Below are 57,671 nucleotides of genomic sequence, written 5' to 3'. Positions count from 1 at the left end.
TTTCAATATTTCAGAAACTGATTACACCATTGAATTAATAAAACCCAAAGCAGGTTTTTATAATAAGCTTGGTGGTTCGGTTACTTACAAAACAGTTCATTTTACTGATACTAGCGAAACCAAAGCAAACTTAACTAATGAGGGAGCTCAAATAAATTTCGAAGAACTGAAATTCTTCGCAGGTGCCAATATTTCTGGTGATCACAACTTTGAAACATTTATTCTCTCTGCTGGAAACACCTACCTTTTTGAACCAGGTAGTAAACAAAATATAACAAAAGAAAATGGTTTTATTGCAGAAGGTACCTGTTCTGATTTTATCTATCTCGAAGGTAATGGCGACATCTCTACTATAAAAACTGATGTCAACTCAAACAGAATAAAATATGTTCAAATTACAGATTTAGAAGTAATCGGAGGTGTTACTTCTACCGGAGGTTTAGATGCTCAAAGCTCCTTTGGTATAAAAAACTACGACGGTTGGCATATTATAGAAAAAACAACAGCTGAAAATTTCAAATGGACTGGAGCTTCTGACTCTGATTGGTTTAATTCAAACAACTGGGATTTAGGTTGTGTCCCTACTCGTATTGATGATGTCATCTTTGATGCTGGAAATCTTACTGGAAATAAAATAAAAACAATTGCCATTAATGGAACTCGGGAACCGGTATGTTATAACATGACATGGAGCAATGCTAGCACCTTAACTTTTAAAGGTAGTAACGACCTTTACATTTATGGTAGTCTTGATTTCTCAACTCTCCCAGCAGGTTCTTTCACACACACTGGAGACATCTATTTCAAATCGAAGGATGTGGTTAATATTAAACTTGACCAAGTTAAACTAGGGCAGAATGCAATTTTTGAGGGGCAAATTAAAGAAGATGAAACATGGGATGCTGGTACTTGGAATTTAGATAGTGATTTTGAAGCAACAGGTAATATTGAACTGGTTCGAGGAACCCTTATTTCGAATAACTACACCATTACCTGTGATGAACTTAACTCGAATTACAGCGATGATAGAAGCCTAGTACTTGGTTCTTCAATAATAAATCTTAATGGGATTTTTCTAACTCCTGAGAACTTAAGTCTTAACGCTGGAACATCTAATATCATTATTGCTAAAGACGGAGAAATTAAGGTTACAAGTGGAGCTGATCCTGTAACTTTTTACAATATTACTTTTGAAGAGGAAGTAGGGACAGCCTTATTTTCAATCTACGGAAAATCAGTATCATTCAATCAAATTGATGTCAAATCTAATGCCAACTTCAATTATGAAGGTTTCGATGTTGAAAAGCTAATTCTTAACCAAGGAAAAACCTATAAATTCCTTGAAAATAAAATTTATAATATTGGCGATATTACCGCAAACGGAGCCTGTGAAGGAACCATTGATATTTCAAGTTTAGAATCTGGTTCTAAAACAACCTTCAACAGTAAAGATGGCAAGGCTATTAGTGTTTCTCAAGTTAACTTGCTTGATGTTTTTGCAACACCTGCTGGAACATTTACTGCCAATAATTCTATTGACCTTGGGAATAATACTGGATGGAATTTTGCAACGACACCTACACCTCGAAACCTATACTGGGTAAATGGCACAGGTAATTGGGATGACCCTAATCATTGGGCAACATCTACGGGAGGTACAGCTGGAGCATGTGTGCCAACAGCTCTTGACAATGTTTATTTCGACATTAATTCATTTACAGGTTCCAAGCAAATAGTATCCATTGGCAGTGGTGATATAAGATGTAGAACAATGGATTGGACAGGATCTGAAGATGCGAAACCTATCTTCGAAATGGGTGATATTGAGATTTCTTCGGTATATATCTACGGTTCATTAATTCTTAATGCAAACCTAACTATCGACTTTCTGGATGTTCCTGTTGATTTCTATTTTCGTTCGACAGAAACAGGACAGACTTTAGCTCTTTATGGCTTTGATTTCCCCAACAATGTATCCTTCGACGGAATAGGTGGTGAATGGACTCTTACTGACAATTTAAGTGTTGATGGTAGTTTAATTATAGACAATGGCTCTTTTATATCAGGAGGTCATGACATTATATGTGAATATTTTGAGTCTAAGGACTTAACTCTCGCAGGAAAAATTAGAACTATTGACATACAAAATTCAACTCTTACAGTTTTGGGTTACGATGGTAGTTATTCAGTAAAGATTGATGTTGCTGGTCTTTCAAATTCTAAAACACTAAGCTTATTTACTAATGAAAGTGAATTGATCATTGAAAGTGAAAAAACATTTTTCATAGGTGGCCAAAATACAAGTTCTGCCAATTTCAACATCATTAAATTTAACAATACAAATAGTTTAAGTTCAGACAATCTTTTAACTCAAATTACTGATTTAACTTTTGAAGAAGGAGGAGGATTAGAAGGTAATCTTAACATTGAAAAATTAACACTTAATGAGGGAACAAAACCCAATACATTTGAATTTGAATCTGGGGTAACATTCCCCATAGACACTCTTGTTGCACTGGGTACTTGTAACTTCCCGTTAGACATAAAAGGGAGCAAAAATGGAAATGAAGCGAAACTTGATGTCACAGGAACTGTCACTGCCGATTTTATAGAATTAACCGATATAAATGGTATAGACTCTGGAGTGAGTTATATAGCTACAAACTCAATAAAACATGATAATGTTACAAACTGGAATGTAAGTTCAATTACTGCTGTTGATCTCTATTGGGTTGGTAATGGTTTAAATGACGATTGGTCAAATTACCTAAACTGGAGTAAAACATCTGGTGGCACATCAGAAGGTTGTATTCCAACAGAACAAGACAATGTATTCTTCGATTCTAACTCATTCCTAGGTAGTAAAACTGTTCTTGTTGATATAGATGCAAGCTGTCATAATATGACATGGGAAGATGATGTAGATCCCGCTTCAATTTTTAAAGTGCCAAGCCAATTAAATGTACATGGGTTCTTAAATTTTAGTGAAAAAATGACATTAGAAATGTCAGGAAACTTAAAGTTTAATGGTGATGGTTTAACACCTGAAAAAAGCATAAATTTTGCAGGTAAGACCTTAAATGGTAATATCTATTTTAATGGTAAAAATCAATCGTGGATTCTTAGTAACAGCCTATTAACTACTGGAGATTTATTTCTGGTTGAAGGCTCGCTTAATTCAAAGGGCTTCGACATAAACATATCTAGCTTTACTTCTATCAACGGCTCTTCTTCTGCCAATAGAAACTTAGATATATCTAGCTCAAATGTAACGATTAATGCAACTGACGAAGACTACAAATCGTGGCATATGGATATGACCGGATCTCCAATGACATTCGCTGCAGTAAATTCAGAATTATATTTTTCTAATAAGGGTGGTATTTATTGTAAAAGTGACAATGATGTTGCTTTTGGTGATGCTGTTTTCGATGGGTATGGTCAAATTGATCTTAATGGTGATGGAACAGAATCTGGAAAAGGGACATTTAAGACTGTTATTTTCCGTCAAGAAGGGCATATATTAGGTGATCATACCATCTATAATTTAGAATTCACACTAGGTTATGGAAATAATACGATCCAAGGAGGAAGAACAATTAATCTAACCAATGATTTAATAATGGAAGGTGTTAACTGTTCTCCTATCTACCTAAAATCAGACACTCCGGGCGTTAATGCTATGATAAACTCTACCAAGCAGCAAATTATATACAATGCCACATTAGATCATATTGAAATGACCGATGGTAAAATGCATAGAGTTATTGGTGTCTTTTTAGATGTTGATGATAGCTGTATTAATTGGATTGATGATTCAGAAACAGATGATGATTCAGAAATTCCACCTTCTTTTAAAGAAACATTAGACCCTCATCAAGAATGGTGTCGTAGTACCGCAACAATTGAGAACGTTACAACCTTTCCAATTAACGGTAACACCACTTTCCAGTGGGCTTTTAGTGAGCCAGCTCCTGTACCACCGCCACCATCATCTTACACAGACTTAACTGATGAAACATCGGCAATTATCACAGTAAGCAAGAGTGGTTATTATAAGGTTGAAATAAACTATAATCCACCCGATGGTTCAATCTGTAAACTTTATTCAACTATCGAGGTTGTAATGAATGCAACTTCTAATATGAAAATTGAATTTACATCAACCAATGTTCAATGCTACAGCGAAAATGTTGATGATGCTGACGGCTATATTAAAGCTGTTGTTAGTGATGGTAATTCAGGCTATACATTTTTCTGGACAGACGAAAAAGGTGATGATGTCACCTTCTCTACTCTTGTTGGATCCGATGAAAGTTCGGCTTCAGGACTTGCTCCAGGTAAATATTTTGTTAAAGTGTCAGATGCTGAAGGTTGTGAACAAACAAGTTCTACTGATATCTTTGATGCCTACGAAATGTTCATTAATGATATTACGCAAAAGGACTTAAAGTGTTTTAATGTTAGTGATGGAGAGATTCACATTGACGCTACAGGCGGTACTGGAGACCTAACTTACTACTTAGATGGTAGTCTTCAGTCTTCTTCCGACATTACAGGTTTATCAGCAGATGAATACCTAGTTCATGTACAAGATGGTCACAACTGTAAATCAGATGAAGAGAGCGTTATACTTCTTTCTCCTGAAGAAATTACATTTGATCCTTTAGTATCAAACATTTCATGTTATGGAGATAAAAATGGATCTATCAACCCACAAGTAGAAGGCGGAATTGCTCCATTTAATTACAGTTGGACAGCAACCAATGGATTTACTTCTACTTTAGGTGAAATAACGGGACTAGATGGAGGCATGTATACTATTGATATTACAGATGGAAATAATTGTCTATATACAGAAAACATTGAGATTACAGAACCTGAAGCCATCAGTATAAATGAACTTTCAATAAGTCCTGCCAACTGCTTTGGAGAATCAACAGGTGAATTGTTTATAGAAGCTAACAAAGGAACACCTCCGTATGAATACACAATTGATGAAAAAATAAATACCAATGGTCAATTTACGGGTTTAAGTGCAAATACCTATTCATTACAAATAACCGATAAGAATGCTTGTGTTAAACTTCAGGACGTAACTATTGACGAACCTGAAGTATTAGGATTTGTTGTTTCTGACTCCCTATCACCTTCGTGTGAGGACCTCGAAGATGGGATTATAAACATTGTTCCTTATGGAGGGAATAATGGTTACACTTTTTCATGGTCAGGACCTAACGACTTTAGGTCCTATTCTCAAAACAATACAGATTTAGATTTTGGAGAATATATACTCCTTTTAAAAGACAACAAAGAATGTACTTATAAAGACACAGTAGAGCTTGCAAAAAGTCAACCACTTCAATTAGGCCTGGTTGTTGAGGAAGAAGTTAGTGCTAGAGGTGCCAAAGATGGAATCTTTAAACTAGAGATACTAGGTGGTACGCCATCATACGCATACACCGTATCTGGACCCAACGGCTATGTCGAAGCTAGCCCTACTTTCTTCGATGATGCCGAAGCAACTTTTGAAAACCTTGCGGGTGGACTTTACACTGTTACAATTACTGATGCAGGCTCATGTGGAGCTATCGCTAAGGATATCATGTTGCCTGAAGGCGATCTTTTAATAGCTCAAATTATAAATGAAGAAAACATCTCTTGTACAGGCTATAGTGATGGTACATTAGATGCAATAGCAATTGGGGGCAATGATATTTATTCATACTCTTGGGCAGGTCCTTCGGGTTTTACGGCCAACACCCAATCAATTTCAGGCCTTGCAGCTGGAACATACACCTTAACGGTACAGTCAGCTGGCCAAACAGCAACCGACCAAGGCATAATCATAGAACCAACACCATTAGTTGCCATAGCAACACCTACCAATGTATCATGTTTCAACGAACCTAATGGAAGTATTGAACTTGATATTTCAGGAGGAACAAAACCTTATTCAGTTCTTTGGGAAGGAGACCGAGGTCTATTCTCTCTTGCAGATAAAATATACGATTTAGCTGAAGGCACGTATAATTATCAAGTTACAGACGATGGCGGTTGCCCTGTATCTGGATCAGTTACAATCACACAACCCAATGCTGTTAAAATTATAGCAGATCCAACTGATATATCAGATATGGGTTTACGTGATGGAGCACTTACGGCTACTGCAACAGAAGGAACGTCTCCTTGGACAATTTTCATATCTGGACCAAATAAATATTCTAATAAATTATTCGATGATCCAACAGGAATTAGTAAAGTTGATAAATTAGAACAAGGAGTTTACATTGTTGAAGTTTTAGATGCTAATGGCTGTAGAGATATTACTGAAACAAGAATTTACGAAAAAGAAAAAATGGTTGTTTCCCTCGTTTCAAAAACATCTCCAACTTGTCACGGAAGTAATGAAGGATCAATAGAGGTTCTTATTGAAGATGGTAGTGGCGATTACACTTTATCGTGGGAAGCTGATAATTACTATCAAAATTTAGATGCTCCTTTGAAAATAGAAAATCTTAAAGCAGGTAATTACACTCTAACTGTAACAGATAATGTAGCAGATGCTTTTAGTGGAGAAAAAGAGGTTATCATATTTAAACAAGAGATTAAAGAACCAGACCCTGTTGAAATAGAAGTTAGCATGGACCAAATTTCCTGTTATGGGCTAACTGATGGACATATCAACATTTATCCTAAAGGTGGAACTCCAAATTACACATACGTATGGGAAGGTAATATTGATCCTGCTGAAATAAACAATGAAGATCAAGGTAATTTAGAACCAGGAGAATATAAGGTTACAGTTACTGACTCACGAGGGTGTCTGTCTGAAGAATATCCATTCGAAATAATTGAACCTGAATTATTCGATGGTAAGACTACACCAAAACAGCCATTATGCTATGGCGATAAAAATGGGGAAATTAAATTAGATATTACAACTGGCAAATTTCCTTATATCATAAACTGGAACAATGGTGCTGTTACAAACACTATTTATAATTTAAAAAAAGGCACTTATTCCTATACTGTAACTGATAGAAATAATTGTGAACTCACAGGCTCAGCAATATTAACACAACCAGACACACTTATCGCAGAAATAAATGACTTTACCGATGTAATTTGTTACGGTCAGAATAATGGAGAAGCTTCTGCAACAGTAACTGGTGGAACTGTTCCTTATAGATATGAATGGTGGCATGGTGCATCTACTCAGGAAATTAGTAATTTACGTCCTAAGGAATACTATTTAAAAGTTATTGATAAAAATGGATGTCAAGATACCACTAGTGTTGTTATAAAAGAACCAGAAGAGTTACTAGTGAGAGCTGAAGCTAACAGACCAACCATTGAGGGGTCAATTGATGGAGCTATTTTCGCTAAAGGAATTGGTGGAATTCCCGAGTATACAGCTAGCTGGGAAATTGAAACAGGTGCAAATATGTGGGAACCTTTCGAAACCGGTCTTGAATTAAATGATCTTGATAGAGGAAAATATAGATTAACATTAACTGATCAGAACTTTTGTACAAGAGATACCCTTATTAATTTAGAGTATCTATACGATAGAATTATTGAAATACCCAAAGCATATACTCCTAATGGAGATGGCTACAACGATACATGGGATATTTTAAGAATTGAATATATTCAACGACTCACAATTATTGTTTATGACCGATTAGGAGCTGTTGTCTATAAATTCACAGGAACAGGAAATGAATATAAAGGAAACCAATGGACAGGTATTGATAATAATTCAAATCTACCAATTGGCACATATTATTATGCCATTGAAGCTGATGATTCAAAACCATTAACAGGCAGTGTTACCATAGCGCGATAAACAAAATAATTAATAGGACTCTTACACACTATATGAGAACTTTTTACATAACTTTACTACTGATAGCTACACTACAAATTTCAGCAAAGGCTCAACAGCTTCCTTTGTATAGTCAATATGTCGAGAATGGATTTCTATTCAATCCAGCTATGGCTGGTTCTCGCATTTATACACCCGTCCGTTTGACAATTCGTAATCAATGGGTTGGTATTGATGGAGCGCCAGAAACCCAAGCTTTAAGTTTTCACAAAAATTTTGGAGACAGATGTACAACCTGCGATGCTATTGGAAATCCATTATCACGCCGAAGTAACCAAAGAGGAACAGCCATTGGTGGCTATATATTTAATGATAAATATGGCGCAATTTCCCGTACTGGAATAGAATTTACCTACGCCTATCATCTTGAATTCAAACGCCAATATTATGGAAAAAGAGGCACGCGTTTAGCTTTCGGTTTAGGTGGTATTTTCTATCAATACAAATTCGATGGAGATTATATCCCTGTGGGAGATCCGTTGTATACTGGTGGTGATATCGTATCCTATATTCCCGATGCAAACTTTGGTGTCTACCTTTATAATAATGCTTATTTTGTTGGTTTCTCAATAGCTCATCTTTTCGAATCTTCTGTTAAAATGGGAGATGCAGGATTAGATAATGATATCATGTTACGACATTATTATTTTAATGCTGGTTATACCTTTAACATCAACAATCATGTTTCATTAGAACCATCAGTTATTGTTCGAAGAACACTTGATTCTCAAAACTATATTGATGTAACAGCAAAGTTATACATAAGAAGTTTCTGGCTTGCTTTATCATATAGGAATCATGAGCAATATGTTGGTATGATAGGGATAAATTTTGCGAAATATTATTTTGGTTATTCTTACGATTATTATTCAAATAATGAATTAGCAAATCAAAGTAATGGAACCCACGAAATAACCTTTGGTCTCAATTTAGATGTTCCTAAATCTATGATTAAAGAAATTATGAGACGTAATAGAACAGATGCAGCAAAAACTCGCAGAAAAATTAGACAAAAGAGAACAAATAAATTTATGTTTTTCTAAGATTTCATTATTTTAAAAATATCTTTAAAATGAGAAAACTCATTTATACTTTAATTATATTCTCATTTGTATACTTCATTACTGCTTGCGATAATAAAGAGGAATTTAATCATGACTCTGATTTTAATCTGACTTTTTCAAAAGAGAGTATAAGTTTCGATACCATATTTTCGGGACTACCTTCAACAACAAGTCAACTAAAAATATATAACCTATCTTCTAAGACTATTCAGATTGATGAAATTCATTTAGAAAATGATTCTGATTATCAGCTAAACATTAATGGTATTATTGGCAATAATTCAAATAAGACTGAAATCTTACCTAAGGATAGTTTATACATTTTTATAAAACTAAATACCGAAGACCTTAATCAAGATGAACCTCGCCTAATTGAAGATCACATTCTATTTACATTCAATTCTAAAGTTCTAAGATTTCCACTTAAAAGTTGGTCTCAAGACGTTATTCGATTTTCACAAAATGAACTGGAATCACAAACTTGGACAAAAAACCGCCCTTATCTTATAGATCAGGATATAACGCTAAAGGAGAATCATAAATTATCAATACTAGCTGGAACAAAAGTCTATTTTCAAAAAGGAGCAGGATTACACATTAAAGGGGAATTAAATATTGAAGGTAGTTATGAAGAACCCGTGTTTTTCGGATCATCTCGTAGAGAAGAATTATACAAAAACATACCTGGACAATGGAACGGACTTTTCTTTTATGCCGAAAGTAAAAATAATTTTATATCTCACTTCCAATTAGAAAATGCCGCAGAAGGGATAACTGCTCTGTCAGATGTAAATGATAACAATCTGAAAATTGAATATTCAAAACTCTTAAACTTTACTAAGACAGGTATCAAAACACAGAATTTCAATTTAAATATGCACGATGTTATCGTCTCTAGTTGTGGCGAACAAAACATTCTACTTCAAGGTGATGGAGATTTTGAATTTTCGCATTGCAATTTCATTAATTATTGGCAAATTTCATCAAGAACAAACACTTGCTTCAGTTATTTAGCAAATGAAACAAACGATAAAAATTTAAATATCTACAATTCAATCATCTACGGGTCAAATACAAACGAGCTAGAAATAAATAACATAAATAATATTGAAATTATAAATAGTCTAATCAAACTTGAAGAGGAAAAGCAGAATATTTTTGCTGCTAGTTTTAAAGGCTGTATTTTCAATATGGATCCAGATTTTAGTAATAAATATGAACACAACTACAATCTACGTCAAGGTTCACCATTAATTAACACCGCTAAACTGGATTATGCCAATCAGCACCCATTCGATTATAATGGCAACTCGCGAATCTCTGACACACAACCAGATATTGGTTGTTTTGAATTTATAGATAAGACTGAGTAATTAAAATTAGCTTTACATACCATGAAAAATAAACTGCTTTTTTTATTGGTTTTGCTTTTCCCCCTAATCTCCCATGCACAATCCAATAGTGCTAAAGGAATTGATGGCTTACGATCTGATTATCGTATTCTATTCTATAATGTTGAAAATTTATTCGACACTAAAGATGATAGCTTAAAAAATGATGCTGAATTTTTGCCACAAGGTGTAAAATATTGGACATGGAAAAAGTATCAAGATAAGTGCAAAAAAATTGCGAAAATAATAATGGCTGTTGGTGGTTGGCAATTACCTGAAATTGTAGGCCTTTGCGAAATTGAAAATAAAAAAACACTCAATGGCATATTATATTCAACTCCATTGAAAAAAGCAAATTACAAGATCATTCATAAAGAATCACCCGATCATAGAGGTATTGATGTCGCTTTACTCTACCAACCTGACCGCTTCTTCCCTATCGATACAACATTTCTAAAATTGACCTATAATAATTCGAGCTATTCAACAACTAGAGATATTTTATATGTAAAAGGAATAACACATACAGACGACACTTTACATATTTTTGTTAATCATTGGCCATCTCGTTGGGGAGGACAGTTGGAATCAGAACATAAACGCATATCAGCAGCTCAACTTTTAAGAAATAAAGTCGATACTATATTTCAAAATAACAGGAAAGCCAAAATTATCATCATGGGTGATTTCAACGACTACCCTGACAATAATTCTATACGCAAAACATTAAAAGCTAGTGTACCTGACAACGAAATTACAAATAACCAATTGTATAATTTAGCCGCGGTGTTACAGAAAAAAAGTTCTATAGCTTCTAATAAATATAAAGGTGTGTGGGGAATGCTAGATCAATTTATTGTTTCAGGTGCACTTTTAAATTCAAATGGTATTTTGCAAACTCATCCAAACAATATGTTCATATTTGCTCCAGCCTATTTACTTGAAACAGATGTTTCGTATAAAGGCAAACGCCCATGTAGAACTTATATCGGATATAAATATCACGGAGGCTTTAGTGATCATCTACCTGTCTATTTAGACCTGTGGAGAACCTTAGATGATGAAAAATAAAAAGCTTTTATGTAAATTATTAGCCTCCAAACGTATACATGTAAATAATAATCATTATCTTCATATAAAAATGGAGGTAATATGAAATTTGAAAAGAATTTACTAGATCAAAAATCTTCTGCTAAAACAATCATAGGGCTATTAGGTATCATACTAATAGTAATATGGGTAAGCTCTAAGTTTTATATAGAAGAAAGTTTTGAAACATTCGATTTTGTCAACCTAATACTACTTTTTTTATTAGCTATGGTATTTATTTTCGAAGGAAGAGGAATCCGATTGGCATCGATCATTGGAAAAGCCTTTATTCTAATTGATGAAGAACAAATAAGTTTGAAAAAAAGTGTTTTTAGCAAAAAACAAACAATCCTTTGGGAAGACATAAAATCAATAGAGTACAAACCAAATTATTTTCTTTTTACTAAACAAGATGATAGTTTATTTCCTTTAAAACTAAAACAACAAGCATACCGTTTTAATAGAGAAGTTCTTGACTTTATAAAGATAATAGGCAAGCATAAAAATATTGAAGTCGAAAGAATGAACGATTTTAGAAAAAAATAAAAATTTAAAATCTTCCATTTGAACAACAATCAAATGGAGGATATTTTAGCTAAAATATAGATTTTAAAAAATCAAAATTAGAACTCCAACTCCACTTTTTTGATCATTAAAACTTCAGCAAGGAGCAATATCTAGATTCATAAACCTACCTTTCAAAAACAAAATTAGTACAAGATTTACATCGTTCTAATCTTATCCCTTAAGATCAATCATATCCGAAGATTTTTCCTAATTTTGTCGACACGCAAAAAGGCGCTAAAAACTATAATATTAGTATTTTATTTTTGCTCACAACTTGAAAATATTGATCATGACAAATAAAATCACACAACTTTTTGGAATCGAAAAACCTATTATTCAAGGAGGAATGGTATGGTGTTCAGGATGGAAACTAGCAACAGCTGTAAGTAATGCAGGTGGCTTGGGACTTATAGGTGCAGGATCTATGCATCCAGATATATTCCAAGAACATATCCAAAAAGCAAAAGCGGCATGTAACAAACCTTTTGGTGTAAACGTACCTCTTCTTTATCCTGAAATGGATAAGATCATGGATATCATCGTAAAAGAAGAAGTAAAAATCGTATTTACATCTGCTGGTAGTCCAAAAAAATGGACGCCATTCTTAAAGAAACATGGTATTACTGTCGTTCATGTTGTATCAAGTGCTTTTTTTGCCAAAAAATGCGAAGATGCTGGCGTAGATGCTATTGTTGCTGAAGGGTTTGAAGCAGGTGGACATAATGGTCGAGAAGAAACAACAACTTTAGCTTTAATACCCAATGTAAGGAAAGCGACTAAACTACCTTTAATCGCTGCTGGTGGTATTGCCTGTGGCAAAAGTATTTTAGCAGCTCTTTGTTTAGGTGCCGATGGTGTTCAAATTGGAACTCGTTTTGCTGCATCTGAAGAATCTTCATCTCATATCAATTTTAAAGAAGCAATCGTTAAACTTGGTGAAGGTGATACTAAGCTTTCTCTAAAAAAATTAGCTCCTACCCGATTAATCAAAAACAAATTCTTTGAGCAAGTAAACGAAGCTGAATGTCGTGGTGCTTCTCCTGAAGAAATGAGAGAAATACTTGGAAAAGGACGTGCTAAAAATGGCATGTTTGAAGGAGATTTAGAAGAAGGCGAATTGGAAATAGGACAAGTTGGTGCAATGATAAAAAGTATTCAACCTGTTTCTGAAATTATAGATCAAATGATGACAGAATACAAACAAGAACTTGAAATTCTAAAATCAGAGCAATCTAAATACCAATTCTAAAAAAATTAGAGTGCAAACATGATACTTGCATTTGAATTAGAAAGAAGACAAAATTGATCTTCTTAATTTAAAATATTGAAATGATTGAATTCGATAAGTTCACACTTGACAACGGACTTAAGGTAATTGTGCATAAAGACACAACAACCCCCTTAGCTGCTGTTAATATTCTATATAATATTGGTGCCAAAGATGAAGATCCTGAACAAACAGGCTTCGCACATCTATTTGAACACCTTATGTTTGGTGGCTCGGTAAATATCCCCAATTATGATGAACCTCTTCAACAAGTTGGAGGTGATAATAATGCCTGGACAAATAGCGATGTAACAAACTACTACCTTACTGTTCCTAAAGAAAACTTAGAAACAGGATTTTGGCTTGAATCTGACAGAATGCTAAGTTTAGCTTTCACAGAAAAAAGCTTAGAAGTTCAAAAAGCAGTTGTTATCGAGGAGTTTAAACAACATTATTTCAATCATCCTTATGGTGATGTTTGGTTACATCTAAGACCGCTAGCCTACAAAAAACATCCGTATCAGTGGTCAACAATTGGTAAATCTTTAGAGCATATCGAAAATGCTAAATTACAAGATGTAAAAGATTTTTTCTTTCATCATTATGCACCAAACAACGCCGTATTAGTTGTTGCGGGAAATGTTGAAACATCAGAAGTGAAACGCTTGGCTGAAAAATGGTTTGGACCTATTGAAAAAAGAGAAATTGCACTTCGTAATTTACCTATTGAACCTAAGCAAACTGAGTTTAGATCACTCCATTTAGATAGAGATGTACCTTATGATGCCATTTATATGGCTTTTCATATGGGAAAACGTAACGATGAAGATTACTTTAAAGTAGATTTACTTTCAGACATTCTATCAAACGGTCAATCTTCACGTATTTTCCAAACACTTGTTAAAGATAAAAATCTATTTTCTACTATAGATGCCTATTTAACAGGTGATTTTGAACCTGGCTTATTTGTTGTTAGTGGCAAATTAACCGAAGGTGTGAGTATGGAAACTGCAGAAAAATCTATTTGGGAAGTTCTTAATGAAGTTTGTGCAACAAAAGCAAGTGATTATGAACTTCAAAAAGTGAAAAATAAGCTTGAATCATCTCTTGTGTTCTCTGAAATTAGTTTTTTAAATAAAGCTATGAATATTGCACAACACGAAATTATTAATCAAGCTGAAGATATTAATCTTGAAGTAGAAAGATATAACAAAGTTACTACTGAGGATATACAAGAAATGGCTCAAAAAATTCTTATCAAAGAAAATTGTTCCACTCTTTATTACCACGCAAAAAAACAATAATGGAAAATTTGAATCGTAACTTACCTCCTCAATTCAAAACAATTGAGCATGTAGATATTCCTAAATCAAAAAAAGAAATTTTGAGCAATGAGATTCCTGTCCATATTATCTCTGGTGGTAGTCAGGATGTTGTTAAAATTGAACTGATTTTTAATGCCGGATTATGGTATCAGAAATATCCTTTAATTGCTGGCATATGCAACTCAATGCTTAACGAAGGAACCGAAAATTATACAGCTTCAGAATTAGCTGAAAAATTTGACTTTTATGGCGCATACATCTCTTATAGTAATAGCCAACACTATGCTAGTATTAGCTTATACACACTCAACAAATACTTAGCAGAAACCTTAAATTTACTTGAAGAGATAATTAAACGCCCTACATTTCCTCAAAAAGAGCTTAAAACCATTCTAAGTAATAAAAAACAGAATTACCTTGTAAATAGAGAACAAGCAAGTGCTCTGGCCAAAGAAAAATTTAACAGCCTTATTTATGGTGAGAATCATCCTTACGCCAATATCTTCGAAGCAAAATCTTTCGACGAGGTTAAATTAGATGATGTTAAATCGTTTTACAAAGAATGTTACACTTCCGATAACTGTCGAATTATTGTTGCTGGAAAAATAAACGAATCAGTTTTAAACATGATCGAAGACTGTTTTGGAGCAAAATCTTGGAATACCAAAACTTCGATTAAAGATGTAGAACACCAGTTTATAAGTTCCACTGATAAAAAAGTTTTTATTCATAAAAAGGATGCTGTTCAATCATCAATTCGAATTGGACGTCCTCTTTTTAATAAAACACATAAGGATTATGCAGGCATTATGCTACTAAATCTTGTTCTTGGAGGCTACTTCGGCTCACGTTTAATGCAGAACATTCGTGAAGACAAAGGATATACTTATGGCATTAATTCCCTTTTACTTTCACATTTAAAATCGGGACATTTTGCAATTATAACCGAAGTTGGAACTGATGTTTGCGAAGCAGCTATCTCCGAAATATATAAAGAAATTAAAAGGCTGAGAGAAGAATTAATTCCTGAAGAAGAACTAAACCTTGTGAAAAATTTCTTTGCAGGAGAAATGTTAAGAAGTTTTGATAGCCCATTTGCTCTATCAGAAAGCTTAAAAGGGAATCTTCCTTTCGGATATGACAATTCATACTACGAGACGTTTCTGCAAAGAATAAAAGCAACTTCTTCTCAAACAATTATGGAATTAGCTAATACTTATTTCAAAGAAGAGGATCTTTATGAGGTCGTTGTTGGAGAAAAAAAAGCTTAATTTAAAAATTAAACTAAAAATGAGCAATTAGCTAAAGCTAATTGCTCATTTTTTTAAGGAGAAATACTATATTCACAAATTAAGAATAACGAATCTAAATAAATTAGCTAAACGAGACTTTAAATCCGGAGTTTTAACTAATTTTATAGACTAGGGGAAAATCAAATTGACAATAGGTTCAGTTTTCACAACGAAAGCTATAACAAATCATATTTTTTCGATTTGTATTAAGATTATTATAAATTAGTGCCATATGACAGTTGAAACCCAACAAGATAAAGAATTAATACGCGCAAGTTATCAAAAGCTCTTACTTAGCTGTAAGAGAAGTGATACGCCCGAGAGAAAAGCGATGATTGAGAAGGCTTTCCATTTTGCATGTGAAGCCCATAAAGGAGTACGGCGTAAATCGGGAGAACCTTATATTATTCACCCAATTAAAGTAGCTGAAATTGCAGCTAAAGAAATTGGCTTAGGAACAAAATCAATAGTCGCTGCTTTACTACACGATGTTGTTGAAGACACAGACTGTACAATTGAAGATATTGCCCATCATTTTGGCGACAAAGTAGCCTCTATTGTTGATGGACTAACTAAGATTTCAGGCGCTTGCAATCAGGAAACGTCAATGCAGGCCGAGAATTTTAGAAAAATGTTATTGACTCTTTCTGATGATATTCGTGTCATTATTCTAAAGATTGCAGATCGATTACATAACATGCGAACGTTAAGTTCCATGCCATTGCGTAAGCAAATGAAAATTGCAGGAGAAACCTTATTCCTTTTTGCTCCTTTAGCCCATCGATTAGGCCTATACAAAATTAAATCAGAGCTTGAGGATTTAAGCTTAATGTATGAGCATCCTGAAGATTATAAAGATATTGTTGAAAAGATTAAAGAAAAAGAAGCTGAGCAGATAATCGTTATCGATCAAATCATCAAACCTATTAAGAAATTGCTGAATGATAACAACATAACCTGTACAATTATAAATCGTCCTCGTTCAATCTTCTCTATTTGGAACAAGATTGAATACAAAAAAATCAAACTTCAAGATATTTATGATGTACCAGCAATAAGAGTCATTTTTAAACCTCAGGAAGAAATACCTGAAAAAAACCAATGTTGGAACATTTATTCGTTAATAACGGACATATATAAACCAAAGCCAGAACGCATTAGAGATTGGATGACAACACCCAAAGCTAATGGGTACGAAGCGCTACATATGACGGCGATGGGGCCTCAAGGCAAATGGATTGAAATTCAAATCTGTTCCAATAGAATGAACGAAATCGCAGAGCGTGGTTTTATCGCCCACTCTAGGAATAGTGATGTAAATGAGTCTGAATTAGACAAATGGCTGAAGGATGTTAGAGAAATACTTGAAAATCCTGAATCTGATGCCTTAGCTTTTCTGGATGAATTTCGTTTAAATTTATTCTCGCAAGAAATCCAAGTTTTTACGCCTAAGGGATTAATCAAAACACTGCCTAAACATTCAAGTGCTTTAGATTTTGCCTATAATATCCACACAGATATTGGTAATCATTGCATTGGAGCTAAAGTCAATCACAGACTTGTATCATTAAATTATGTTCTTCGTAGCGGTGATCAAGTAGAAATACTAACATCTGACAAACAAAAACCTAAACCTGAGTGGCTTGATTATGTTGTAACGGCTAGAGCTAAATCAAAAATAAAGGCCGAATTTAAAGATGATAGAAAACGATTAATTTATGCAGGGATTAAGCTACTAGAAGAACACCTTATAAATATTGGCTTAGTTTTAAATTCTAAGGCGACTAAAAAATTGATGGAACACTATCAATTCACAAATAAGGATGAACTTTTTCTAAACTTTGGATCATCAAAACTTAAACTAGAAGAAGTAAAAGAGATCGTTAAAAAGAAATCAAGAAATAAATTTATAAAATACTGGAGCCTACAATTATTCGGCAGCGATAGTAAAGAAACATCAGCTGTAAAAGCAGAAAATAAGCCTGAAATTGACAAAAGGAAACCTTTTCTTTTAGAAGAAACCATGTCTGAAGAAAAGTATAAAATTGCAAACTGTTGCAGGCCTATACCTGGAGATGATGTGGTAGGTTATGTTGATCTGGAAAATAATGTGACCATTCACAAAAGGAAATGCCCTAATGCACTCAAATTAATGTCTAGCCAAGGCGACAAAATAATTGAAGCCAATTGGACAAGTCATCGTTTAATGTCATTTTTAGCGATAATAGAGCTAAGTGGAATTGATAAAATTGGAATTGTTAACGATATAACATCTATCATCTCAAAAGATCATGATGTAAACATGAGATCTATCCATTTTGAAAGCCCGGATGGCGTATTTGAAGGACTAATTCACTTGTATGTCCATAATACTGAAGATTTAAACAATCTAATGAAAAAACTAATTAAAATTAAAGGACTCGACAATGTGAGACGTATTGAAAACATAGAAGAATATAGTTAATATTTTTTTTCTCCTAATTATGGGAATAATCAAAAAAAACACTATTTTAGCCATCGTTATTTAAAATTAGATTAGATAATGATAATATAGCTTTAGAAAGTATGATTAGCGAAGACACAAAAGAAATTGTAAAAAAGATGTTTACTGATTACCTTCAAAAAAAGGGTCACAGAAAAACACCTGAACGATATGCCATACTTGACGAAATATACTCGCGTGAAGGTCACTTCGATATTGAATCGCTTTATATTTTCATGAAGAATAAAAACTATCGTGTCAGTAGAGCTACACTCTACAATACAATCGACATTCTTTTAGATTGTAAACTTGTAATAAAACATCAATTTGGGAAAAACATTGCTCAATTTGAAAAAGCTTATGATAGCAACAAACACGATCATTTAATATGTACTAAATGTGGTAAGATTATAGAGTTCTGTGACACTCGTTTAGAAGATGTTAGAAAGAACGTTTCTAATAATATGGACTTCTTGGTTTCACATCATTCTCTATACATTTATGGCATATGTCCTGAGTGCAGAAAAAAAGAAAAATAACATTAACATTCAATACAAATCTAAAGTCCTTATAAATAAGGGCTTTTTTTTATTCCCTCAAGTGATTTTTCTACAAGTCACTCTCTAATCTAAAATATTTATTACCTTTGACTGTTAACAGTTAGCTGTTAACATCAAGCAAAATTCTCAGCTAATACCTCCCTTTAAATTGGCATGTATTTGCTGGGTTATAATCAACCGTTTTATTCAAATTATTTGTCAATGTATAATACTTTCGCGGTTTTTATTTAAGCTGAATTATTAATTTCATTCGACAAATCTGATCAAATTATTACCTATGAAAGTTGATGTACTTTTAGGACTCCAGTGGGGAGATGAAGGAAAAGGAAAAATTGTAGATGTTCTTACTCCAAAGTATGATATTATAACAAGATTCCAAGGTGGACCAAACGCTGGTCATACACTAGAATTTAATCACATCAAACACGTATTACATACTATTCCTTCAGGAATTTTTCGTGATGATAAGTTAAATGTAATTGGAAATGGTGTTGTAATTGATCCTGTTATTTTCAAAAAAGAAATTGAAAGTATCAAAGCAATTGGTGTTGATTTAAGTAAAAATCTTTTTATCTCGAAAAAAGCACACTTAATTTTACCATCTCATAGAATTCTAGATGCTGCTTCTGAAGCTTCAAAAGGAAAATCGAAAATTGGTTCAACACTTAAAGGTATTGGTCCAACTTATATGGACAAAACAGGTCGTAGTGGTTTAAGAGTAGGTGATATTCTTACCAATTTCGATGAGAAATATAAAGCCTTAGTTAAGAAACATGGCGAAATGTTAGATAAATTCTATTCATACGAGTATGATTTATCAGAATATGAAGCTGAGTGGTTTGAAGGCATCAAACTTTTGCAAGAATTTAAACTAATTGATAGTGAGATCTTCTTAAATGAAAGTTTGAGAAATGGCAAATCAATTCTTGCTGAAGGTGCTCAAGGTACACTTCTTGATATTGATTTTGGTTCATACCCATTCGTTACTTCATCAAGCACTGCTTGTGCAGGTGCTTGTACTGGTTTAGGTGTTGCTCCCAACAAAATTGGTGAAGTTATCGGAATCTTCAAAGCATATTGTACTCGTGTAGGCATGGGACCTTTCCCAACTGAGCTTTTCGATGCAACAGGTGCAGATTTAAGAGATAAAGGAAACGAATTTGGTGCAACAACAGGTCGTGAAAGACGTTGTGGTTGGTTAGATCTTGTATCTCTTAAATATTCAATCATGATTAACGGTGCAACTCAGTTAACTATGATGAAATCGGATGTATTAGACGAATTCGATACAATAAAGATTTGTACAGGATACGAACTAGACGGCAAAGAAATTGACTATGTACCATACGAAATGACTGATGCTATCAAACCCGTTTACACTGAGTTTAAAGGTTGGAAAACTGATATGACTACTATGTCAAACGAAAGTGAATTTCCTGCTAACTTTAAATCTTACGTTGATTTTATCGAAAAAGAAACAGGTGTAAAAATCACCATCGTATCAGTTGGTCCTAATCGATCACAAACTATTGTAAGAAAATAATTACTAGTAAATAGAAATTCAAACTTGAATCTCTGTTTAAATAGTATAATTCATATAAAAACCTCTACGACTTTTTACTTAAGTCGTAGAGGTTTTTTTTGTATCACCCTTCTTTGTAAAAAATACCTGATAGCTAAAACTCAAAATATAAAATTCTATAATTAGGGTCGTTAGCATTTAAACTTGTTATTAATATTGATTAAATTTGGTAGGCAAGTTAAAATTTGAATCTCAATTTCGATAAATATCAATCCATATGGAGCAAAATAACACGACCAATCAAAAAAAATTGCTCAAAGCCATACGACCACAGCGCATAATTTGGCCTATTATGATTGGTTTTGTTGTCATCATATATCTACTCGTTAAAGATTTTAAGCCAGGAACATTTGATTTATTAGAATTTTCATGGTTTACGCTTATTGGAATATTAATTGCCATACTGATGATGGCACTTCGTGATTTGGGATATATGGCCAGATTAAGAATATTAACTGAAAAAGAATTTTCTTGGAAAAAAAGTTTCCGCATTATCATGCTTTGGGAATTTACATCTGCAATTACACCATCAGCAATAGGAGGAACCTCATTTGCAATACTATACCTAAATAAAGAAGGTTTAAGCTTAGGGAGAAGTTCTGCAGTAGTTATGGCTACATCTTTTCTCGATGAGCTCTACTTTATTATTATGCTGCCACTGATTATTCTTCTTTTAGACTGGCAACAACTCTTTTTATTGGATCCTGGAAATGCATCAACATTAGGCTCATCACTTTTATTTTTAGTATTGGGAGCGTATTTATTAAAATTAGCCTACTTAATCGTTCTTAGTTATGGTTTATTTAAAAACCCACGCGGACTTAAATGGCTATTACTATGGATTTTTAAACTGCCAATTCTAAGAAAATGGAAACAAGGTGCTAATCAAACGGGAACGGATATAATCCAAAGCTCAAAAGACTTGAAAAACAAGAGTTATAAATTCTGGTTGAAAGCTTTTTTTGCTAGCTTCTGTTCGTGGACAGCTCGCTATTGGGTAGTAAACTCAATTTTAATTGCTTTTTGGTTTTCTCAATACAGTGCAATGGATCATATTATGATTTTTGCCCGCCAACTACTTATGTGGATTATGATGCTTATTAGTCCAACCCCAGGTGGAAGTGGATTTTCTGAGTGGGTCTTTACGCAGTATCTTGGTGATTTTATTCCTGAAGCAGGACTCACCATCGCTCTAGCTCTAATCTGGCGATTAATTTCTTATTATCCTTACCTATTTATTGGCATGTATATGCTTCCTAGATGGATTAAGAAAAACTTCTAAAAAAAAACTCTGTTTCATTATATATAAAAATCTAATAATGAAACAGAGTTTATACTCTTATATATTATTTTTGGAGTTCCAAACTAAAGCTGCAGTTCCTAAAACAGCTGCATTTTCAGTTAATCCAGAAGGTAAAACCTGAATCTTATTTTTATAGACCGATAAAAGATTTTCTTCTAAAGATTTACGAACAGGATCAAATAAAATATCTCCTGCTTGGGTTAATCCACCAAATAAGAATATAGCCTCAGGACTAGTTACAGCAACAACATTTGCCAAAACTTCGCCTAAGATAGTTGCCGTGTAGGTAAACGTCTCTTTTGCTACCTCATCACCACGATTAGCAGCTTCAGCCACCATCTTTGCAGTTAATTTATTGTATGGAATATCTCTTAATTCACTATCTCCAATATGTCTTGCGAGTAACTTATATACAGACCTTTTGACTCCAGTAGCTGAAACATAAGTTTCCAAACAACCTTTACGACCACATCCACACTCACGTCCACTCTTACGAACAATCATATGACCTATTTCTCCAGCAAAACCATCATGACCATGAAGAATATCTCCATTTACAAAAATGCCACTACCTAGTCCTGTACCAAGTGTAATCACAATAAAATTATTCATATTACGAGCGGCACCAAATACCTTCTCTCCCATTGCTGCAGCATTGGCATCATTGGTCATATAAACAGGAACATCCATTCGTTTTTTCACAAGAGAAACAAACGGAATTCTCCCCTTCCAACGCAAATTTGCCGCATCTTCAATAGTACCAGTATAATAAGACGCATTAGGTGCACCTATACCAATTCCTTTTATATCTATCTGATATGATAAAGCATTTCTCTTAGTTTCCACTATTTGAAATAATTCATCTATATAATCTTCTATATCTGCATGTTTCTGAGTCTTCAATGTCCCTTTTGCAAGACAAACTCCTTCTTTATTTATAAAACCAAAAATCGTATTGGTACCTCCAATATCAATTCCTAAAGCGACTTCTATCATTATTTGACGTTTTTTCAAAGATTACTAATTATGCTTATGCCCTTTTAAAGCATAAAAAAGAATGTAGCCATAACATACAATTGCCACGACAAACGAATTAGCCAAACCAAAACGATCGGCCAAAATACCCATAATCATAGGTACAACAGCTCCTCCAACAATTGCTAAGCAAAGAATTCCCGATCCCTGACTGGTATGTTTTCCCAACCCATCGATGGCTAAAGTAAAAATAGTTGGAAACATGATTGAATTAAACAAGCCTACCAAAACAATACTCCAAAGAGCTACATAACCGGTAGTCAGCATACTAATAACAATTAAAATAGCCACCATAACCGAATTAAAAGCCAATACTTTTGCAGCAGAAATTTTCTGCATCACTGCAGACCCAATAAAACGGCCTACCATGGCGCCACCCCAAAAAATAGCTACATATTGGGCAGCTTCAGCTTCCTTAAACAAGTGCAAACCTTCGTCACCAAAATACATTACCAAAGCACTACCAATTGAAACTTCAGCGCCAACGTAGGTGAATATTCCTACCGCACCTAGAATCAAATGGCGAATTTTCCAGGCCGAGCCTTCTGCTTTCACCTCATCGGTGTCCTGAATTTTAGGCAATTTTACAAAGGCAAATACCAAAGCAATCACTACCAAAGTAATTGCTAAACCCACATAAGGAACCTGAACGGCAGCCGCTTGGCTCGCCAAATCCTGACTCGTATTATTTAATATTAACCATCCACCAAAAATAGGAGCAACAGTAGTCCCTAATGCATTAAATCCTTGTGTTAAATTCAATCGACTTGAGGCTGTTTCGGGAGTACCCAATGCAGCAACATAAGGATTTGCAGCCACCTGCAGAATAACAATTCCAGAGGCTAAGACAAAAAATGCACAAAGAAAAAAGCCGTAGGAATGGAATTCGGCAGCAGGATAAAACATAGCAGCACCAACACCAGCAACCATCAAGCCACTAACAATTCCCATTTTGTACCCAATTTTCCCGATAATTGCCCCAGCTGGTAAAGACATTAAAAAATAAGCACCAAAAAAGGTAAACTGAACCAACATCGCCTGTGTGATTGACAAATCGAACAATCCTTTTAAATGAGGAATTAAAATATCATTCATACAGGTTAAAAATCCCCACATAAAAAATAAGGAAGTCAATAATCCTAGAGCAGCCTTAAAATTCATAGGCTTTCCGCTCGATTGATTATCTACTTGATTCACTTTTGCGTTTATTGATACCATAATGCTAGTTTTAAAATTTCTTCCCTACAAAGTATCAATAATTACAAAAAGAAACATGATAATATTATACCATTTAATAACACTATATTTGCATAAATTTAATAACATCTATCAAACAACAACAATTACGTACAATCTTGTTAATTATTAAGCATGGCTCTATTTCTTGAAGAAGTACCTATAAGTACCCATAAGTCGTTTCGATCAAAGATTGATATTTTGCCTCACATTGTTGTTCCATGGCATTATCATCATGAATTCGAATTAATTTACATCGAAAAAAGTCGGGGAACATTGATTGTTGGAGATTGTATTGATAAATTTAAGGATGGAGATATGATTTTTCTTGGTCCCAACATTCCTCATGTAATGAAAAATGAGGAGGCTTATTATCAGAAAGATCCAAATTTAAGTGCAATTGCTAAGGTAATCCATTTCAAAAAAGAAATTCTAGGTGACAGTCTGTTGAGTTTACCTGAATTCCACAAAATTAAATTACTCCTAAAAATAACATCTAGGGGACTTAGCATTTATGGAAAAACAAAATTGAAAATAATTGATCTCTTAGAAAAATTAGATCAATCTAAAGGTGCCACTCGTTTGATTATTCTTTTACAAATTTTAGACACTCTATCCCAATCTGATGAAATCACCCCAATAGCTTCTGATGCATTTGTCGAGAGTTTTAAACACTCAAGTAATCAAAAGTTATATCAGATATATGAATATGTGAGTAAGAATTTTCAACAAAAAATAGATTTAGATTCGGCAGCAAAAGTAGCTAACTTAAGCAAAACCGCTTTTTGTCGCTTTATAAAGAACAAAACAAATAAAACTTTTTCTGAGCTCCTAAATGGAATGAGAATTAACTATGCTAAGAAACTCATCGTAGAAAGAAAATTAAGCATGGCTCAAATAGCATACGAATGCGGCTTTAATAGTCCATCCTATTTCAATAAACAATTCAAAAATCTTACAGGACAAACTCCACAAGAACTAAAGAGATTATCCTAATAAATAAATTTTATTAAAATAGAAAAGGCTGCTGACAACCGCCAACAGCCACTTTCAAAGAAAACCAATTAATTATATTTTTAAACCATTATTTAGGACACCACTCCCAAAGTCATTAAAAGAACAAGTCTTTTACTAACTATGATTCTTTATTTGTTAATCAACAAACAATCCAAAGATGCCAATTTGCTCATAAACAGAACTCAAGATTATTAATTATAAAATTTGAACACCATAAAGTGTACGCCTAAGTCACAAGTCGTGTTCAAAAACGGACACAAATTAGATCTACATTAACGATAATTTTGATTTCCAGAGCTACTAATACCGTAAATCCACAGATTGCCATTATTCATATATAACTTTCTATCTGCAGAACGACTTCCAACTCTCAAATCTCCTGAAGAAGCCTTTAAATCGAAACTCATATCATTAACATTATTATTAAAATCCATTGAAACATCACCTGAGGTTGATTTAAACATCGAATCTCCAATTAACTCAACAGCATTACCACTTATATCACCTGAAGTAGTCGTTAGATTTAGAACCGATTTAGCATTATTGATTATTAAATCGCCCGAAGTTGAAACATTTGAAATACGCCCATCAATATTTTCAAACTGTAAATCACCAGAACTTGTTCTAGTCGTCAAATCACCTGTTACATCAAAGAATAAAAAATCGCCAGATGTTGCTTTAGTCATAATACTTGCTCGAATATGTTTAAAGGATTGATCCCCTGAGGACGATACAGCAGAAACAGCACCTTTTAGATAATCAACTTCTAAATCACCTGAAGTAGAAGAAGTAATCAATTGAGTTTCCACATTCTTAAGTTCGACATCTCCTGAGGTGCTTGCCAATTTCATTTTATCAGCAACTATTTCTTCAATATAAATATCTCCCGAAGAGTTACGAATATCAATATTCATTGAATAAGGTACTTTTAAAGTTAAGTTCGCCTCAAATCTTCCCATAATCGAGCTTGGTGCTTCAATCCAAACCTTTAAAAGAGAGCCTTCTTGTTTGTATTTAAATTCAAAATCCTTATCTCCCCATAGCTTTCCACGAATAATACCCTTTAAATCAACACTATCATTCTCTGTACCAAGAATGTTTACATCAACAAAACGACCTTCTATTTCTAAGCTTTTAATACCATCAAACTGAACATCAGCTTCAGCATAAATTGTCTGAGCATTACCGTAGAATGGCATAAAAAGTATCCCAACAAGGACAATTAAATATCTTACATTCATTTTTCTCATCTTCATATCTATTATTTTAGTTAATGGTATATTAAAATAATCAGCAAATAAACGATTCACCTACATAACTTTATGTAAGACGACATAAATGAACATATAGTTACAGCTAAAAACGTTTATATTCTTAATAAAAGAATAGAAATAGGATTTATGGAAAAAAATTAGTCATTATTGACCTTTAAAACAGCATCGTTTCATAATATTAACTTATTGCTATTTAGACATTATCTAAATTATAGTATATTTGTATATATATTACTAATAGATTGTAAATACCATCGATATAAAAAGAATATGACCTCAGACATTAAAATAAAAGAACGATTAACCAAAAGTACTGTTGTTTCAAATAGAGAAATTGCACCGGGTATTTATGTCCTAAAAATTAAGAGAAAGATCGATTTTAAATCGGGACAATACATAGGAATTACCACCGATATAGATGTTGAACCTAGGCTTTACACAATAGCAAGTGGCGAGAATGATAATACAATTCAAATCCTTTATAATGTGAAAGACGATGGTTGGTTAACGCCTAGATTAAGCGAACACAAAGATGGTTCAACTATTTACATGACATCTCCTAAAGGTGACTTCATAGATGATGAAAGTACAGCATGGTGGATAGCTTCTGGGACAGGAATTGCACCTTTTGCTTCTATGTTTCGTTCAGGCTTAAAGGAGAATAAAACACTTATCCATGGCGGCAGATTCACACACTCATTCTTTTTTGAAAAAGAATTTAAACCAGTACTTAAAAATAAGTATATACGTTGTTGTTCACAAGAAGAAGGTAATGGTTTGTATAATGGAAGATTAACCCGATATTTGCAAGACATTGATATTTTACCCAAAGATTGTAGATATTTCCTTTGTGGCAGCCCCGAAATGGTTGTTGAAGTAAGAGATTTACTCATAGACAAAGGCGTGGCTTTCAATAAAATTATTGCAGAAATATACTTTTAATCTACCAAAATAGATCTATAAAATTACAATTACCCGATGGCTAAAGACATACTATTAGGAAAAACATTAGAAGAATTAACACAAGTTGTTTTAGACTTGAAACTTCCAAAATTCACAGCAAAACAGATTGCTGATTGGCTTTATAAGAAAGATATTACCAGTATTGATGAAATGCTAAATTTATCTTTAAAGGCAAGAACTCTCTTAAAAGAAAATTTTAATATTGGTTTAATTCCTACACTTAAAGAAGAATGTTCGGTAGATGGTACAAAAAAATACCTATATCCTACAAACTTGCCTCATCAATTTATTGAGACAGCTTATATCCCTGATGATGATAGAGCCACACTTTGCGTATCATCTCAAGTTGGCTGTAAAATGGGTTGTTTATTTTGCATGACTGGAAAACAAGGATTTCAAGCTCAACTTAAAGCTGGTGAAATTATAAATCAGGTTCGTTCTTTACCAGAATGGCACAAGCTTACCAATATTGTTTATATGGGTATGGGAGAACCACTTGATAATGTTCCAGAGGTAATGAAATCTCTTGAAATATTAACTTCCGATTATGGTATGGGAATGAGTCCTCGAAGGATTACTGTTTCTACCATTGGAATTATCCCTGGTATGAAAACATTCTTAAACGAAAGTGAATGTCATTTAGCAGTAAGTCTACACACCCCTTTCGACGATGAGAGAAAGAAACTTATGCCCGTCCAAAATGTCTATCCTATTAAGGATGTTTTGAGTATGATTCGTGAGTTTGATTTTGGTCGTCAACGTAGAGTTTCGTTTGAATATATTATGCTTAAAGGTATAAATGACACACCCGCTCATGTTAAAGAATTGTGTCGAATTTTGGATGGTATAAATTGCCGAATGAATTTAATTCGTTTTCATCCTATCCCCAATTCACCACTCATTGGTTCTGATGAAGAAACTGTTGAAGAGTTTAAAAATCTTCTTAATAAAAAAGGACTTTCAACAACTGTTCGTCGCTCTAGAGGCTTAGATATTTTTGCTGCTTGTGGCTTATTATCAACTAAAGAATTGATGAAACAACAAAATAAAGACTTCTAAAAAAAACGATGATACTAAAAAATCCTGCTCTTAAGGCAGGATTTTTTTATATTCTAAATTCTATTTTTTACTTATCAGATGAAGCCCTAATAATTAAATTAGCATGTACAACAGCTACTTTTACTTTATCGCTATCTGGTTTATCTTCCATTTGTTCAAATAAAAGAGTTGCAGCCTCTCGACCAACTTGTTTAGGATTTTGGTCCATAGTTGAAATTGAAGGTTCCATATAACGAGAACGACGACTATTTGAGAAACCAACAATTGCAACTTCCTCAGGAATTTTAAGTCCCAATTCCTTGGTAGCCATTATAGCTCCAATTGCCAATTCATCATTTATTGCAAAAAATGCATCAGGACGATTAATTCTTGAAAGCAATTCTTTAGTTGCATGTTTTGAGGAGTCTACAGTAAATTCACAGCGTGAAACTAATGTTTCATCAAAAGGAATACCTTTATCTTCAAGAGCACGTTTATAACCACGCATTCTATTTTTACCATATAACATATATTCCGGACCGGTAAGAAATGCAACACGCTTAGCTCCACCATTTAAAAGATGAGTAACAGCTAAATGAGCAGCAGCAGCATCATCAGCTACAACCTTAGAAACGTCTAGTTCTTTTGATGTTCTATCGAATAAAACGATAGGCACACCCATATCTTTTATTTTATGAATATGATCGTATGTATTGGTCGCACGAGACAATGATAAAATAATACCATCCATTCTCATGTTTAAAAATCCATCAACATTCTTCTGCTCTTTCTTTAATTTCTCATTTGAAGAACTCACAAAAACTTGGTAGCCTTTCTCGTCAGCAACTTGTTCAATTCCTTTTACTACCGAAGCATAAAACGAACTTACAATCTGAGGAACAACAACTCCAATAGTATTTAATTTCTGTGTTTTAAGTGCTACTGCCAAAGGATTTGGACGATATTTTAATTCTTTAGCCAATTTTTGTACTGCTTCGCGAGTCTGTAAACTAATTTCAGGATTATTTTTTAATGCTCGAGAAACAGTGGAAACAGAGATACTCAACTTTCCAGCAATATCTTTAATCGTTACAGGTCGGTTTGCCATAAACTTATATTTTAACTTATTTGCGTTGACGTCTTTTAAGTATAAGGCTTTCTAAAAAAGAGAAAGTGTAAATTTTACTATTTAAAGATCAACTTTGGTTAATAAATGAAAATTAATGACCGCAAAAATGAACGTTCATCAACAGCAATATATTCGTGCTGAACATATCACATATACAAAGATAAAATAATTCGGATATATACAATAAATACTTGAGTTTTTTGAACAGTGTTATACGATATTAATCAGATTTTTTTCTTCAAGGATAGAATTGATAACAGCAAAAATGATAATAGCAGCTAATTTTGAGCTTCTACTATCCTCATCAAAACGTGGCGCTATTTCCGCAATATCAAAAGAAATAACCTTGCCAGAACGGATCATCATCTTTATCAATTTTAAAATAATTTCTGGATGTAATCCAAATGGTTGAGGCGCACTAACAGTTACCACAGTCATAAATCTTTGGCCTAGCAGGAAAATATCTATCTAAGTTTGCTAATTCTTTACGAATTCTATTGGGCCCTTTTGATGTTCCAACACGACCTAGATTTTTACGAACGCCCTTGTCACAACAAAACCCGAGTAAGCCAAAACCATCAATTATAACACAACAATGTTACAAAGAATCAACCTAAAGCCTCAAAAAAAGAAATTTTTATTCAACCAATTTTATTCATCTGAGAAATGAACCAAAACTCTACGATAAACATTAAATATTTTAGATTTTGAGACAAAACCGTAATATTTACCATTCAGCGTTACAGGAAGATTCCAAGCACCAGTTTCTTCAAATCGTTTCATAACCACATCCATTAATGCATCAGCTTCTAATATTGCAGGAGGCATAGTCATTAACTCTCGCACGTATGTTTCTTCATACATATCAGGATTAAACATGATATGACGAATATCATCCAAAAGAACAATACCTAAAAGGGTACCCTCTTTATCAACAACAGGGAAAATATTACGATGAGAGTGAGATATAGTTTTAACTAATTCGCCAAGGGTCGCATCAGGATCAATTTTTTTCAAATCAGTCTCTATAACTTTCCCTAATTTCATTAATGTTAGTACCGCTTTATCTTTATTGTGGGTAATTAACTCCCCACGCTTAGCAAGTCGTTTCGTGTATATTGAGTGAGGCTCAAAATACATAATTGTTAGATAGGCGATAGTTGCCGTAATCATAATAGGAATAAACAAAGCATAACCGCCTGTAATTTCGACAATTAAGAAAATTGCAGTAAGCGGAGCGTGCATTACACCAGCCATTACGCCAGCCATACCAATAAGTGTAAAATTACTTTCTGATAATTTAACGAAATCAAACGCATTTAGAAATCGAGCTACAAAAAAACCTGAAATACCTCCTAGAAAAAGAGCAGGAGCAAATATACCTCCAACACCTCCACTACCCGTTGTAATTGTAGTGGCAATAACTTTAAAAACTAAGATTAAGATGACATAAATAAGTAAGAGCCAATAATTATCCTTTAGGAAATAAAAAACAGAATTATTTACTAGTCCATCAACATTGCCATCTATAAGAAACTGAATTGTTTTATAACCTTCACCATAAAGTGGTGGAAATAAGAAAATTAAAATCCCTAAAGCTAAACCTCCTAATATAAGTTTTTTATAAGGATTCGTTATACGTTCAATTTGAGATTCAAGATACATTCCCGCACGTGTAAAGTATAAGGAAACAAAACCTGTAAATACACCTAAAAGAATATAATAAGGGAAAGTTGATAAAACAAAAGAATCTTGAATACCATAGGATAGTAAAACACCTTTACCCATAAAGAAATAGACAACACTTGCTCCTGTAATGGAAGAAATTAACAGAGGTATTAGAGATGCCATTGTTAAATCTAACATTAAGACCTCGAGAGTAAACACCATTCCTGCCATAGGTGCTTTAAAAATCCCTCCAATAGCACCTGCAACTCCACAACCAACCATTAAAGTAATTGTTTTGTAATTCAGATGAAACATTCGACCAAGGTTTGATCCAATAGATGCACCTGTAAGTACAACTGGCGCCTCAGATCCTACAGAACCACCAAAACCAATGGTAAGCGTACTGGCAATAATTGAAGAATAATTATTGTGAGATTTTATTTGACTATTCTTTTGAGATATAGCATAAAGAATTCTTGAAACGCCATGTCCAATATTATCCTTCACAAAAAATTTCACATATAGAACAGTAAGGAGAATACCAACCATAGGATACCCCAAATACAAGAGATTTACAGATTCAACATGAATACTTTGTGTCAGGAAATGATGTGTTTGATGAATTGTAGTTTTTAATATCAAAGCAGCTAATCCACTTACAAGACCAACTATAAAACTTAGAATTAGAACAAATTGTCTTTCCTTAATATGCTTCATTCTCCAAATTAGAAATTGGGACAATAAACTTTTGTTCTTCATGACACTTACTATTATATTCTTGAGGATTTAAAACCTCCCAATAAATGAAAACTACAATAAACTATTCTTCTTTTGGATGGCTACATTGAGTCAAGCAAACCTCAGAGTCTAAATACATAAAAAAAACTTGGCAGCTTTTAAACAACTCATGTATTAAGTTGAAAATCTTTAGTATAAACTAAAAATAGCCCTCTTTAGATTTTTAAAATCGAGTGCAAATGTAATGGAATATTATTGAGCCAAAGATGAAATCTATATTTTTTTTCAAAAAACATTTAATAGGAAAAACAGATTGCTTGAAATTGAAGATAATAAACTTAATCTTCAGAGAAATGTTTTAACATTCGACGATAAGTTGAGAAAATTTGAGCACGCGAGACACAACCCAAATATTTACCATCTTGGAGTACAACCAAATTAAATTTATCGGAATATTGATATTTACGTGCAACATCAGCCATCGATTCATCATGCTGAATTACAACAGTAGGAATAACCATAAGATCACGAACAAACACGACATCATATTTCTCTGGTTGAAACATAATTTCACGAATATCATCGAGTTTTACAATTCCTTCAAAATTATTTTCTTCATCGATAACTATAAACAGATTACGTTGTGATTTAGCAATAACTTTTACCAAATCGCCTAATGTTGCATCTGAGTTAATTGTATTAAAGTTTTTTTCGATCAATCGAGTTACTCGCATAAGAGAAAGAACATTTTGATCTTTATCATGCGTCATTAGCTCCTTACGTTGAGCCAGCTGTATTGTATAAACTGAATGTGACTCGAAACTTTTAGCAGTAGCATACGATACGGTAGCTGTAATCATTAGAGGCACGAATAGTTGATAACCTCCAGATATATCGGCTATAAGGAAAATACCCGTAAGCGGTGCATGAAGTACGCCAGCAATCATTCCTGCCATACCAATCAAAGCAAAATTATTCACCTCAATATTTCTGAAACCTAAATAATGAACAGCCTTTGCAAACAAAACACCTGCATTTACGCCCATAAATAAAGTTGGAGCAAAAATACCTCCTACACCACCAGCACTAAAAGTTACTGAAGTCGCAATCACTTTAAAAAAAATAACCAAGACAAGTAAAACTATAAGTGCCCAAAAATTTTCACTAAATGAATAGAATACCGAATTATTAAAAAGATAGGAGTAGTCACCAGATAAACTTGAGTTAATAGCATTGTAACCTTCACCAAAAAGAGAAGGAAAAAAGAAAATGATTATACCTAATAGTAATCCACCAACTAAAAGTCTAATGTATCTTTTTTCAACCTTATCAAATAAGCCTTGAATGTGCATATACATTTTAGTAAAATAAGTTGCCATTAACCCCGTCAAAATGCCAAGAACGACATAATAAGGCAAATCCTGCATCACAAAACCACCATCAACTTCGAATGGGTAAAGCACATCCATCCCTAAAAAGAAATATGAAGTAATAACAGCAGACGATGAAGCTAGCAAAAGAGGTACTACCGACCACATTGTAAGGTCAAGCATAATAATCTCCATGGCAAATACGATAGCCGCAATAGGAGCCTTAAAAATGGCTGCCATAGCTCCAGCACAAGCACAAGCCAATAAAAGAGTTGTTTGTTTATAATTCAAATGAAATAATCGACCAATATTCGATCCTAAAGCTGCTCCGGTAGAAACAGTTGGTCCCTCCAACCCCACTGATCCACCAAAACCAACAGTAAATGCAGATGTTACAATAGACGAAAACATATTGTGACCATCTATATGTGCATTCGTTTTAGAAATACTATAAAGAACATTAGGAATACCATGACTTACAGGTTTTTTTAAAATATATTTTATAAAGAGTAAGGTTACGCTAATACCAATGGCAGGATAAAGCATATAGAGAAAATTCACCGATTCAAAATCAGTGGTTCCTTGTAATAAAGAACTAATAAAATGAACACAATTCTTTATAACAACAGCTGCTAATCCTGAGGTAATTCCGATAAGAACACCTAGGAAAGATATAAATTGACGGTCATTTACATGTTTTAATCGCCAAATGAGGAAACGGGCTAACAATGATTTTTTCTTCACAATAATTTTTTCTCAAGAAGATTAGTCCTAATTAAAGCCAACAATTTAACAACCCTACAAAACTGATTGAGTTAAATTAGATCTAGGCACAACGCAGCTAAGATACAAACAGCTTTCTAAAAAAAATAGGTAGATCCGTTTTAAATAAAAAAAATCTCATTTTGAAGAAAATAGAATTTTTGTCGCAAATATTTTACTAAAAAAAGAAAATCTAAACATGAATTTGAAAGCCTACGAGAATAAAAGGATTGAAGCAGATCTTAAAAAAAATATTACCAAACAAATTCATTGTCAGACACATTTACACTCTTATAACTTTTAAATAAAAAATAGTTTCACTAAATTTAGAGAGCTAAGATAATTTTAATCCTTATATCAATTAAACTTATAGCATATGACTAAGACAATCACATTTAATAAGCTTAGAAGCATTAAAGATCGTTTGCCAGAAGGTAGTATTAGGAAAATATCAAAAGAACTAGATCTTAATGTAGAAACAGTCCGAAACTATTTTGGAGGTGTTAATTACAAAGAAGGTAAAAGTGTTGGTATTCATGTCGAACAAGGGCCTGATGGTGGTATTGTGGAACTAGATGACACAACAATTCTTGATTGCGCGTTTCGAATTCTTGAAGAAGCTTAAAATTTTTCTTAACTCAAAATTAAATTCCCCTCAACTCTTCGCTATCCTGCGAAGAGTTTTTTTTCACTCTAATTTTATTTTTTACTTACTCTTACAGATTCCTTATCATGATAAAAACACTTTTCAATCTAAAATCCAATTCTTAAGTAACTTTATAAACAATCTAAAGTAATAAAGGCAGTCAAGTCATAATGATAACAGGAGAATACCTAAAGTAACTGACATGAAACAATTATCAGTATCACAAAACAAGTGGCTTAAATCTATTCACATACTTGCTGTAGGCATTTGGGTTACTACAGGTTTAGTTATGTTTCTTCTGCACTTTATGCGTTCTCGTATTGAGACAGGAGAACAACTTTATCTAATGAATCAGATTATCCATTTTATTGACATGAAAATATTAGTTCCCGCCGCAGTTCTTTGTTTAATTACTGGTTGGATCTATTCACAATTCACGAAATGGGGCTACTTAAAACATGGGTGGATAACATTTAAATGGATAATAACCTTATCGATAATTATAATTGGAACTCTATTTTCAGGACCTTGGATAGAAGAAATGGTGAAGATATCAGGAGAACTAGGACTTAAAGCCTTAAATAGTGTAGAATATCAACGAATAGACAAGTATCAAACTTTAATGGGTGTTTGTATGAATGGGACACTTATCATCACCATCTTTATATCCGTTTTTAAACCCAAAAGAGCAAACAAATAATTAAACCAATCTCCGATTTAATAATTTAATGGAGACTTACTGAATTTGAATGTCATACTTACTCAACAAGCCGGCAACATCGGGGAAAGAAAATTTGGCTTTTTTAATTTCATTAATTTCCGGATCGATGCTATAGTTGGTTGCTGTTCTTAAATCGGCTTTTTCGAGTATCGTATTTTCAAACATGGACCCACTAAGATCACAATTATCAAAAACCGACGACATTAAATCCGATTCTATAAAATCGACTTCTTGCAAACTACAATTTTTAAACTGTGTTGACTTCATTTTTAATTTATAAAAAGAAGATAAGTTTAGGTTTGATGCTTCAAAATGAAGGGATAGTAAAAAGGGATTACAATCGTTAAAATTCAAACCTAGTAACTTGCAATTAAGAAAACGAATGCCTTTTAATGCCGTATCATTTATTTTTGCCATACTAAAATCGCAATCCTTAAATTCACAATCAACAAAGTCTACATTCGAAAATTTAATGCCTGAAAAATTACAATTAATAAACTGACAATCTTCATATTCGCCTTTTTCAAAACCAACTTCATTAAAGTTAACCTTTTTAAAAACTTGGCTTTCAAAATACTTATCAGTCATAATTTTTAATTATATTTTTGGATTATTATATGGTTTTAAATGAATAGTCGAATTTAAACAAAAAAAAGAGGCAATTCGTTTTAAATGAATTGCCTCGTTTATATATTTAAATTCTAAATCGTCTTCTCCTTATCAGTGTAAATTTTATTAAAAATTATTGCAAGATTAGCATATAAAGACGTGTTTTGAACAACAATATCATCGGGCACTCTAATTCTAGCAGGCGTAAAATTCCAAATTGCCTTTACGCCCCATGCAACCATTAAATCAGCAACAGATTGTGCATATTCAGCAGGAACAGTAATAATACCAATAATAGCTTTCATTTCTTGAGCTAAATCACGAAACTGATCAATATGAAAGACTTCAATATCATTTATTTTTTTCCCTACCACATTTGGGGCTACATCAAAAGCTGCAACAATATCAAGTCCAAAATTCTCTAAACCATCATCATGTAAAAGTGCAGATCCCAAAGATCCGGCTCCCACAAGAAAAGCTTGATCCATGGCTGTAAAACCTAAAAAATCGGAAAGAATATCAACCATAGCTTTAACCTCATAACCAACACGAGTTTTACCTACAATACTGGTGTAAGACAAATCCTTGGTTACTTGAGTAGGATCAACATTCATATATTTTGCTATCTGAGTAGAAGAAACAAACTCTTGACCTTTCTTTAATAATCCTTCAGAGAAAGCTAAGTAGGCTGGCATTCTTCGTAAAGAAGGCTCAGGTACTGCAGATACAACTTTTCTTGAAATTTGAACCATATCTATTTCTTTAATACATCTTAAGTTAGAGAATAATTTCATCAGAAAAATAACCTGACAAAACATGTGAAAATGCATTCTACAACTGAGTAGACAATATAGCTTTTATACTAGACTAATAAACCATATTTACAGAACAAAAATAGGTGAATTTTTATTAAAGAAAAAAATCTGCATTTATTTAGTCTGATTACAAATTGAAATTTAACATCATTCGCAATTAGCGAATAATTAAATTTCTAAAAAATAGAATCTTATACATTAACAATATAATTCATTAGCAAACAAAAAAACATCCAAAATAACTAATTAAATCAAACAACTTCAGCAACTATAAATGTGCTACCACCAATAAAAATCATATCATCTTTACCTGCCTCCTTTTTGGAAGCACTTAGAGCTTCTGCAACCGATTCGTATGCTAATCCTCTTAAGTTGAACTGATCAGCCTTCTTTTTCAATAAATTTTCATTTAAAGCTCTAGGAATAGATGCCTTCGTAAAGTAATAACTTGCATCCTTTGGCAATAAACGAAGCACCTCATCAATATCTTTGTCATCAACCATACCAATTACTATATGTAGATGCTCAAATTGAAGTAAATCAAATTGCTTTATAATTTCCAAGAAACCGGCAACATTATGTCCTGTATCACAAATAATTTTAGGCTTATTTCCTAAACATTGCCAACGCCCAAGAAGTGAAGTCTGAGCAACAATTTTTGAAATGCCATCTTTAATTATTTCATCTGTTAAATTAAAACCTAATTGATTCAACTGATTTAAAGCCACCAAAGCGGTTCTAATATTCTTAACTTGATAAATTCCTAAAAGATCTGATTTTAAGGAAAGTTCATTACCAGACCCAAGGCTTTTGTAAATTAAATGACGAAAATTCTCATCTAAATGAGTTCCTAAAAGATCATATTCATCTTCAGCAAATAGAATTGGTGCAGAATGAGATTTTGCTTTTTCAATAAAAACAGCTTGAGATTCAGCTTGTTTTTCTCCAATAACAACAGGAATATTATTTTTAATGATTCCAGCTTTTTCTCCAGCAATAATGGGTAAAGAATTCCCCAACAGACCAACATGATCAAAACTAATATTAGTAATTATAGTTAAAAGAGGATCTATAATATTTGTTGAATCTAATCGTCCACCTAATCCGACTTCAATAACCGCAACATCAACTTTCTCTTTTGCAAAATGATCAAAGGCTAAAGCCACAGTCATCTCAAAAAATGATGGCGATAATTCTTCAAACTTCAGTTTATAAGATGCCACAAAATCGACAACAACATCTTCAGAAATCATTTCTCCATTAACCTTTACTCTCTCACGAAAATCTCTTAAATGCGGAGAAGTATACAAACCAACCTTATAACCAGCCGATTGCAAAACAGAAGCTAAAGCGTGTGATACAGAACCTTTACCATTTGTACCTGCAACATGAATACATTTATAATTTTGGTGAGGATGATTAAAATAAGCATCTAAAGCCAAAGTTGTATCCAAATTGGCTTTATACGCAGCCTTCCCTGTTCTTTGAAACATGGGTAATTGATTAAACAAATAGTTAATCGTTTCCTGATAATTCATAATTCATTTTTTTACGCTACAAAGCAAAAAAAAAATTACCAAATAATAAGCTCTTAGCTTGATTTTCATCTCTTTTTTACTAAATTTAGTAATATATAGTTAACAAGATATCATCCTGATATCAGCAAACTAAATAATTTATTTGCTTCAAAAATTTTGTCATTAGATATGAAATAGTAAACTGATTAATTAACCATCTAATACTCACACGTATGACTACAGGAAAAAAAATTTTCGTATTAGACACCAATGTTATTCTTCATGATTTTAATTCTATCTTTAAATTCGATGAACATGACGTTGTTATTCCTATCACTGTTCTTGAAGAATTAGATAAATTCAAGAAAGGAAATGATTTAATTAATTTTCATGCACGAGAATTCACTCGAGAACTTGATAAACTATCAGGCGATCTCCTTTTTAGCGACGGAGTTGCTCTAGGTAATGGTCGAGGAAAATTATTTATTGAAACAGGTAAAGAGTTCTCTAAAAAGATGAAGATGTCTTTTCAAGACAACATTCCTGACCACAGAATACTTGCAATCACAGAATTTATTAACAACGACAATCCCAATAAAACAACAATTTTAGTATCAAAAGATATTAACCTTCGAATGAAAGCAAAATCGTTAGGCATTACTGCTGAAGATTTTAAAAATGACCAGGTTAAAGACATTGATAACATGTTGAGTTTGGGTATACAAACTATTCCTAATTTTCCCGATGAAAAAATTGCAAAACTTTATCAAGGAGATGAAGGTTTCGACGAATCTGAATTAAACTTGGATTACAAACTTGAAGGACATCGATATTTTATTCTTAAAAACGATGCCACAAGTGCACTTGCTCATTTTAATCCTTTAGACAAAAAAATAAAACGTGTAGAAAAACCTAGTGCATACGGTATTTATCCACGTAATGAAGAACAAATATTCTCTATTGATGCCTTACTTGACCCAAATATCAGCCTAATTGCTTTAACTGGTACCGCAGGTACAGGAAAAACACTCTTGGCACTAGCTTCTGCTCTTCAGCTTTCGGAACAGTTCGATCAAATCTACTTAGCTCGACCTATTATAGCTCTAGCAAACAAAGATTTAGGATATCTTCCTGGTGATGCTAAGGAAAAAATTAGTCCTTACATGCTACCTCTTTTTGATAATTTAGCCGTTATCAAGAAAAAATTCAATATTCATAGTAAGCAATATCTATATGTCGATGAATTATTGAAAAATGAGAAACTACAAATTACACCATTAGCCTATATTAGAGGTCGTAGTTTATCAAATGCTTTCTTCATTGTTGACGAGGCTCAAAATTTAACGCCACACGAGATTAAAACAATTATTACCCGTGCAGGTGAAGGGACAAAAATGGTTTTCACAGGAGATATTGAACAAATAGATTCTCCATATTTGGATAAAAAGTCAAATGGACTAGCATATCTTGCGGATAAAATGAAAGATCAGAAAATTTTCGCACACATAAACCTTCTAAAAGGAGAACGAAGTTATTTAGCTGAATTAGCAAGTAAACTACTCTAAGAAATTATTATTGGATAATATAAAAAAATGGTTTAATTTGAATAAGCAAACCGAAACAGTTTAGAACAATGGTTTTAAACTGTTTCTAAATTTTAAGCTTTATGAAGATTATAAAATTTGCCGCTATAGATATTGGTTCAAATGCAATTCGTTTATTATTTACGAATGTGATTGAGAAGGATGGTGAATCATATTTGAAGAAATCTTCACTTATAAGAGTTCCTATTCGCTTAGGTGCTGATACATTTACCAACCAATTTATTTCACCAGAAAAGGAAGAAAAAATGGTGAATACGATGATTGCGTTCCGTAAACTAATGGACGTGCATGAGATTCAAGCTTATCGTGCTTGTGCCACCTCAGCAATGAGAGAAGCCAGTAACGGATATCAACTCATTGAAAGAATTAATAAAGTAGCCAATATTAAAATAGATATCATTTCTGGTAAAGAAGAAGCCAATATCATCTTCTCAAACAAGTTTACATCTATACTAGACCCCAATAAACATTATTTATATGTGGATGTTGGAGGTGGAAGTACCGAAATATCACTATTAACTGGTGGAAAGGCTCATTTTTCTTGTTCATTCAACGTGGGAACCATTAGGATATTGGAAAACTGTGTTCCTCCCAATGAATTCATTCGCATAAAAGAATGTTTACTTGATATTTGTTCATCAAAAGATAATATCGAAATTATTGGTTCTGGTGGAAACATCAACAAACTTTTTAAATACGCTAGCCCTAGAAATGAGCGTTACCTCACTTATCATGAGCTTAAAGACATTCATTCCTTATTCAGTAGCATATCATACGATGACCTTATGATTAAGTACAATATGAACCCTGATCGTGCTGATGTCATCATTCCTGCTGCTACAATCTTCTTAAGTATTATGGAATGGGCAAACTCAAATGTTATCCAAATACCAAAAATTGGTATTTCTGATGGTATTATTAATCAATTATACCAAAGGTACTCTGCTTCAAATATTCTAGTATAATAGATTCTTTTTTATAATTTTGCACCACACTTATAAAGGATGAAATAATTCATCTTTTAATGTCAATTTTTCATTTTGCACTCAATTATAAATACTTGTTTTTAATCATTTTGTTTACAAACTTATAGAATACAATCAGCAAAAGAAGAGAAATACTATTCGTGGAAAAAATGTTGTTTATCACACATTAAACTATGAATTACATTTCCTAGAATATCAAGTATTGGTCGCTCATTAAAATAAGGGATTCAAGACAGTTTAATACGAAGCCAAACTATTCATGATAGATTTAGAACTAATTTGCAGAGAAACTAGAAAAATAACTATTGAAGTTGGTGCTTTTATAAAAGCTCAACAAAATAAAATTAATTCTGATGTTATTGAAACTAAAGGCACACACGACTTTGTAACCTTTGTTGACAAAACTGCTGAAACTAAAATTATAGAAAGCTTAAAACCACTTATTCCTGAAGCGGGTTTTATAGCAGAAGAAGGCACAGAAACGCTTATAGGTTCAGTTTACAATTGGATTATTGATCCTTTAGATGGAACAACTAACTACATAAATGGATTTTCTCCTTTTGCAATAAGTATAGCTCTTAAAAGAGAAGATAAAATTGTTCTTGGTGTTGTCTATGAAATTAGTTTAAATGAATGTTTTTATTCCTGGGAAAATGCCCCAGCTTATCTAAATAATAAAACAATATCTGTTTCAAATACACCAACCCTAGAAACTAGTCTTGTGGGAACAGGTTTCCCTTATCGCAATTTCGACCGATTAGATAATTATATGGATTTACTTAAACACCTCTGCATAAACTCTCAAGGTGTTCGTCGACTAGGATCTGCAGCAACAGACTTATCTTACGTAGCATGTGGCCGTTTTGATGCATTTTATGAATATGCGCTTGAACCATGGGATGTCGCAGCTGGAGCTTTTATCGTTCAACAAGCTGGTGGTCATGTCTGTGATTTTCATAGTGGAGACAATTATATCTTCGGACAAGAAATAATCGCGAGTAATTCACTAAATTTCGCCGAAATTAAAGCTTGTATTCAAGAATTCATGCTAAAATAAACAATACACCCTCATTACAAATTTTCATATGCCTCATATTTTTTCATATATCTCTTACGTTTTCTTTCGTTTATTAAGTTTTCTTCCTTTACGAGTTCTTTATATTTTCTCTGATATTGTTTTCTTTATTATCTATAGAATTATAGGTTATAGAAAAGAAGTGGTTAACGAGAATCTCCAAAATTCGTTTCCCGAAAAATCATCTGAGGAAATCAGAAAAATACGTAAAGAATTCTATCACCATTTTTGTGATTTGTTTATTGAAACCATAAAACTATGGAACATTAGTGAAAAAGAGATTCTAAAGCGTTGCGTATTAAAGAATCCTGATTTTTTGGAACCATATAAAGCTCAAGGAAAAAGTATTATTGCCGTTACTGGTCATTATGCTAACTGGGAGTGGCTGTCTTCGTTAGCTCTACATAATGTTGGTGATTTTTTACCTATTTACAAACCTCTACACAATAAGGTTATTGATAAAATGTATATTAAAATTCGTGAAAAGCTTGGAGCTAAAACACTCGCTAAAAACGATACCTTACGTACAATGATCAGATACCGAAACCAAGGGAAATTTACTATCACAGCCTTTATTGGTGACCAAACTCCAAATAGAAAAAGTCTTCATTATTGGACAAATTTTCTAAACCAAGACACGCCTATACTACAAGGTGCTGAACGTATTGCAAAAAAATTAGATCAGGCTGTAATTTACTGCAAAATGACTAAACTTAAGCGTGGATACTATGAATATGAATTCATTCCAATTTCTGATAATCCAAAGGAAACAGAAGAAAATGAAATTACAGAACGACATACACGCTTGCTAGAGAATATCATAAACGAAAATCCATCATATTGGTTATGGTCACACAGAAGATGGAAACACAAGAAGAATTCATAGCTTAACAAATTCCATTTATATTTGATTCTTAAACAATATCAGAATAGGAAAACATGAATAAAATAGCAGTCGTAATTCTCAATTGGAATGGTAAAAAATTATTGGAACAATTTCTTCCATCAGTAACACAATTTTCAAATAGAGAATGGGCAGAAGTTATTGTGGCTGACAATGCATCTTCAGATGATTCCTTAGACTTTTTAAAAGCTGAATATCCATCACTAAAAACAATTGTTCTCGATAAAAATTATGGCTTTGCAGATGGTTACAACAAAGCTTTAGATCAGCTTGATCATGATTACTTTGTGCTTTTAAATTCGGATGTTGAAGTCAGTGAAAATTGGCTTGATCCAATTTATGATTTGTTCGAAAAGGAAAATGATATTGTAGCCGCTCAACCCAAGATTAAGGCTTACAATAACAAGTCTGAATTCGAATATGCTGGTGCCTCAGGCGGTTATATCGACCACCTAGGCTATCCTTTTTGTAGAGGTAGAGTATTTGATACTATGGAACCAGATACAGGACAATATGATCAACTTACCGATGTGATGTGGGCTAGCGGTGCAGCTCTTTTTATACGATCGGAAATTTATAAAAAAGTAGGTGGATTAGATGGTAACTTCTTCGCTCATATGGAAGAAATTGATCTTTGTTGGAGAATTAAAAATAGAGGTTTCCGGATTGTCTGTCATCCATCAAGTGTGGTTTACCATGTAGGCGGGGCAACTCTTTCGAAGTCTAGTTCCCGAAAATTACACCTCAATTTCAGGAATAATCTTTATATGCTTTATAAAAATTTACCTTCTGAAAAACTACTTCCCACAATGTTACTACGAATGATGTTGGATGGTGTTGCTGCTGTCAAGTTTCTTGTGAGTCTTGAATTCGACAATTTTATGGCCATACTAAAAGCTCATTTTTCATTCTATTCAAACCTAAGTAAAATGAGAGAAAAAAGGAGAATTTTAAATCCTTTAGTCTCAAAAGAAATTCATAAAGAAATATATAAGGGAAGCATTATATCAGATTACTTTATTCATTCTAAAAAGAAATTTTCTGACATCACCTTCTAGCTAGCGGTAAATTTTAATCCAATTATTGAAACCAATAATAAGAACAAAAAGAATATTCGGGCAAAATGAACACTCTCACCAAAGAGTAGAATACCTAATATAGCTGTCGCAAAAGCTCCAATTCCAGTCCAAACTGCATAAGCCGTTCCCACAGGTAAATTTCTAAGAGCTAAACCTAAAAGATAAAGACTAATACCCATAGCAATAATAGTAAACACGCTAGGCCACAATCGAGTAAAACCATGTGTATATTTTAAACCAATAGCCCAAGCCGCTTCAAAAAGTCCCGCAATCAATAAATAAATCCAAGCTATATTCATACCCTATAATTTTTCAATAACCTTTTCGAGCTTAATTCCCCTTGAGCCCTTAATTAAAATATACTTATTTTTTAAATTTAATTCCTCCAGATAAATAATTAGATCGTCAACTTTCTCAAAGGCTTTAAACTTATATATAGAACTCAAATTTGAAAAGATATGACCAACTAATAAAGTATCTGAAAGCTCCTTTTTATCTAACAAATCTAACAAATTAAGATGTTCCTTTTCCGACTCCTCTCCCAACTCCAACATGTCTCCTAAAATAAGAAACTTATTTTTCATTTTCATAGTTGCAAAATTCTCTATTGCAGCCGACATACTGGTTGGATTAGCATTATAGGCATCTATAAACAACACATTCTTCTCCGTTTTCATCAACTGAGAACGATTATTACTCGGAGTGTAAGCTTCTAAGGCCTCTTTTATTTGAATTTCATCAATATTAAAATATCGACCTAAGGTAACAGCGGCTAATACATTTTCGAAATTATAAGCTCCTACCAATTGTGTTTTAATGTATAATTTCCCTAAAATTGAACGTATTTCAATAATCAGTTTCGGTTCTGCCTGTATAAAACTTGCCTTAGAAAATACCTCTTCAGAATCACCATAGAAGACTGTCTTTTGCTTATTCAACATGCTTCGTAAATGCTCATTTTTACAATTAACAAACACTTTACCATCATTTTCAAACAAGTAATCATACAACTCTTTCTTCGTATTCTTTACACCTTCGAACGAACCAAAACCCTCAAGATGAGCTTTCCCAACATTGGTTATTAAACCATAATTTGGTTCAGCTATTTCGCACAACATCTTTATTTCACCAGGATGACTTGCTCCCATTTCAACAATTCCAAACTCAGTTTCAGAATTCATAGCCAATAGCGTCAACGGAACGCCAATATGATTATTAAAATTACCTTGAGTTGCTGAAGTTCTAAATTCCTTTTTTAAAACCGCATTAACTAGCTCCTTAGTTGTTGTTTTTCCATTAGTGCCCGTTATGGCAAGTATAGGCAGCTTAAGTGTTCTCCTATGCTCTCTTGATAAACTCTGCAAACAAGTTAAAACATCTTCAACTAGAATAAATCTATCATCTATAGCAAATTCCTTTTCATCTACTACAGCATAACGACAGCCATTTTCAAGTGTATTTAAAGCAAACTTGTTCCCATTAAAATTCTCACCTTTTAAAGCAAAGAAGATGGAATTAGCAACAACCTTTCTACTATCAGTAATTACAATAGGATACTTTTGAAATAGTGTATAAATCTCTGATATGTTCATAAAATAAGCTTGAAATTGAACTCGCAAATTTAAAAATAAATACAATAAAAAACCCCATCGTTTATCACGATGGGGTGAATTTTATATGAAAATATAAATCTATTCTCCTTCTATTGGTGATCCTACATGTGTCATTGCACAACGGAAACCTATATCATCTCGAGAACTCTTTTGATCTAAGAATCGACGAGCTCCTGGAGATAACCAGATTACTCTATCTTTCCATGATCCACCTTTGTATACACGAGCTTCATCATTAATTAGTGTATTATAAGTATTCCCGTCTTCTCCTTCTGCATTCAAATACATTAAAGAAGAACCTTTAGAACGAAGCTCATCGTTTGTCCAATCTGTATCAGAAACAATAGTTGAAGCTAAATCCCCATCTTTATTATTTCTATTATCTGCAGTCCTGTAGTTTACTCTATTTACTAACTCCTCATCTTTTTGAGAACGATAACGAATACGACCTAAACTATCTTTTTCTGCGATATTACCTTCTTCATCAAGTAAAGGTGTTTTGAAAACATTACCTCTATAAGGGTTGAATTCTGCTACATCGTAAGATGAAAGAGGACGATAAACATCCGCTACCCATTCATTTACATTACCTGCCATACAGTACAATCCATAATCATTAGGCCAATACGAATCTACAGCAACAGTTACGTCACCAGCATCGTTAAGTGCACCAGCAGAACCCATAAAATCACCTTTGCCTCTTGCAAAGTTAGCCATCATCTTTCCACGATATTTTTTAGTATCATTTCTTACCCAATGACCATTCCATGGATACATTCTTTTGTCTCCAATACGCTCTTCGACAGAATTACCAACAGTTGCTAAAGCAGCATATTCCCACTCTGCTTCAGATGGAAGCCTATATTTAGGTAATAAAATACCATCAGACCATCTTACTCGACGTTCTTCATTATCAGGATTTAAATCCTCAAGATTTGTTCCAACAACACCTTCGTATTGCCCCATTAAGTAAGCTTGTGTGTTGAAATTATTCTCATTACGTTGATCTGGGTTATCTTTCAAAATTCCCTTCTCAATTAATATTCTCTCATTAACACGATCGGTACGCCATTCACAATAATCAGAAGCTTGTTCCCAAGAAACACCAACAACTGGATATTCCGAATAAGCTTTATGACGCAAGTAGTTGTTCACATATGGCTCATTGTAAGCCAATTCTGATCGCCAAACCAAAGTATCTGGTAAAGCTTTTTTATAAACCTCTGGATAATCTACGAATACACGTTTTGTCCAATGTAAATATTCTCTGTAATCTACATTTCTTACCTCTGTCTTATCGATATAAAAAGATGGAAGCGTAATACGACGTGGCATATTATTCCACTCAGACATCACATCATCTTGAGTACGTCCAGAAACAAAAGATCCTCCTTCAATAAATACCAAACCGGGTCCTGTCTTTTGGGTATACCCTTTTGTATATTCAAACCCTCCGTTCTCGGGGTCATTATATGCCCAACCCGTACTTGATGAACGTTCTTCCTTACCTACAACGTTTTTAATCTTAGAACAAGATGAAAAAAGTAATAAAGCAATTGCGAAAACAGAAACTAATAAATTCGATTTCATATGATTAATTTTTCTTTTTACTCCTATATCTCCCATATAATAACGGGATTAAACACAATTTTATAAAAATATAATCTCTTTAATATGGCAAATACAGATCATCTAGTTAACAACACAAACACTTGTAACCTTCAAACCTATTAAACAGTTTAAGTATGAAAAATTGTAATTTACCGATTTTTTTTAACAAATAATAATTTGAAGAAAGGAAGTTCAAAACCACTTAAATTTATTCAATAGTTAAAGAAAATCGAAGTTTAATCAAAAAAATTACACCTTTCACCCAACAAATATAACTAAAACAAAGTAAAACTTATTGTATAGAATTTTACTTTTTTACACTTTTTATTCACTATTACCCATTTTACTTATAAAATTATCTAATATTCCAGTCTACAAGCTCCTAACAACAATAAAACTTAATTATTATTTTAGCAATAATTTATTACATCCTAGTCTTCATTATTTCTTCATATAAATTATGAATATCTTCACAGTCAACAATTCAATTATATTATTAATTACAAAACTAATTATTAAAACATAACAATGCGAAAGTTCCTTATAATTGCTTTATTCATCATTTCTCACACATCTTTTGCCCAGAATCAACAAGGGTTCGAGCTTAAATGGTCTACCACAGAGGTCTCTTATGATGGTAAAATAACAAAAGCACTAACTTTTGATGGAGCCAATATTGAAGAACGTTCTAACTATCTGCCTTACTTTTCTAAAAATATAAAAATTAATAATAGTTCCGAAAATTATTCAATAGTCTTAAATAATAACATATATGAAACACTTTCTCAGGAAGAATTAACCTTAATAGATCCTTCGCAAATCACTTCACAATTTGACTTCCAAATACAAAAAGCTGGTATTCGTAAACAAGCTTATCTACAAATTACTTTCCTTCCTATTAGGAAAAATCCATCGAATGGAAATATTGAAAAATTAAAAACATTCGAAATCAAGCTTATTCCACAAGGCATAAGACAAAATATTAAGCAAAATACAAAAGCAACTTACACAAACCAATCAGTATTGTCTACCGGAAAATGGGTAAAAATAAGCGTTGATACTACTGCCATTCATAAAATCACTTACAACCAACTTCTCGATATGGGCATAGATAATCCAGCCAATGTTCGTGTTTATGGAACTGGAGGAGGTGTGCTTTCAAAAATAAACGATGGCCTTACATTTGATGATCTCGTATTGAATCGTATTTATCTATACAAAGGAAGTGATGGCATATTTAATTCTGGTGATTTCATGCTTTTTTACGCTAAAGGACCACGCTCTTGGAAATACGATAAAGAAACCGACGAATTTGTTCACGAAAATCATCAATATAGTAATACATCTCATTATTTTCTGACTTCAGACAAAACAACTTCACCTCTCATTACGTCTGTTAATAATGAAGTCAACCCAAATATTACTGTCAATAATTATGATGCTTATAAAGTCGTTGATCTCGATAAAAAAAATCTACTTAAATCAGGACAATTATGGTTTGGACAAATATTTGACATCACAACATCTTATACGCTTCCATTTTATTTTCAAAACCTAAATAAGAATGAAAATATTAGTATCAACACCCATGTTGCAGGCCGATCCTCATCAGACTCAAAATTTATTATTAGCTCGGGTGATAAGAATATTGGTGAAATAAACATACCTGCTGTCAATACAAGTAGCTATACAGCTACCTATGCAGCCGAAAAAAGGGAACGTTACACTAATTTTAAATCAACCAACGATCAATTCAATATTAAAATCGAATATGAAAAAGGTTCTTCTTCTTCAATTGGTTGGTTAGACTATATGAGATTAAATGCCAGATGTCAACTTAAATTTGAAGGTAAACAATTAGCTTTTCGTGATAAAAACTCTGTAGGTATAGGAAATATTGCCAACTTTAAATTGGAGAACGCAAATTCGAATACAATTATTTGGGATGTAACAACGCCATCAGAAGTGAAACAAATTGCAGCTGAACTTGTTGGAAACACAGCAAATATCAATGTTGAACATAGCAAATTAAAAGAACTACTAGCCTTTGATTTAAACTCTAACTTTCCTAGTCCTAAGTTTGTTGAAACGGTCCAAAATCAAAATTTGCATGGTCTATCTTCTAGCAATTTAATCATAGTAAGCCATCCTGATTTTTTATCTTATGCAAATCAACTTGCTAATTTTCATAAAACAGAAGATCAACTCAAAGTTACATTAGTTAGTACAGAGAGTATTTATAATGAATTTTCATCAGGAACAGTAGATGTATCTGCAATTCGTAATTTTGTTAAAATGTTTTATGATAAAGCATCAACAATAGACGAAATGCCTAAATACCTTCTTCTTTTTGGAGATGGTTCTTATGATAATAAATTGATTAGCACAGATAATACTAATAAAATTCCAACATACCAGTCCACTTATTCACTAGCACCAACGTCGTCGTTTGTCACCGATGACTTCTTTGGCTTACTAGATGACAACGAAGGGGAAGCAACAGGATTAGTAGATATAGGTATTGGCCGTCTTCCAGTAAATACAACTGAAGAAGCTCAAATTGTCGTTTCAAAGATTCTCAACTATACTAAAGATAAAAATCTAGGACAATGGGAAACTTCTCTTTGTTTTATTGCTGATGATGAAGACAACAATATTCACATGAAACAGGCTAACAAATTAGCCATGCAAATTGAATCTAATTATCCTGAATACAGAACACATCGTATTTTTTTAGATAATTATAAACAAGAAACAAGTTCTGATGGCGATCGATATCCTGATGTTAACAGAACAATCGAAGATAATATAAATAAGGGATGCTTAATAGTAAACTATACAGGACATGGCAATGAGTATGGTTTAGCTCATGAAAAAATAATGATGTTTGATGATATTGATTCGTGGCAAAATGAAGAACGATTACCTCTATTTATGACCGCTACTTGCGAGTTTAGTCGATTCGATCAGTATGAGAAAACATCGGGAGGTGAACGAATTCTCCTTAGAGATAATGGAGGCGGAATTGGATTGTTCACAACAACTCGTTTGGTTTATTCAACGCCTAATTTCTATTTAAATCAGAATTTCTATAATTATGTATTCTCAACGGATGCTAATGGTGAAAATTTACGATTGGGAGCTATTATGAGATTGACAAAAAATGCAAGTGGTTCTAGTAATAACAAACGCAACTTCACGCTACTTGGAGATCCAGCTTTAAAGCTTAACTACGCAAAAGAAAATATTAAGAGCCTTAAACTAAACAATGTCAATATAAATGAATCAACTGATACACTTAAAGCGTATCAAAAAATCACAATTTCGGGACAAATTGAGGATAAAAATTCACAAAAACTAAATCAATTTAATGGAACATTGTACCCTACTGTATTTGATAAATTATCAAATAAAACAACTCTAGGTAATGATGAAGATCCCTTTGAATATCAAGAACAGAGCAACATTTTATATTCAGGAAAAGCAAGTATTAATAATGGTAATTTCAGCTATAGTTTTCTAGTGCCCAAAGATATCAACTCTGAATATGGGTATGGAAAAATCATTTATTACGCAAAAAATAATACCAATACAGCAAAAGGATATACCACTAATATTGTGGTTGGTGGATCCGATATTAATAATATAGATGATAAGATTGGTCCTGACATTGAGCTTTACATGAATAATGAACAGTTTGTGAACGGTGGTGCCACCAATGAATCTCCACTCCTCCTCGCATTAGTTCAAGATTCGAGTGGAATTAACACACTTGGAACTAATTCAACACACAATATTATTGCAACGATTGATCAAAACACAGACAAAACCATTGAGCTTAATGATCATTATCAAGCCGATATTGATAGTTATCAAAAAGGTCAGATTACTTATCAACTATCAAAACTTGAAGAAGGAGAACATCAACTTAATTTAAAAGTTTGGGATAACTTAAATAATCCCTCAGAAAGTGAGATTGATTTTCTTGTTGCTAAAGATTCAAAACTCGCAATAGAACATTTACTTAACTATCCTAACCCATTCACAACCAATACAGGTTTCTATTTCGAACATAATCAGGCAAGTGGCGAAATAGAAATCCTAATTCAAATATTAACGGTATCAGGTAAACTCGTAAAAACACTTGAAACATCTATGAACTCATCTGGTTTTAGAGTAGGTCCAATAAACTGGGATGGAAAAGATGATTTTGGAGATTCGATTGGTCGAGGCGTCTATTTCTACAGACTTAAATTAAGAACTGAGGATGGAAAAACAGCAACTAAATTTCAAAAATTAGTTATCCTCAAGTAATAAAAACATCGTTTTAAAGTTATTATAATATATTTGTAGCTAAAATTAATTTTAACTGTATGCATATCCTAAAAATTACAACAAAATGGGTGCTTTATATTCTCCCCCTTTTTGCTTTAATAAATAATTCTCTAGCTCAAGAAACGTCAGTAACAGGAGCCAATTATATTTCTACAGCTGTTCCTTTTTTATCTGTAGTTCCTGACTCTAGAGCCGGAGCGATGGGAAATAGTGGCGTTGCTACTAGTCCCGATCATAATTCCATGTTTTGGAATGCGGCAAAATATAGCTTTACTAAAAGTGAAGCAGGTATAAGCGCATCCTACACACCATGGTTAAGAGAAGTGATTGACGATATGAGTATATCCTATCTTTCAGGCTATTACAGTCTTGATAAAAACCAAACTATTGCTGCATCCTTTAGATATTTCTCTCTAGGAGAAATCTTCTTTCAGGAAAGAGCAGAAGATATTGCCCTAAAAAAGAACCCATACGAACTATCCTTCGATGTTGCTTATTCAAGAAAATTAGGTAAAGATTTTTCTGGAGCAATCGCATTCCGATATATATTTTCAGATATATCACAGGGAGGTTACAATAACGTATCTAAATCTGCCAGTGCATTTGCAGCCGATTTATCCGTTTACCATCGCAAAGAATATGGTTCATCACACAACCCATCCGTATGGTCGTGGGGAGTCAACATCTCTAATATTGGTTCTAAAATCAGTTATTCTGATGATAGCGAAAAAGAGTTTATTCCAACAAACCTAAGACTTGGATCAGCCTATAAACATCAGATTGATCAAAATAATTCAATCACAGTTTCATTGGACATGAATAAGTTACTTGTTCCTAGTTCTTCAGGAAGAAGTCTAGAGGATACTGATGACATTCAAACTTCAAATAAGAACGACAAGAGTGTTATGACAGGTATTTTTAATTCGTTCACCGATGCTTCAGGCGGAATGAGCGAAGAATTCAAAGAAATAACATGGAGCTTAGGATTCGAATATTGGTATCACAATCAATTTGCAATTCGTACTGGATATTTCTATGAAAATGAAGACAAAGGAAATCGTAAATTCTATACCGCTGGAGTTGGTGCAAAACTTAGCATGTTCGATATAGATTTCTCATACCTTATTCCGTCAAGTCAAAATAACCCACTACAAAATACCTTACGTGTTTCAATTTCGGCAAATCTCGATTTAAAATCGGACAGGAGATAAACTAAAAAATATATATCTTTAAAATCCTCATTCAAAGTGAGGATTTTTCATATAAATACATTTCAAAAAGAAAAGATGAAAATTAGAGTTGGATTTGGATACGATGTACACCAATTAGCAGAAGGAGAATCATTTTGGCTAGGAGGAATTAAGTTAGATCATTATAAAGGTAGTGTTGGTCATTCTGATGGTGATGTTTTAATACACGCTATTTGCGACGCTTTACTTGGTGCAGCCAATATGAGAGACATAGGCTATCATTTTCCTGACACGTCTGCAGAACTAAAAGGCATTGACAGTAAAATTCTACTCAAAAAAACCGTCGAAATAATTGCAACAAAAGGATTTACTATTGGCAATATCGATTCAACGATAGCTCTTCAAAAACCAAAAATTAATCCTCATATTCCAAGCATGCAAAAAACCTTAGCTAATGTTATGGGTATTGACATTGAAGATTTAGCCATAAAAGCTACAACTACAGAAAAATTAGGATTTGAAGGCACTGAAGATGGCGTATCGGCTTATGCGACTGTATTAATCGAAAAAATATAAAATTTTCTATTATTTAAAATCTAAATTTTAATAGTAAATTTAGAATATCGTATATGTATCGTATCTTCAATAAAAAACAAAATACAAACCTTTTAAGCTTACATTATGAAAACAACATTGGTTATTGGCGCTAGTACAAATAAGGAGCGCTATTCAAACAAATGCATTCGACTTTTAACCGAACACAAAATAAAGACCTTTGCTTTGGGTAATAGAGAAGGAAATGTATACACTATCGATATTGAAACAGGCTTTCCACATTTTGAAAACATTAATACAGTAGCCATATATCTTTCACCAAAAAATCAAGAAAAGTATATTGACTATTTAATTAGCTTAAAACCACAGCGAATTTTATTCCCTCCTGGAACAGAAAATCCTGAATTTGAGATTAAAGCTCAAGCACATGGTATTATGACTGAACAAGCTTGTCCTTTAGTCATGTTAAATATAGGAACATACTAAACGCTCTTATATCAGTAATTTACAAGGGCGGCTCAAGCTTTCGTCTAATTCTATTAAACTGATAGAGCGAGATCGCATAATAAATTCTTGTCCGTTTAAATAAATAATGAAACTAGGATTTGTATAAAAGCCTAACTGAGCAGCTAAATCAGGATGTATTGCTGTGCCTACTTGGCAAACCTGAATTTTGGGATACTTATCAATTTTGGTTTCAAAATCTCACAAACACCACAGTTGTGCTATGAGAAATAAAAAAAGAAATTTCTTCTTCTTTCATTTTTTCTATTTCATTTAAAGATTGAATTTGCATATAACTAATTTGTGAAACGAGAGATTTAACCCTCCTTTCCGAACAATTTATAAATACATTGTCATAAAAGTGCAGAAATGTAACAATTTAGCCGCATCAACACATTCTTAAAAAAGGGAAAGCACATATTCAAAAACAAAGATCCGTTCTGACAGCCTGTCATTACACCTACGTTTTTTGTCCATTTACCCTCGAGGGCATACATTTTGCTGAATATTTCAAATAATTACTCGAATTTCATACGAAAAAATGTAGTTTCATATGATATTTATGAATAAAAAATCACATCTAGAAATTTAATTAAATAAGTAAATTTTAAAATAAAATACATGAAGAAATCAGTCATTATCCTAATTGTTATAGCCGTATTAGCTATATGGGGAATAAGTAAATCGGTAGGTTTTAAGAACAATATGGTTACCATGGACGAGAATGTTAATGGACAATGGGCCCAAGTAGAAAATGTTTATCAACGTAGAGCCGATTTAATTCCCAACCTAGTCAACACAGTAAAAGGTTATGCTGAACATGAAAAATCAACACTTACTGGTGTAATTGAAGCCCGTGCAAAAGCAACTTCGGTGAATATTAATGCTGGAAACCTTGACGCTGCTGGAATGAAAAAATTTCAGGCTGCTCAAGACGGACTAAGCTCTGCATTATCTCGTTTAATGGTAAGTGTTGAGCGTTATCCTGAACTTAAGGCAAACCAAAACTTTATGAATCTTCAAGCACAATTGGAAGGAACTGAAAATCGAATAACTGTAGAACGTAAAAAGTTCAACGAATCAGCAAAGCAGTATAATATCTATATTCAAAAATTTCCTAATTCATTCTTTGCTGGATTCTACGATTATGAGAAAAAAGCATATTTTGAAGCGACTAAAGGCTCAGATAAAGTACCTGAAGTTAAGTTTTAGAACTCATAAGTTAGATTTATTGTTGTGAGGATTGTGAAGTTGTATTTTCATATCCTCATAAACAACTATCACATCTAATATTTAAAAAAATGAAACGAGTCATACAAGAAATAGACAATCCGATGACGGCTTTCATTTGATCAAAACTTAAAATTATAACAAATGACATCAGCCGCTGATTTTTTTAGCAAGGAAGACCAAATATTAATAAAACAAGCCATTGAAGAGGCAGAAACAAACACTTCTGGCGAAATTCGTATTCACATCGAAAATAAATGTTCCGGTGATGTTATGGATAGAGCTGCTTTTCTTTTTGCAAAACTAGAAATGCACAAAACTCAATTGAGAAATGGTGTGCTGTTTTATCTAGCTATTCACGATCGTAAATTCGCAATTTTAGGTGATGCTGGAATTAATGCAAAGGTCCCAAAATCATTTTGGAATCATACAAATGAAGAAACGCTGGGCTATTTTAAACAAGGGGAGTTTGCAAAAGGGCTTTCAGAAGGCATAAAAATGGCTGGACAGCAATTAAAAACTCACTTCCCTTATCAAGCTGATGATGTGAATGAGTTAAGTGATGACATCTCATTTGGAGATAACTAAAATTTAAACAATGAGATATTTCAAACAACTATTATTAATACTAGCTCTAGCTATTTCTAGTTTTTCTCAAGCACAGGACATTCCTGCTCGACCAGAACCAGTAGCTTTAGTTAACGATTTTGCAAATGTTTTAACGCAGCAAGAAACAACTGCACTAGAATCTAAACTTCTCACTTTTTACGCAAATACAGGAAATCAAATCACTTTAGTAACTGTTAAAAGTTTAAATGGATATGATGCATCGAGTTTTGCGTATGAGATAGGCGAAAAATGGCAAGTAGGTAAAAAAGGCTTTGACAATGGTATTGTTATTCTTTTTAAACCTAAAACTAACGAAAGTAAGGGGCAAGTATTTATTGCAACAGGATACGGTCTTGAAGGTGCTATTCCCGATGCTACTAGTAAAGAGATTGTTAGTAACGAAATGATTCCTTATTTCAAACAAAATAGAATCTATGATGGTATAAATCAGGCAAGCTCGGTATTAATGGGTTTGGCTAAAGGTGAATTTAATCACCAACAATATGCAAAACAACGCTCTAGTTCAAATAAAAAAGGTTCTTTGGGATTTTTAATTCCTCTTTTCATTATTCTTATCTTTTCATTTATAGGACGATCTAAATCTAGAGGACAACGTACAATGGGGAGTTCTAGAAGTAGCCTACCATTCTGGTTGCTTATGGGTATGATGGGTTCTGGATCACGACACGGTAGTTCTTTCAACGACTTTTCATCGGGTAGCGGTGGATTTGGTGGCGGAGGTAGCAGTTTTGGTGACTTCGGAGGTTTTGGTGGAGGAAGCTTTGGTGGCGGTGGAGCTGGAGGATCTTGGTAATTCTCTTCTTACGTAAATCAAAATATCAAAAACACCACAAAGACAAAACTCATTATAAAATATTAAATACAAAAAAGGCCGTCGAATTTCGACGGCCTTTTTTATATCTAAAGTAAAGATTACGCTTTTGTTTTGCGAGTTCTTCTCTTTGGTTTAGCTTCTGCAGCTTCAATATCAGCTTTCTCAATACTATGATCGTAATCAACGATATAACGGTCAACTAATACACGACCACAATACTCACAAACAATAATTTTCTTACGAGTACGGATATCCATTTGACGTTGAGGTGGAATTTTGTTAAAACATCCGCCACAAGCATCACGATCAACAGTTACAACTGCAAGTCCGTTACGAGCATTACTACGAATACGTGTGTAAGCTTTAATTAAACGATCTTCAATTTTAGTTTTGTACTCTGCTGACTTAGCCATCAACTTATCTTCCTCAAGTTGAGTTTCAGAAACAATAGCATCAAGTTCGCTTTTCTTAGCTTCAAGATTAACTTTCTTATCTGCCAATACAGCTTCTGATTTTTCAATCTGAACTTTTTTACTAGAAACTTCTACTATGAATTCTCTGATACGCTTTTCGCATAACTCAATTTCAAGCTTTTGAAATTCAACTTCTTTAGAAATAGAGTCAAATTCACGATTATTTCGAACGTTAGACTGCTGAGCCTCGTACTTTTTAATCAATAAATCAGATTCTTTCATCTCTTGCTTCTTCTTAGTGATTGTATCACCAAGGTCACTAACTTCAGTATTAAGATTACTAATCCTGGTGTCTAGCCCCACAATTTCATCTTCCAAATCCTGAACTTCTAAGGGAAGCTCTCCTCTTAGCGTTTTAATCCGGTCAACCTCAGCATCAATACTTTGCATTTCGTACAGTGCACGCAATTTTTCTTCAACTGAAATATCCTTTAAATCTGCAGCTTTTGGATTTTGTGTTGTCATATTTTTACAAATAATTTATTGGATTCGAATTTATCTCTGAGATACGAACTGCAAAGTTAGGGAATTTTTTTGTAACTATCTCATAAAAAATCTCTCTTGTAAACTGTTCACTTTCATAATGTCCGATATCAGCGATAATAATCTTTCCTTCGGCATCGAAAAATTCATGATATTTAAAATCTCCACTTATATATATGTCAGCTTTTGAAGACTTAGCTTTTTTTAGCAAAGAACTTCCACTGCCTCCGCAAA

At 33.1% G+C, this 57,671-nt stretch carries 44 protein-coding genes (2 of these 44 cut by a window edge); 29 read left to right on the top strand and 15 right to left on the bottom strand.

The genetic code is table 11. The features are described 5' to 3' along the window. From EMN46_RS02540 to EMN46_RS02485, 12 genes are all read left to right on the top strand, one after another. Window positions 1-7,852, top strand: partial view of a gliding motility-associated C-terminal domain-containing protein gene (locus tag EMN46_RS02540; RefSeq protein WP_154199108.1) — the 3' portion only. Its footprint begins 1,664 nt before the window's first position; 7,852 of the gene's 9,516 nt are visible here — the last part of the coding sequence; the start codon falls outside the window, past its left edge; it ends in the stop codon at window positions 7,850-7,852. 32 nt (window positions 7,853-7,884) lie between these two features. Next, on the top strand, window positions 7,885-8,934 hold the full coding sequence (locus EMN46_RS02535; protein ID WP_154199107.1) for a type IX secretion system membrane protein PorP/SprF: 1,050 nt from the start codon (window positions 7,885-7,887) through the stop codon (window positions 8,932-8,934). Between the two features lie 29 nt (window positions 8,935-8,963). Continuing rightward, on the top strand, window positions 8,964-10,328 hold the full coding sequence (locus EMN46_RS02530) for a choice-of-anchor Q domain-containing protein (protein WP_154199106.1): 1,365 nt from the start codon (window positions 8,964-8,966) through the stop codon (window positions 10,326-10,328). Between the two features lie 21 nt (window positions 10,329-10,349). After that, window positions 10,350-11,417 carry an endonuclease gene (locus EMN46_RS02525; protein WP_154199105.1) on the top strand — a complete coding sequence of 356 codons (1,068 nt, stop codon included), beginning with the start codon at window positions 10,350-10,352 and terminating at the stop codon, window positions 11,415-11,417. An 81-nt stretch (window positions 11,418-11,498) separates the two neighbouring features. After that, the gene (locus tag EMN46_RS02520) at window positions 11,499-11,981 is read left to right on the top strand and encodes a hypothetical protein (RefSeq protein ID WP_154199104.1); all 483 of its coding nucleotides are present in this window, start codon (window positions 11,499-11,501) and stop codon (window positions 11,979-11,981) included. A gap of 310 nt (window positions 11,982-12,291) precedes the next feature. Continuing rightward, complete coding sequence (locus tag EMN46_RS02515) at window positions 12,292-13,251, top strand: nitronate monooxygenase family protein (protein WP_154199103.1); 960 nt, start codon at window positions 12,292-12,294, stop codon at window positions 13,249-13,251. Between the two features lie 80 nt (window positions 13,252-13,331). After that, the gene (locus EMN46_RS02510; RefSeq protein WP_154199102.1) at window positions 13,332-14,573 is read left to right on the top strand and encodes a pitrilysin family protein; all 1,242 of its coding nucleotides are present in this window, start codon (window positions 13,332-13,334) and stop codon (window positions 14,571-14,573) included. Continuing rightward, entirely contained in the window at window positions 14,573-15,865 is a 1,293-nt protein-coding gene (locus EMN46_RS02505) for a pitrilysin family protein (protein ID WP_154199101.1), read from the top strand. Before EMN46_RS02510 ends, EMN46_RS02505 begins: the two co-directional genes overlap by 1 nt. A gap of 253 nt (window positions 15,866-16,118) precedes the next feature. Next, window positions 16,119-18,350 carry a bifunctional (p)ppGpp synthetase/guanosine-3',5'-bis(diphosphate) 3'-pyrophosphohydrolase gene (locus EMN46_RS02500; protein ID WP_154199100.1) on the top strand — a complete coding sequence of 744 codons (2,232 nt, stop codon included), beginning with the start codon at window positions 16,119-16,121 and terminating at the stop codon, window positions 18,348-18,350. A gap of 101 nt (window positions 18,351-18,451) precedes the next feature. Further along, a complete protein-coding gene (locus tag EMN46_RS02495) occupies window positions 18,452-18,907 on the top strand; it encodes a Fur family transcriptional regulator (protein WP_154199099.1) in 456 nt (151 codons plus the stop codon). Window positions 18,908-19,205: 298 nt separating this feature from the next. Beyond that, a complete protein-coding gene (locus tag EMN46_RS02490) occupies window positions 19,206-20,471 on the top strand; it encodes an adenylosuccinate synthase (protein WP_154199098.1) in 1,266 nt (421 codons plus the stop codon). Between the two features lie 256 nt (window positions 20,472-20,727). Continuing rightward, the gene (locus EMN46_RS02485; RefSeq protein WP_154199097.1) at window positions 20,728-21,792 is read left to right on the top strand and encodes a lysylphosphatidylglycerol synthase transmembrane domain-containing protein; all 1,065 of its coding nucleotides are present in this window, start codon (window positions 20,728-20,730) and stop codon (window positions 21,790-21,792) included. A 57-nt stretch (window positions 21,793-21,849) separates the two neighbouring features. On the opposite strand, the gene EMN46_RS02480 is transcribed toward EMN46_RS02485, so the two are convergent. Beyond that, window positions 21,850-22,809, bottom strand: a complete 960-nt coding sequence (locus tag EMN46_RS02480) for an ROK family protein (protein WP_154199096.1) — start codon at window positions 22,807-22,809, stop codon at window positions 21,850-21,852. Window positions 22,810-22,833: 24 nt separating this feature from the next. Then, on the bottom strand, window positions 22,834-24,066 hold the full coding sequence (locus EMN46_RS02475; RefSeq protein WP_154199095.1) for a sugar MFS transporter: 1,233 nt from the start codon (window positions 24,064-24,066) through the stop codon (window positions 22,834-22,836). 153 nt (window positions 24,067-24,219) lie between these two features. Between EMN46_RS02475 and EMN46_RS02470 the strand changes: the two genes are divergently transcribed. Beyond that, window positions 24,220-25,080 (top strand): AraC family transcriptional regulator, encoded by an 861-nt coding sequence (locus EMN46_RS02470; RefSeq protein ID WP_154199094.1) that lies wholly within the window; start codon window positions 24,220-24,222, stop codon window positions 25,078-25,080. 293 nt (window positions 25,081-25,373) lie between these two features. Here EMN46_RS02470 and EMN46_RS02465 read toward each other — a convergent pair whose 3' ends face one another. Then, a complete protein-coding gene (locus EMN46_RS02465) occupies window positions 25,374-26,357 on the bottom strand; it encodes a DUF4097 family beta strand repeat-containing protein (RefSeq protein WP_154199093.1) in 984 nt (327 codons plus the stop codon). Between the two features lie 288 nt (window positions 26,358-26,645). Here EMN46_RS02465 and EMN46_RS02460 point away from each other — a divergent pair, with 288 nt between their 5' ends. Continuing rightward, the gene (locus EMN46_RS02460) at window positions 26,646-27,317 is read left to right on the top strand and encodes a ferredoxin--NADP reductase (RefSeq protein WP_154199092.1); all 672 of its coding nucleotides are present in this window, start codon (window positions 26,646-26,648) and stop codon (window positions 27,315-27,317) included. Between the two features lie 36 nt (window positions 27,318-27,353). Beyond that, window positions 27,354-28,397 carry a 23S rRNA (adenine(2503)-C(2))-methyltransferase RlmN gene (gene rlmN / locus EMN46_RS02455; RefSeq protein WP_154199091.1) on the top strand — a complete coding sequence of 348 codons (1,044 nt, stop codon included), beginning with the start codon at window positions 27,354-27,356 and terminating at the stop codon, window positions 28,395-28,397. A gap of 67 nt (window positions 28,398-28,464) precedes the next feature. Here rlmN and EMN46_RS02450 read toward each other — a convergent pair whose 3' ends face one another. The 4 genes from EMN46_RS02450 to EMN46_RS02435 form a co-directional block, all read right to left on the bottom strand. Continuing rightward, window positions 28,465-29,484: a LacI family DNA-binding transcriptional regulator gene (locus tag EMN46_RS02450; protein ID WP_154199090.1), complete on the bottom strand. Its 1,020-nt coding sequence runs from the start codon at window positions 29,482-29,484 to the stop codon at window positions 28,465-28,467. A gap of 231 nt (window positions 29,485-29,715) precedes the next feature. Continuing rightward, window positions 29,716-29,943: an arginase family protein gene (locus tag EMN46_RS02445; RefSeq protein WP_154199089.1), complete on the bottom strand. Its 228-nt coding sequence runs from the start codon at window positions 29,941-29,943 to the stop codon at window positions 29,716-29,718. A gap of 213 nt (window positions 29,944-30,156) precedes the next feature. Beyond that, window positions 30,157-31,932, bottom strand: coding sequence for a chloride channel protein (locus EMN46_RS02440; RefSeq protein ID WP_154199088.1), 1,776 nt, complete (start codon window positions 31,930-31,932; stop codon window positions 30,157-30,159). A gap of 317 nt (window positions 31,933-32,249) precedes the next feature. After that, window positions 32,250-34,025 (bottom strand): chloride channel protein, encoded by a 1,776-nt coding sequence (locus EMN46_RS02435; protein WP_368667486.1) that lies wholly within the window; start codon window positions 34,023-34,025, stop codon window positions 32,250-32,252. Between the two features lie 394 nt (window positions 34,026-34,419). Here EMN46_RS02435 and EMN46_RS02430 point away from each other — a divergent pair, with 394 nt between their 5' ends. Together EMN46_RS02430 and EMN46_RS02425 are read left to right on the top strand one after the other, a co-directional pair. Then, entirely contained in the window at window positions 34,420-34,668 is a 249-nt protein-coding gene (locus EMN46_RS02430; RefSeq protein WP_154199087.1) for a DNA-binding protein, read from the top strand. Between the two features lie 223 nt (window positions 34,669-34,891). Beyond that, on the top strand, window positions 34,892-35,389 hold the full coding sequence (locus tag EMN46_RS02425; protein ID WP_154199086.1) for a DUF2269 family protein: 498 nt from the start codon (window positions 34,892-34,894) through the stop codon (window positions 35,387-35,389). A 36-nt stretch (window positions 35,390-35,425) separates the two neighbouring features. On the opposite strand, the gene EMN46_RS02420 is transcribed toward EMN46_RS02425, so the two are convergent. From EMN46_RS02420 to EMN46_RS02410, 3 genes are all read right to left on the bottom strand, one after another. After that, entirely contained in the window at window positions 35,426-35,998 is a 573-nt protein-coding gene (locus EMN46_RS02420; protein ID WP_154199085.1) for a pentapeptide repeat-containing protein, read from the bottom strand. 113 nt (window positions 35,999-36,111) lie between these two features. Continuing rightward, window positions 36,112-36,771: a redox-sensing transcriptional repressor Rex gene (locus tag EMN46_RS02415; RefSeq protein ID WP_154199084.1), complete on the bottom strand. Its 660-nt coding sequence runs from the start codon at window positions 36,769-36,771 to the stop codon at window positions 36,112-36,114. A gap of 314 nt (window positions 36,772-37,085) precedes the next feature. After that, complete coding sequence (locus tag EMN46_RS02410; protein WP_154199083.1) at window positions 37,086-38,372, bottom strand: folylpolyglutamate synthase/dihydrofolate synthase family protein; 1,287 nt, start codon at window positions 38,370-38,372, stop codon at window positions 37,086-37,088. Between the two features lie 212 nt (window positions 38,373-38,584). Here EMN46_RS02410 and EMN46_RS02405 point away from each other — a divergent pair, with 212 nt between their 5' ends. The 5 genes from EMN46_RS02405 (at window position 38,585) to EMN46_RS02385 (ending at window position 43,978) form a co-directional block, all read left to right on the top strand. Then, window positions 38,585-39,916: a PhoH family protein gene (locus tag EMN46_RS02405; protein ID WP_154199082.1), complete on the top strand. Its 1,332-nt coding sequence runs from the start codon at window positions 38,585-38,587 to the stop codon at window positions 39,914-39,916. A gap of 101 nt (window positions 39,917-40,017) precedes the next feature. Continuing rightward, the gene (locus EMN46_RS02400) at window positions 40,018-40,920 is read left to right on the top strand and encodes an exopolyphosphatase (RefSeq protein WP_154199081.1); all 903 of its coding nucleotides are present in this window, start codon (window positions 40,018-40,020) and stop codon (window positions 40,918-40,920) included. 280 nt (window positions 40,921-41,200) lie between these two features. After that, a complete protein-coding gene (locus EMN46_RS02395) occupies window positions 41,201-41,998 on the top strand; it encodes an inositol monophosphatase family protein (RefSeq protein ID WP_154199080.1) in 798 nt (265 codons plus the stop codon). A 28-nt stretch (window positions 41,999-42,026) separates the two neighbouring features. Further along, a complete protein-coding gene (locus EMN46_RS02390; RefSeq protein ID WP_154199079.1) occupies window positions 42,027-42,902 on the top strand; it encodes a lysophospholipid acyltransferase family protein in 876 nt (291 codons plus the stop codon). 53 nt (window positions 42,903-42,955) lie between these two features. Next, complete coding sequence (locus EMN46_RS02385) at window positions 42,956-43,978, top strand: glycosyltransferase family 2 protein (RefSeq protein ID WP_154199078.1); 1,023 nt, start codon at window positions 42,956-42,958, stop codon at window positions 43,976-43,978. On the opposite strand, the gene sugE is transcribed toward EMN46_RS02385, so the two are convergent. The 3 genes from sugE to EMN46_RS02370 form a co-directional block, all read right to left on the bottom strand. Next, entirely contained in the window at window positions 43,975-44,292 is a 318-nt protein-coding gene (sugE, locus tag EMN46_RS02380; protein ID WP_368667491.1) for a quaternary ammonium compound efflux SMR transporter SugE, read from the bottom strand. The two genes, EMN46_RS02385 and sugE, sit on opposite strands and share 4 nt — an antisense overlap. Before the next feature lie 9 nt (window positions 44,293-44,301). Beyond that, window positions 44,302-45,591: a UDP-N-acetylmuramoyl-tripeptide--D-alanyl-D-alanine ligase gene (gene murF / locus EMN46_RS02375; RefSeq protein WP_154199076.1), complete on the bottom strand. Its 1,290-nt coding sequence runs from the start codon at window positions 45,589-45,591 to the stop codon at window positions 44,302-44,304. 99 nt (window positions 45,592-45,690) lie between these two features. Beyond that, window positions 45,691-47,202, bottom strand: a complete 1,512-nt coding sequence (locus EMN46_RS02370; protein WP_154199221.1) for an SUMF1/EgtB/PvdO family nonheme iron enzyme — start codon at window positions 47,200-47,202, stop codon at window positions 45,691-45,693. Between the two features lie 549 nt (window positions 47,203-47,751). On the opposite strand from EMN46_RS02370, the gene porU reads away from it, so the two are divergent. The 7 genes from porU (at window position 47,752) to EMN46_RS02335 (ending at window position 56,460) form a co-directional block, all read left to right on the top strand. After that, window positions 47,752-51,537 carry a type IX secretion system sortase PorU gene (gene porU / locus EMN46_RS02365; RefSeq protein WP_154199075.1) on the top strand — a complete coding sequence of 1,262 codons (3,786 nt, stop codon included), beginning with the start codon at window positions 47,752-47,754 and terminating at the stop codon, window positions 51,535-51,537. Between the two features lie 59 nt (window positions 51,538-51,596). Then, complete coding sequence (porV, locus tag EMN46_RS02360; RefSeq protein ID WP_154199074.1) at window positions 51,597-52,769, top strand: type IX secretion system outer membrane channel protein PorV; 1,173 nt, start codon at window positions 51,597-51,599, stop codon at window positions 52,767-52,769. A 75-nt stretch (window positions 52,770-52,844) separates the two neighbouring features. Continuing rightward, window positions 52,845-53,324, top strand: coding sequence for a 2-C-methyl-D-erythritol 2,4-cyclodiphosphate synthase (gene ispF, locus EMN46_RS02355; protein ID WP_154199073.1), 480 nt, complete (start codon window positions 52,845-52,847; stop codon window positions 53,322-53,324). A gap of 105 nt (window positions 53,325-53,429) precedes the next feature. Then, a complete protein-coding gene (locus EMN46_RS02350) occupies window positions 53,430-53,789 on the top strand; it encodes a CoA-binding protein (protein ID WP_154199072.1) in 360 nt (119 codons plus the stop codon). Window positions 53,790-54,428: 639 nt separating this feature from the next. Continuing rightward, window positions 54,429-55,019, top strand: a complete 591-nt coding sequence (locus EMN46_RS02345) for a LemA family protein (RefSeq protein ID WP_154199071.1) — start codon at window positions 54,429-54,431, stop codon at window positions 55,017-55,019. Between the two features lie 162 nt (window positions 55,020-55,181). Next, window positions 55,182-55,625: a TPM domain-containing protein gene (locus tag EMN46_RS02340; protein ID WP_154199070.1), complete on the top strand. Its 444-nt coding sequence runs from the start codon at window positions 55,182-55,184 to the stop codon at window positions 55,623-55,625. Window positions 55,626-55,635: 10 nt separating this feature from the next. Then, window positions 55,636-56,460, top strand: a complete 825-nt coding sequence (locus EMN46_RS02335) for a YgcG family protein (RefSeq protein ID WP_154199069.1) — start codon at window positions 55,636-55,638, stop codon at window positions 56,458-56,460. A gap of 119 nt (window positions 56,461-56,579) precedes the next feature. Here the strand turns inward: EMN46_RS02335 and EMN46_RS02330 are convergent, their stop codons facing one another. Both EMN46_RS02330 and EMN46_RS02325 read right to left on the bottom strand, forming a co-directional pair. Beyond that, complete coding sequence (locus EMN46_RS02330; protein ID WP_154199068.1) at window positions 56,580-57,419, bottom strand: zinc ribbon domain-containing protein; 840 nt, start codon at window positions 57,417-57,419, stop codon at window positions 56,580-56,582. A gap of 4 nt (window positions 57,420-57,423) precedes the next feature. Next, window positions 57,424-57,671 carry the 3' end of a Nif3-like dinuclear metal center hexameric protein gene (locus EMN46_RS02325; protein WP_154199067.1) on the bottom strand. It continues 847 nt past the right edge of the window, so 248 of the gene's 1,095 nt are visible here — the last part of the coding sequence; its start codon lies off the right edge, out of view; its stop codon occupies window positions 57,424-57,426.

The organism is Ancylomarina sp. 16SWW S1-10-2 (assembly GCF_009669305.1).
Taxonomy (GTDB): domain Bacteria; phylum Bacteroidota; class Bacteroidia; order Bacteroidales; family Marinifilaceae; genus Ancylomarina.
This window is presented reverse-complemented; position numbering and strand designations above follow the sequence as displayed.

Excerpts from the sequence above, each read along its gene's own strand:
- EMN46_RS02505 (WP_154199101.1), top strand. The coding sequence starts at position 14,573 with ATGGAAAATTTGAATCGTAACTTACCTCCTCAATTCAAAACAATTGAG.
- EMN46_RS02405 (WP_154199082.1), top strand. The coding sequence starts at position 38,585 with ATGACTACAGGAAAAAAAATTTTCGTATTAGACACCAATGTTATTCTT.
- EMN46_RS02420 (WP_154199085.1), bottom strand. The coding sequence starts at position 35,998 with ATGACTGATAAGTATTTTGAAAGCCAAGTTTTTAAAAAGGTTAACTTT.
- EMN46_RS02345 (WP_154199071.1), top strand. The coding sequence starts at position 54,429 with ATGAAGAAATCAGTCATTATCCTAATTGTTATAGCCGTATTAGCTATA.
- EMN46_RS02340 (WP_154199070.1), top strand. The coding sequence starts at position 55,182 with ATGACATCAGCCGCTGATTTTTTTAGCAAGGAAGACCAAATATTAATA.
- EMN46_RS02485 (WP_154199097.1), top strand. The coding sequence starts at position 20,728 with ATGGAGCAAAATAACACGACCAATCAAAAAAAATTGCTCAAAGCCATA.
- EMN46_RS02410 (WP_154199083.1), bottom strand. The coding sequence starts at position 38,372 with ATGAATTATCAGGAAACGATTAACTATTTGTTTAATCAATTACCCATG.
- EMN46_RS02390 (WP_154199079.1), top strand. The coding sequence starts at position 42,027 with ATGCCTCATATTTTTTCATATATCTCTTACGTTTTCTTTCGTTTATTA.
- EMN46_RS02445 (WP_154199089.1), bottom strand. The coding sequence starts at position 29,943 with ATGACTGTGGTAACTGTTAGTGCGCCTCAACCATTTGGATTACATCCA.
- EMN46_RS02460 (WP_154199092.1), top strand. The coding sequence starts at position 26,646 with ATGACCTCAGACATTAAAATAAAAGAACGATTAACCAAAAGTACTGTT.
- rlmN (WP_154199091.1), top strand. The coding sequence starts at position 27,354 with ATGGCTAAAGACATACTATTAGGAAAAACATTAGAAGAATTAACACAA.
- EMN46_RS02500 (WP_154199100.1), top strand. The coding sequence starts at position 16,119 with ATGACAGTTGAAACCCAACAAGATAAAGAATTAATACGCGCAAGTTAT.
- EMN46_RS02490 (WP_154199098.1), top strand. The coding sequence starts at position 19,206 with ATGAAAGTTGATGTACTTTTAGGACTCCAGTGGGGAGATGAAGGAAAA.
- EMN46_RS02350 (WP_154199072.1), top strand. The coding sequence starts at position 53,430 with ATGAAAACAACATTGGTTATTGGCGCTAGTACAAATAAGGAGCGCTAT.
- EMN46_RS02480 (WP_154199096.1), bottom strand. The coding sequence starts at position 22,809 with ATGATAGAAGTCGCTTTAGGAATTGATATTGGAGGTACCAATACGATT.
- EMN46_RS02335 (WP_154199069.1), top strand. The coding sequence starts at position 55,636 with ATGAGATATTTCAAACAACTATTATTAATACTAGCTCTAGCTATTTCT.
- EMN46_RS02330 (WP_154199068.1), bottom strand. The coding sequence starts at position 57,419 with ATGACAACACAAAATCCAAAAGCTGCAGATTTAAAGGATATTTCAGTT.
- EMN46_RS02385 (WP_154199078.1), top strand. The coding sequence starts at position 42,956 with ATGAATAAAATAGCAGTCGTAATTCTCAATTGGAATGGTAAAAAATTA.
- EMN46_RS02475 (WP_154199095.1), bottom strand. The coding sequence starts at position 24,066 with ATGGTATCAATAAACGCAAAAGTGAATCAAGTAGATAATCAATCGAGC.
- EMN46_RS02510 (WP_154199102.1), top strand. The coding sequence starts at position 13,332 with ATGATTGAATTCGATAAGTTCACACTTGACAACGGACTTAAGGTAATT.
- EMN46_RS02535 (WP_154199107.1), top strand. The coding sequence starts at position 7,885 with ATGAGAACTTTTTACATAACTTTACTACTGATAGCTACACTACAAATT.
- porV (WP_154199074.1), top strand. The coding sequence starts at position 51,597 with ATGCATATCCTAAAAATTACAACAAAATGGGTGCTTTATATTCTCCCC.
- EMN46_RS02465 (WP_154199093.1), bottom strand. The coding sequence starts at position 26,357 with ATGAAGATGAGAAAAATGAATGTAAGATATTTAATTGTCCTTGTTGGG.
- EMN46_RS02525 (WP_154199105.1), top strand. The coding sequence starts at position 10,350 with ATGAAAAATAAACTGCTTTTTTTATTGGTTTTGCTTTTCCCCCTAATC.
- ispF (WP_154199073.1), top strand. The coding sequence starts at position 52,845 with ATGAAAATTAGAGTTGGATTTGGATACGATGTACACCAATTAGCAGAA.
- EMN46_RS02450 (WP_154199090.1), bottom strand. The coding sequence starts at position 29,484 with ATGGCAAACCGACCTGTAACGATTAAAGATATTGCTGGAAAGTTGAGT.
- EMN46_RS02400 (WP_154199081.1), top strand. The coding sequence starts at position 40,018 with ATGAAGATTATAAAATTTGCCGCTATAGATATTGGTTCAAATGCAATT.
- EMN46_RS02515 (WP_154199103.1), top strand. The coding sequence starts at position 12,292 with ATGACAAATAAAATCACACAACTTTTTGGAATCGAAAAACCTATTATT.
- EMN46_RS02520 (WP_154199104.1), top strand. The coding sequence starts at position 11,499 with ATGAAATTTGAAAAGAATTTACTAGATCAAAAATCTTCTGCTAAAACA.
- EMN46_RS02440 (WP_154199088.1), bottom strand. The coding sequence starts at position 31,932 with ATGAAGAACAAAAGTTTATTGTCCCAATTTCTAATTTGGAGAATGAAG.
- EMN46_RS02425 (WP_154199086.1), top strand. The coding sequence starts at position 34,892 with ATGAAACAATTATCAGTATCACAAAACAAGTGGCTTAAATCTATTCAC.
- murF (WP_154199076.1), bottom strand. The coding sequence starts at position 45,591 with ATGAACATATCAGAGATTTATACACTATTTCAAAAGTATCCTATTGTA.
- porU (WP_154199075.1), top strand. The coding sequence starts at position 47,752 with ATGCGAAAGTTCCTTATAATTGCTTTATTCATCATTTCTCACACATCT.
- EMN46_RS02495 (WP_154199099.1), top strand. The coding sequence starts at position 18,452 with ATGATTAGCGAAGACACAAAAGAAATTGTAAAAAAGATGTTTACTGAT.
- EMN46_RS02470 (WP_154199094.1), top strand. The coding sequence starts at position 24,220 with ATGGCTCTATTTCTTGAAGAAGTACCTATAAGTACCCATAAGTCGTTT.
- EMN46_RS02530 (WP_154199106.1), top strand. The coding sequence starts at position 8,964 with ATGAGAAAACTCATTTATACTTTAATTATATTCTCATTTGTATACTTC.
- EMN46_RS02395 (WP_154199080.1), top strand. The coding sequence starts at position 41,201 with ATGATAGATTTAGAACTAATTTGCAGAGAAACTAGAAAAATAACTATT.
- EMN46_RS02430 (WP_154199087.1), top strand. The coding sequence starts at position 34,420 with ATGACTAAGACAATCACATTTAATAAGCTTAGAAGCATTAAAGATCGT.
- EMN46_RS02415 (WP_154199084.1), bottom strand. The coding sequence starts at position 36,771 with ATGGTTCAAATTTCAAGAAAAGTTGTATCTGCAGTACCTGAGCCTTCT.
- EMN46_RS02370 (WP_154199221.1), bottom strand. The coding sequence starts at position 47,202 with ATGAAATCGAATTTATTAGTTTCTGTTTTCGCAATTGCTTTATTACTT.